At 53.5% G+C, this 56811-nt stretch carries 60 protein-coding genes and 1 pseudogene (1 of these 61 only partly in view); 23 read left to right on the top strand and 38 right to left on the bottom strand.

The features are described from left to right. The 6 genes from purB to JWG43_RS10915 form a co-directional block, all read right to left on the bottom strand. On the bottom strand, positions 1 to 1193 hold the 5' portion of the coding sequence (gene purB, locus JWG43_RS10940; RefSeq protein WP_205242961.1) for an adenylosuccinate lyase. It extends 250 nt beyond the left edge of the window; the window shows 1193 of its 1443 coding nt (coding positions 1-1193); its start codon is at positions 1191 to 1193; the stop codon falls past the left edge of the window. A gap of 329 nt (positions 1194 to 1522) precedes the next feature. Next, positions 1523 to 3307 (bottom strand): single-stranded-DNA-specific exonuclease RecJ, encoded by a 1785-nt coding sequence (recJ, locus tag JWG43_RS10935; RefSeq protein WP_205242960.1) that lies wholly within the window; start codon positions 3305 to 3307, stop codon positions 1523 to 1525. After that, positions 3304 to 4287, bottom strand: coding sequence for a tRNA (adenosine(37)-N6)-dimethylallyltransferase MiaA (gene miaA / locus JWG43_RS10930; protein WP_205242959.1), 984 nt, complete (start codon positions 4285 to 4287; stop codon positions 3304 to 3306). The genes recJ and miaA overlap by 4 nt, the downstream gene beginning before the upstream one ends. After that, positions 4284 to 4802 (bottom strand): ComEA family DNA-binding protein, encoded by a 519-nt coding sequence (locus JWG43_RS10925; protein ID WP_205242958.1) that lies wholly within the window; start codon positions 4800 to 4802, stop codon positions 4284 to 4286. Before JWG43_RS10925 ends, miaA begins: the two co-directional genes overlap by 4 nt. Further along, entirely contained in the window at positions 4786 to 6378 is a 1593-nt protein-coding gene (gene cimA, locus JWG43_RS10920; protein WP_205242957.1) for a citramalate synthase, read from the bottom strand. The genes JWG43_RS10925 and cimA overlap by 17 nt, the downstream gene beginning before the upstream one ends. A gap of 4 nt (positions 6379 to 6382) precedes the next feature. Continuing rightward, entirely contained in the window at positions 6383 to 7624 is a 1242-nt protein-coding gene (locus JWG43_RS10915) for an aspartate kinase (RefSeq protein WP_205242983.1), read from the bottom strand. 496 nt (positions 7625 to 8120) lie between these two features. On the opposite strand from JWG43_RS10915, the gene JWG43_RS10910 reads away from it, so the two are divergent. The 4 genes from JWG43_RS10910 to rlmN all read left to right on the top strand — a co-directional run bounded on the left by JWG43_RS10910 (position 8121) and on the right by rlmN (position 12025). Beyond that, positions 8121 to 8591, top strand: coding sequence for a tRNA (cytidine(34)-2'-O)-methyltransferase (locus JWG43_RS10910; protein WP_205242956.1), 471 nt, complete (start codon positions 8121 to 8123; stop codon positions 8589 to 8591). A gap of 191 nt (positions 8592 to 8782) precedes the next feature. Next, entirely contained in the window at positions 8783 to 9865 is a 1083-nt protein-coding gene (gene serC, locus JWG43_RS10905) for a 3-phosphoserine/phosphohydroxythreonine transaminase (protein ID WP_205242955.1), read from the top strand. A gap of 166 nt (positions 9866 to 10031) precedes the next feature. Then, positions 10032 to 10901: a radical SAM protein gene (locus JWG43_RS10900; RefSeq protein WP_205242954.1), complete on the top strand. Its 870-nt coding sequence runs from the start codon at positions 10032 to 10034 to the stop codon at positions 10899 to 10901. Positions 10902 to 10978: 77 nt separating this feature from the next. After that, the gene (gene rlmN / locus JWG43_RS10895) at positions 10979 to 12025 is read left to right on the top strand and encodes a dual-specificity RNA methyltransferase RlmN (protein ID WP_205242953.1); all 1047 of its coding nucleotides are present in this window, start codon (positions 10979 to 10981) and stop codon (positions 12023 to 12025) included. Positions 12026 to 12149: 124 nt separating this feature from the next. Here the strand turns inward: rlmN and JWG43_RS10890 are convergent, their stop codons facing one another. From JWG43_RS10890 to JWG43_RS10860, 7 genes are all read right to left on the bottom strand, one after another. After that, positions 12150 to 12743: a hypothetical protein gene (locus JWG43_RS10890; RefSeq protein ID WP_205242952.1), complete on the bottom strand. Its 594-nt coding sequence runs from the start codon at positions 12741 to 12743 to the stop codon at positions 12150 to 12152. A 90-nt stretch (positions 12744 to 12833) separates the two neighbouring features. Further along, complete coding sequence (locus JWG43_RS20245; protein WP_371925181.1) at positions 12834 to 13019, bottom strand: zinc-ribbon domain-containing protein; 186 nt, start codon at positions 13017 to 13019, stop codon at positions 12834 to 12836. Positions 13020 to 13341: 322 nt separating this feature from the next. Continuing rightward, a complete protein-coding gene (locus tag JWG43_RS10880) occupies positions 13342 to 13917 on the bottom strand; it encodes a flavodoxin family protein (RefSeq protein WP_205242982.1) in 576 nt (191 codons plus the stop codon). A 9-nt stretch (positions 13918 to 13926) separates the two neighbouring features. Next, a complete protein-coding gene (locus JWG43_RS10875; RefSeq protein ID WP_205242950.1) occupies positions 13927 to 14520 on the bottom strand; it encodes a 2-oxoacid:acceptor oxidoreductase family protein in 594 nt (197 codons plus the stop codon). Between the two features lie 8 nt (positions 14521 to 14528). Then, the gene (locus JWG43_RS10870) at positions 14529 to 15359 is read right to left on the bottom strand and encodes a 2-oxoacid:ferredoxin oxidoreductase subunit beta (protein WP_205242949.1); all 831 of its coding nucleotides are present in this window, start codon (positions 15357 to 15359) and stop codon (positions 14529 to 14531) included. Between the two features lie 12 nt (positions 15360 to 15371). Further along, positions 15372 to 16511, bottom strand: a complete 1140-nt coding sequence (locus JWG43_RS10865; protein ID WP_205242981.1) for a 2-oxoacid:acceptor oxidoreductase subunit alpha — start codon at positions 16509 to 16511, stop codon at positions 15372 to 15374. After that, positions 16504 to 16791 carry a 4Fe-4S dicluster domain-containing protein gene (locus JWG43_RS10860; RefSeq protein ID WP_205242948.1) on the bottom strand — a complete coding sequence of 96 codons (288 nt, stop codon included), beginning with the start codon at positions 16789 to 16791 and terminating at the stop codon, positions 16504 to 16506. The genes JWG43_RS10865 and JWG43_RS10860 overlap by 8 nt, the downstream gene beginning before the upstream one ends. A 302-nt stretch (positions 16792 to 17093) precedes the next feature. On the opposite strand from JWG43_RS10860, the gene JWG43_RS10855 reads away from it, so the two are divergent. The 3 genes from JWG43_RS10855 to JWG43_RS10845 all read left to right on the top strand — a co-directional run bounded on the left by JWG43_RS10855 (position 17094) and on the right by JWG43_RS10845 (position 18042). Further along, entirely contained in the window at positions 17094 to 17387 is a 294-nt protein-coding gene (locus JWG43_RS10855; protein WP_205242947.1) for a cellulose synthase subunit BcsC-related outer membrane protein, read from the top strand. Between the two features lie 113 nt (positions 17388 to 17500). Beyond that, positions 17501 to 17794: a hypothetical protein gene (locus JWG43_RS10850; RefSeq protein ID WP_205242946.1), complete on the top strand. Its 294-nt coding sequence runs from the start codon at positions 17501 to 17503 to the stop codon at positions 17792 to 17794. Positions 17795 to 17811: 17 nt separating this feature from the next. After that, a complete protein-coding gene (locus JWG43_RS10845) occupies positions 17812 to 18042 on the top strand; it encodes a hypothetical protein (RefSeq protein WP_205242945.1) in 231 nt (76 codons plus the stop codon). Positions 18043 to 18146: 104 nt separating this feature from the next. Here JWG43_RS10845 and JWG43_RS10840 read toward each other — a convergent pair. Beyond that, a pseudogene (locus tag JWG43_RS10840) lies at positions 18147 to 19231 on the bottom strand (SO_0444 family Cu/Zn efflux transporter). A 304-nt stretch (positions 19232 to 19535) separates the two neighbouring features. Between JWG43_RS10840 and JWG43_RS10835 the strand changes: the two are divergent. The 14 genes from JWG43_RS10835 to htpX all read left to right on the top strand — a co-directional run bounded on the left by JWG43_RS10835 (position 19536) and on the right by htpX (position 36685). Beyond that, entirely contained in the window at positions 19536 to 20684 is a 1149-nt protein-coding gene (locus JWG43_RS10835) for a baeRF3 domain-containing protein (protein ID WP_205242944.1), read from the top strand. A 46-nt stretch (positions 20685 to 20730) separates the two neighbouring features. Further along, positions 20731 to 21306, top strand: a complete 576-nt coding sequence (locus JWG43_RS10830; RefSeq protein ID WP_275888457.1) for a YeeE/YedE thiosulfate transporter family protein — start codon at positions 20731 to 20733, stop codon at positions 21304 to 21306. Beyond that, complete coding sequence (locus JWG43_RS10825; protein WP_205242942.1) at positions 21306 to 21836, top strand: DUF6691 family protein; 531 nt, start codon at positions 21306 to 21308, stop codon at positions 21834 to 21836. The genes JWG43_RS10830 and JWG43_RS10825 overlap by 1 nt, the downstream gene beginning before the upstream one ends. Before the next feature lie 653 nt (positions 21837 to 22489). Beyond that, positions 22490 to 24253 carry an acetate--CoA ligase gene (gene acsA / locus JWG43_RS10820; RefSeq protein WP_205242941.1) on the top strand — a complete coding sequence of 588 codons (1764 nt, stop codon included), beginning with the start codon at positions 22490 to 22492 and terminating at the stop codon, positions 24251 to 24253. Next, positions 24250 to 25227, top strand: a complete 978-nt coding sequence (gene pdhA, locus JWG43_RS10815) for a pyruvate dehydrogenase (acetyl-transferring) E1 component subunit alpha (protein WP_205242940.1) — start codon at positions 24250 to 24252, stop codon at positions 25225 to 25227. Before acsA ends, pdhA begins: the two co-directional genes overlap by 4 nt. Continuing rightward, on the top strand, positions 25224 to 26222 hold the full coding sequence (locus JWG43_RS10810) for an alpha-ketoacid dehydrogenase subunit beta (protein WP_205242939.1): 999 nt from the start codon (positions 25224 to 25226) through the stop codon (positions 26220 to 26222). Before pdhA ends, JWG43_RS10810 begins: the two co-directional genes overlap by 4 nt. Continuing rightward, positions 26215 to 27435, top strand: coding sequence for a dihydrolipoamide acetyltransferase family protein (locus JWG43_RS10805; protein ID WP_205242938.1), 1221 nt, complete (start codon positions 26215 to 26217; stop codon positions 27433 to 27435). Before JWG43_RS10810 ends, JWG43_RS10805 begins: the two co-directional genes overlap by 8 nt. After that, positions 27432 to 27677 (top strand): acyl carrier protein, encoded by a 246-nt coding sequence (locus JWG43_RS10800; RefSeq protein ID WP_205242937.1) that lies wholly within the window; start codon positions 27432 to 27434, stop codon positions 27675 to 27677. Before JWG43_RS10805 ends, JWG43_RS10800 begins: the two co-directional genes overlap by 4 nt. Positions 27678 to 27742: 65 nt before the next feature. Next, positions 27743 to 28387, top strand: coding sequence for a lipoyl(octanoyl) transferase LipB (gene lipB, locus JWG43_RS10795; RefSeq protein WP_205242936.1), 645 nt, complete (start codon positions 27743 to 27745; stop codon positions 28385 to 28387). Positions 28388 to 28511: 124 nt separating this feature from the next. Next, complete coding sequence (locus JWG43_RS10790) at positions 28512 to 31409, top strand: AMP-binding protein (RefSeq protein WP_205242935.1); 2898 nt, start codon at positions 28512 to 28514, stop codon at positions 31407 to 31409. Between the two features lie 280 nt (positions 31410 to 31689). Continuing rightward, positions 31690 to 33549 carry an AMP-dependent synthetase/ligase gene (locus tag JWG43_RS10785; protein ID WP_338033260.1) on the top strand — a complete coding sequence of 620 codons (1860 nt, stop codon included), beginning with the start codon at positions 31690 to 31692 and terminating at the stop codon, positions 33547 to 33549. A 276-nt stretch (positions 33550 to 33825) separates the two neighbouring features. Next, positions 33826 to 34371 (top strand): GNAT family N-acetyltransferase, encoded by a 546-nt coding sequence (locus tag JWG43_RS10780; protein ID WP_205242934.1) that lies wholly within the window; start codon positions 33826 to 33828, stop codon positions 34369 to 34371. 102 nt (positions 34372 to 34473) lie between these two features. Then, the gene (locus tag JWG43_RS10775; RefSeq protein WP_205242933.1) at positions 34474 to 35469 is read left to right on the top strand and encodes a hypothetical protein; all 996 of its coding nucleotides are present in this window, start codon (positions 34474 to 34476) and stop codon (positions 35467 to 35469) included. Between the two features lie 325 nt (positions 35470 to 35794). Beyond that, a complete protein-coding gene (gene htpX / locus JWG43_RS10770; protein ID WP_205242932.1) occupies positions 35795 to 36685 on the top strand; it encodes a protease HtpX in 891 nt (296 codons plus the stop codon). 239 nt (positions 36686 to 36924) lie between these two features. On the opposite strand, the gene JWG43_RS10765 is transcribed toward htpX, so the two are convergent. The 8 genes from JWG43_RS10765 to JWG43_RS10730 form a co-directional block, all read right to left on the bottom strand. Beyond that, positions 36925 to 37662, bottom strand: a complete 738-nt coding sequence (locus JWG43_RS10765; RefSeq protein ID WP_205242931.1) for an N-formylglutamate amidohydrolase — start codon at positions 37660 to 37662, stop codon at positions 36925 to 36927. Beyond that, positions 37655 to 38887 carry a carboxylate-amine ligase gene (locus JWG43_RS10760; protein WP_205242930.1) on the bottom strand — a complete coding sequence of 411 codons (1233 nt, stop codon included), beginning with the start codon at positions 38885 to 38887 and terminating at the stop codon, positions 37655 to 37657. The genes JWG43_RS10765 and JWG43_RS10760 overlap by 8 nt, the downstream gene beginning before the upstream one ends. Next, positions 38884 to 40368: a RimK family ATP-grasp domain-containing protein gene (locus tag JWG43_RS10755; protein WP_205242929.1), complete on the bottom strand. Its 1485-nt coding sequence runs from the start codon at positions 40366 to 40368 to the stop codon at positions 38884 to 38886. The genes JWG43_RS10760 and JWG43_RS10755 overlap by 4 nt, the downstream gene beginning before the upstream one ends. Continuing rightward, positions 40337 to 41083, bottom strand: a complete 747-nt coding sequence (locus JWG43_RS10750) for a C39 family peptidase (RefSeq protein WP_205242928.1) — start codon at positions 41081 to 41083, stop codon at positions 40337 to 40339. Before JWG43_RS10750 ends, JWG43_RS10755 begins: the two co-directional genes overlap by 32 nt. Positions 41084 to 41136: 53 nt before the next feature. Then, entirely contained in the window at positions 41137 to 42030 is an 894-nt protein-coding gene (locus JWG43_RS10745; RefSeq protein WP_205242927.1) for a SphA family protein, read from the bottom strand. A gap of 210 nt (positions 42031 to 42240) precedes the next feature. Then, positions 42241 to 43215: a transposase gene (locus JWG43_RS10740; protein ID WP_205242926.1), complete on the bottom strand. Its 975-nt coding sequence runs from the start codon at positions 43213 to 43215 to the stop codon at positions 42241 to 42243. A gap of 109 nt (positions 43216 to 43324) precedes the next feature. Next, positions 43325 to 44305 (bottom strand): ankyrin repeat domain-containing protein, encoded by a 981-nt coding sequence (locus JWG43_RS10735; protein ID WP_205242925.1) that lies wholly within the window; start codon positions 44303 to 44305, stop codon positions 43325 to 43327. Between the two features lie 8 nt (positions 44306 to 44313). Further along, complete coding sequence (locus JWG43_RS10730) at positions 44314 to 44661, bottom strand: hypothetical protein (RefSeq protein ID WP_205242924.1); 348 nt, start codon at positions 44659 to 44661, stop codon at positions 44314 to 44316. 1032 nt (positions 44662 to 45693) lie between these two features. Between JWG43_RS10730 and JWG43_RS10725 the strand changes: the two genes are divergently transcribed. Then, entirely contained in the window at positions 45694 to 45891 is a 198-nt protein-coding gene (locus JWG43_RS10725) for a hypothetical protein (RefSeq protein ID WP_205242923.1), read from the top strand. 212 nt (positions 45892 to 46103) lie between these two features. On the opposite strand, the gene JWG43_RS10720 is transcribed toward JWG43_RS10725, so the two are convergent. The 8 genes from JWG43_RS10720 to solA form a co-directional block, all read right to left on the bottom strand. Then, a complete protein-coding gene (locus JWG43_RS10720; RefSeq protein ID WP_205242922.1) occupies positions 46104 to 47282 on the bottom strand; it encodes a serine hydrolase domain-containing protein in 1179 nt (392 codons plus the stop codon). Then, the gene (locus JWG43_RS10715) at positions 47282 to 47797 is read right to left on the bottom strand and encodes a GNAT family N-acetyltransferase (RefSeq protein ID WP_205242921.1); all 516 of its coding nucleotides are present in this window, start codon (positions 47795 to 47797) and stop codon (positions 47282 to 47284) included. Before JWG43_RS10715 ends, JWG43_RS10720 begins: the two co-directional genes overlap by 1 nt. Before the next feature lie 300 nt (positions 47798 to 48097). Next, entirely contained in the window at positions 48098 to 49123 is a 1026-nt protein-coding gene (locus JWG43_RS10710; protein WP_205242920.1) for a hypothetical protein, read from the bottom strand. A gap of 145 nt (positions 49124 to 49268) precedes the next feature. Beyond that, the gene (locus JWG43_RS10705; RefSeq protein WP_205242919.1) at positions 49269 to 50006 is read right to left on the bottom strand and encodes a class I SAM-dependent methyltransferase; all 738 of its coding nucleotides are present in this window, start codon (positions 50004 to 50006) and stop codon (positions 49269 to 49271) included. 76 nt (positions 50007 to 50082) lie between these two features. After that, positions 50083 to 50190 carry a type II toxin-antitoxin system RelE family toxin gene (locus JWG43_RS20240; RefSeq protein WP_205242918.1) on the bottom strand — a complete coding sequence of 36 codons (108 nt, stop codon included), beginning with the start codon at positions 50188 to 50190 and terminating at the stop codon, positions 50083 to 50085. A gap of 161 nt (positions 50191 to 50351) precedes the next feature. Continuing rightward, on the bottom strand, positions 50352 to 50654 hold the full coding sequence (locus JWG43_RS10695) for an addiction module antidote protein (RefSeq protein WP_205242917.1): 303 nt from the start codon (positions 50652 to 50654) through the stop codon (positions 50352 to 50354). 3 nt (positions 50655 to 50657) lie between these two features. Further along, entirely contained in the window at positions 50658 to 50954 is a 297-nt protein-coding gene (locus tag JWG43_RS10690; protein WP_205242916.1) for a type II toxin-antitoxin system RelE/ParE family toxin, read from the bottom strand. A 101-nt stretch (positions 50955 to 51055) separates the two neighbouring features. Continuing rightward, complete coding sequence (gene solA, locus JWG43_RS10685) at positions 51056 to 52210, bottom strand: N-methyl-L-tryptophan oxidase (RefSeq protein ID WP_205242915.1); 1155 nt, start codon at positions 52208 to 52210, stop codon at positions 51056 to 51058. Between the two features lie 239 nt (positions 52211 to 52449). Between solA and JWG43_RS10680 the strand changes: the two genes are divergently transcribed. Then, positions 52450 to 52707: a hypothetical protein gene (locus tag JWG43_RS10680; protein WP_205242914.1), complete on the top strand. Its 258-nt coding sequence runs from the start codon at positions 52450 to 52452 to the stop codon at positions 52705 to 52707. A 70-nt stretch (positions 52708 to 52777) separates the two neighbouring features. On the opposite strand, the gene JWG43_RS10675 is transcribed toward JWG43_RS10680, so the two are convergent. The 8 genes from JWG43_RS10675 to JWG43_RS19660 form a co-directional block, all read right to left on the bottom strand. Next, positions 52778 to 53011, bottom strand: coding sequence for an RH3 domain-containing protein (locus JWG43_RS10675; RefSeq protein ID WP_205242913.1), 234 nt, complete (start codon positions 53009 to 53011; stop codon positions 52778 to 52780). A gap of 289 nt (positions 53012 to 53300) precedes the next feature. Continuing rightward, a complete protein-coding gene (locus tag JWG43_RS10670) occupies positions 53301 to 53999 on the bottom strand; it encodes a Fic family protein (protein WP_371925174.1) in 699 nt (232 codons plus the stop codon). A gap of 59 nt (positions 54000 to 54058) precedes the next feature. Then, the gene (locus tag JWG43_RS10665; RefSeq protein ID WP_205242911.1) at positions 54059 to 54475 is read right to left on the bottom strand and encodes a hypothetical protein; all 417 of its coding nucleotides are present in this window, start codon (positions 54473 to 54475) and stop codon (positions 54059 to 54061) included. Between the two features lie 6 nt (positions 54476 to 54481). Continuing rightward, positions 54482 to 54616, bottom strand: coding sequence for a hypothetical protein (locus tag JWG43_RS19915; protein ID WP_275888456.1), 135 nt, complete (start codon positions 54614 to 54616; stop codon positions 54482 to 54484). Beyond that, entirely contained in the window at positions 54609 to 54875 is a 267-nt protein-coding gene (locus JWG43_RS20235; protein WP_205242910.1) for a type II toxin-antitoxin system PemK/MazF family toxin, read from the bottom strand. Before JWG43_RS20235 ends, JWG43_RS19915 begins: the two co-directional genes overlap by 8 nt. Further along, positions 54872 to 55690 carry a hypothetical protein gene (locus tag JWG43_RS10655; protein WP_205242909.1) on the bottom strand — a complete coding sequence of 273 codons (819 nt, stop codon included), beginning with the start codon at positions 55688 to 55690 and terminating at the stop codon, positions 54872 to 54874. Before JWG43_RS10655 ends, JWG43_RS20235 begins: the two co-directional genes overlap by 4 nt. Before the next feature lie 98 nt (positions 55691 to 55788). Further along, positions 55789 to 56232 (bottom strand): hypothetical protein, encoded by a 444-nt coding sequence (locus JWG43_RS10650; RefSeq protein WP_205242908.1) that lies wholly within the window; start codon positions 56230 to 56232, stop codon positions 55789 to 55791. Positions 56233 to 56641: 409 nt separating this feature from the next. Next, positions 56642 to 56811, bottom strand: a 170-nt coding sequence (locus JWG43_RS19660) for a transposase (RefSeq protein WP_371925180.1), incomplete at its 5' end; no start/stop codon positions are given.

Below are 56811 nucleotides of genomic sequence, written 5' to 3'. Positions count from 1 at the left end.
CGGATCACCTCATGCATCTCCTGTCGACTATACCCACGCTCAACGCAGGCCATGAGAATTTTTTCAGTAGCCATGAACGGCAGTTCTTCTTTGAGATGTTTCTCAATTTGTTTTGGATAGACAACCATATCACTGGTAATGTTCACATACAATCTCAAGACGGCATCAGTGAGCAGAAAAGCCTGGGCCAGATCCATTCTGCGAATGGCGGAATCATCCAGGGTCCGTTCAAACCACTGGTTGGCGGCAGTGGCGGCAAAGTTGGCGGGAAGCCCCATCAGTTTCCGAGCCAGGCCGGTCATACGTTCCGAGCGCATGGGGTTGCGTTTATACGCCATGGCTGAACTGCCGACCTGTTTGCTTGCAAAGGGCTCTTCCTGCATTTTCAAGTTGGAGAGCAAGCGGAGATCCACGGCGAATTTATGGGCAGAGGCGCCAATTCCCGCCAGGGTCTCCGAGGTTTTCATGTCCAGCTTGCGGGGATAGGTCTGCCCGGTGACCGCAAAAACCTGATCAAAACCGAGTTTTTTCGCTACGAGCCGGTCCAGTTCCCGTACTTTGCGGTGATCGCCGTTAAATAACTCGATGAAGGTGGCCTGGGTGCCGACCGTTCCCTTGGCCCCTCGGGCCTTGATCTGCCCCTCAAGGTGTTCAATAGAGTCAAGGTCCATGAGTAAATCGTGAATATACAGGGTGTTACGTTTGCCAACCGTTGTGGGCTGGGCTGGCTGATAGTGGGTGAATCCCAGGGTGGCCAGGTCTTTGTGCTGGTCACAGAATGCGGCCAGATTGGCGATAACCTGAAGCAAGGCATTTTTTATGAGGGTCAGGGCACGTTTCTGGATAATCAAATCCGTGTTGCAGACTACGAACTGGGAGGTGGCCCCCAGATGGATGATGGGCTCGGCCAGAGGGCATTGCTGACCATAGGCATAGACGTGCGCCATGACATCATGGCGGATTTCCTGTTCCTTGGCAATGGCAACATCGTAATTGACCTTGTCGACATAGGCTTTCAATTGGGCAATCATTTCCGCTGAAACCGCGGCCAGACCCAGTTCATGTTGCGCCTCGGCCAAGGCGACCCAGCAGCGGCGCCAATGGGTGAATTTGAATCGCTCGGAAAACAGTTCCTGCATGGCACGACTGGTATAACGGGAGACCAGGGGCTCCCGGTAAATATCATAGGTCATAGGTCATCTCGTGGTTAAAAGGATCCTGAATCCGTGACGGCTGGACTCTTGTTTAAGTTGTATCAATACTGAATCCGTGACAGTTAGACGCCGCGCCACGTTCTGGTGGCTGATTGTAAAAAGGTGTAACGTGAACCATACGCTTGTGCATGGTACTCATCTTTGGGTACGTTTGCCACCATTGCATTGAATGGTTTCGCATGGGCCCAATGAGCAGTGACCCGGCACACGAACAAGGCGGTTCGGGTCGATGCGCCGGGTGCGGAATTTGACAATATTAACAATGTCGCATAATATATATTATGTAAAATTTTACTTATGTATGTATATCAACATGATGCGATATGAAGAGCGTGTAGCTGGTGCTGTTCAACGCCCCTGTACCAGGATCGTTTGACATGAAAAACCAGGTCAACGGGTTTTCGCAGGTCAAGAGAATCGCGCCAGAGGTGAAAGCCGATGCCCCGGATCGCTGCACCGTTGCCGCCGGAATGAACCTGGAAGCTGAGATGACCTTTCACGTTCCTTGGCTGGAGCAAACGTTCGCTGGTCATAAGAAAGACGGGCTCAGGATTTCCCTCTCCACAGGGCTGCAGCAGCTGCATGGCCCTGGCAAAATCCTCGGTCAGCATGCTGCTGTTCTCAAAATGATAGTCAACCTGAATTTTTACGGCTCCCTCCCCTACCGGCCCACCCATGCTCGTCACCTGTTGCTGAAAAGCCGCGGCAAAAGCGTCCAGGTTCTCCCTGGCAATCGTCAATCCGGCCGCCATGGCATGGCCGCCAAACTGATCCAGCAACGGTGAGCATGCCTGCAGGGCATCTACGAGGTTCGTGCCGGGGAGCGATCTTCCCGATCCCTTGAGGCGATTTCCCCCATCGCCTCCAGTTGCATCGTCGGTGAGAACAATCGCCGGTCTGCCGTATCGTTGGACAAGGCGGGCAGCGAGAATTCCCACAATTCCTGGATGGCAGGCCGCATGGTAGACGCTCAGGCCATTCCATCCCGCCTGGATCTGGGTGCCGCATTGCTCCATGACTTCTTCCAGGGTCTCAAACTCCAGCTGTTTACGCTCCCTGTTCAGTTCTTCAAGCACCAGGGTCAGGTCGCGAGCCTGATCACTGGTGGTTGCCAGCAGCAGGTTGACCCCATGGTGTGGTTGCCCTAGCCGTCCGGCGGCGTTGAGTCTCGGGGCAAGCCTGTAGGCAATATCTTCCGTTTGCACCGGTAGAGCACCGATGCCACATATATCACAAAGAGAAGAAACGCCATATCGGTTCTTTGTTGACAGGACTTCAAGTCCAGCACGAACCAGGATTCGGTTAATACCGACCAGGGGAACCACATCCGCTACTGTCCCCAAAGCCACCAGGTCCAAGTACTTTTTCAGATTGGGAACCGTGGGGCCAAATGAAAAACCGTTGGTCGTCATGGCCCTGCGCAGGGCCATGATCAGAAAAAAAGCAACCCCAACCCCGGCAAGCGAGGAAAAATGGGCAGCCTCCCCTGACTGCTTGGGATTTAAAATTGCGTCCGCCTCGGGCCTCTGTCCATGGGGCTCATGATGGTCAGTGACAATCACCCGAAAGCCGAGCGACCTGGCATAGGCCACCTCTTCTACTGCCGTAATGCCGCAGTCCACTGTGATAAGTACGCCACCATGACCATGGCTATGTTCATGCAGAGAAATAAGTTTGTCTATTGATTGTTTTGATAATCCGTATTTTTCCTCAAAACGATTGGGGATGTACCAGCACACTGATTGCATACCGATTTCCCTGAAAAAAGTAACGAGCAGGGCCGTGGCGGTCATGCCATCCACGTCATAGTCTCCATGAATAAAAACAGGTTTCCTGGCAGCGCAGCTGGTTAGAAGGCAATCAATGGCCTGCTCCATGCCTTGCATGGTCGCAGGATCGGGCAGCATTGCCAGTTGCGGATAGAGAAATTCCTGCAATTCGCCAAGGGTGGCAACACCCCGCTGGTAGAGAATTTCCGCCAGTTGTGGCGGTATATTGCATGCAGCGGCCGCGGCGCTGCCGAACGCTCTGGTCGCTGCGGCGTTGGTTCGAGGAGGAAGGATATAGGGTAAAGCCGGGGGGAGCGATTTCATGGTAAACCGGTCCTGGTGTGTGCAGGCCCCGCCCTTTTTTGCAAAAAGAGGTCCACATCTCGAAATATTTTTTCAGTGCAATGCGCCTCATGCCAGTGCAAATCAGCCTGGCCCCTGAACCAGGTTATCTGCCGCTTGGCGTAGCGACGGGTATCACGAACCAGCGCATCCGTGGCTGTATCGCGATCCCATGTTCCGTCAAGGCACCCGCACATGTGCCGATAGCCCAGGGCCTGCATTGACGGCAGGCCGCAGCGAAAACCCTGGTCGATCAAAAATTCAACCTCTTTCTGAAAAGAATCATTCATCATTTTGAATGTACGTTTTTTTATCTTTTCGTTCAGCAGAGTTCGATCACAGGTCAAACCAAGCTGCAGCATGTTGCTGAACACAGCGGGGGGTCCGGTCAGTTGTTGCCTGCGGATATGTTCCGACCAGGGAATCCCGGTGGCATGGTAGATTTCCAGCCCCCGCAACAGGCGCTGGGTATCATTGACATGAATTCTGGCGCCACTAGCCGGATCCACGCTACAAAGCTCTTCGTGCAGCGCTCCCCTGCCCTCCTGCTCCAACCGTTGCCGCATCTGCTCCCTGACCGTTTCCGCTACGATGACCTCGGCAAACAACCCGTTGATCAGGGCATGGAGGTACAGACCGGTCCCACCGGTAATCAGGGGGACCCTGCCCCGGGCTGTGATTGCGGCTATTGCGGCCTGGGCATCGCGGATAAAAGCGGCCGCATCATACTGTTCGTCCGGATCGACGATATCGATCAGGTGATGGACGATGCGACCTCGTTCTTCCCGGCTCGCCTTGGCGGTGCCGATGTCCATGTACCGATACACCTGCATCGAATCCATGGAAACAATCTCGCAATCAAACCTTTCGGCCAGACGTATCGACAGCTCAGTCTTGCCGATGGCGGTCGGGCCCACCAGCACAAGAACCGGTTCGAGAATCGTGGTCGAGGCGGTCATCATGGTGCAAAGCAGACCAGGGGAAGCAGCTGTTCCAGGGTCCTGGGACCGATCCCCGAGACGCGCAGCAGATCCTCCGGGCGGTTGAAGGGTCCATGCCGCTCCCGGTCATCGACGATGGCCGCGGCCCGGTGTGGCCCGATCCCCGGCAACCGCAGCAGGTGTTCGGCGGTGGCGTGATTAATCGGGACCGGGCGATTGAAAAAAAACAATAGATCAAGGGGCCATGCGTCCAGAACGTTCCGATCAAAACCAGGGATATCCACTCCACCTACGCCCAAAATAAGCGGGCTTGCAGCATTGAGTTGCGGGTCGGTGGACAGTACGACCAGAGACCACCCATTGTTTTCAGTACTACGGTGTATGCCGAGGGGCTGTGGTTCCGGCACTTCCGATACCGGGCGGAACTGCACAGCAATCAAGAGCAGGGCGAAAAGGAAAAGGACAAGCGCACGCTTGTCCCTGGCACTGAAGCTGTCGACCGGTGCCGGCAGTTTTTCGCTATCTCGTTTTTTCATCCTGCATCAATTTGTAGTTGATGCTGTCCACCAGCGCCTGCCAGCTCGCCTCGATGATATTGAACGAAACCCCCACTGTTCCCCAGCTGTTGTGGAGATCCCTGCTTTCCACCAATACACGAACCTTGGCTCCGGTACCGTGCTCACCGGACAGGACACGAACCTTATAGTCGGCAAGCTCCATATCTTCGAGGCTGGGATAAAATCTGGTCAGGGCCTTGCGCAGGGCCCGATCCAGGGCATTCACCGGACCTTCCCCCATGGCGGCGGTATGGACTTCCTTGCCATCGACATAAAGTCTGATGGTGGCCTCGGTAATCGGATCCTTGTTCATGTCATTCTTGTTGTTCAGGACCCGGAAAGCTTCCAGGCGGAAAAAATCGCGATGCAGGCCAAGGGCCCGCCGCATGAGTAACTCGAAGCTGGCCTCCGCCGCCTCATACTGATACCCCTGATTCTCAAGTTCTTTCAAGTCACTGATAATCGTGGCCATCATCGGATCATCCTGATCGATATCCAGGCCATACTTGCGGGCCTTGAGAAGTATATTGGCTTTGCCGGACTGATCGGAAACCAGAACCCTCCGGCTGTTTCCCACCTTTTCCGGGGCCAGATGCTCGTAGGTCATGGGGTTGCGCTGGACAGCACTGACATGAACACCCCCTTTATGGGCAAAGGCGGAATCACCGACGTAAGGCTGGTATCGATTGTGAGGCAGGTTGGCCAGTTCATTCACCAGCCGGGAGGTTGTATACAACTGGTCAATCCGTTTACCGACTTCACACTCCAGGCCCATCTTGAAGATCAGGGCCGGAATGATGGAGGTCAGGTTGGCATTGCCGCATCGCTCTCCAAAGCCATTGATGGTTCCCTGGACATGACTGGCTCCGAGGTGGACGCTCATCAGCGAGTTGGCCACCGCGGTTTCCGAATCATTATGGGAGTGAATACCGATACGGACTTCGCTGTTCAAATCAGCACAGTACTGTTGCACCCGTGCCATGATCTCGGGAATTTCATGGGGCAGTGTTCCACCGTTAGTGTCGCAGAGGACGATGGTCTCCGCACCGCCGGTAATCGCCCTGCCCAGAGTGGCCAGGCAGTATTCCCGATTGTTTTTGAAACCATCGAAAAAATGCTCGGCATCATATATCAGGTACCGAACCCTGGGACGAAGATAGGCCAGCGAATCTTCAATGATCTGGAGGTTATCGTCCAGTTCAATCCGCAGAGCGTCAATAACGTGAATATCCCAACTTTTCCCGAAGATGGTCACTGCCGGGGTTTGCGCTGTCAACAGGGCCTGAATATTGGCATCCGTTTCCGGTGTTTTCTGAAAATGGCGGGTCGAACCAAAAGCTGTCAGCCGGGCGTGCTTGAGATCGATGTCCTGCATCCGTCGAAAAAAATCAACAGCCAGGGGATTGGATCCAGGCCAGCCTCCCTCGATAAAATCGATACCAAGGTGGTCGAGCTGCCGGCATACTTTGATCTTGTCATCCACTGACAGGTTGAAATTTTCGGCCTGGGTGCCGTCCCGCAGGGTAGTGTCGTAGAGTTCGATGATCCGGGCCATGCTCTTAGTCTATTTCTTCAGCGGGTAAATTTTCCTTGTCCAGGGCAAAAGCGTCATGCAGGGCCCTGACGGCCAGTTCCGTATATTTTTCGGCAATGATGCAGGAAACTTTGATCTCCGAGGTGGAGACCATCATGATGTTGATGCCTTCCTTGGCGAAAATCTGGAACATGGTCGAGGCGATACCGGGATGATTGCGCATACCGAGACCAACAATCGAGACCTTGGCAATGTCCTTGTCGCCGGTCACCGCTTCCGCAGCGATTTCTTCAGCGACCTTTTTGAGAATATCCATGGCCCGGTCGTAGTCCCGGCGCAGTACAGTGAAGGTCATATCCGTGAGGCGGCCGTCATGGGTATTCTGGATAATCATGTCGACCAGAATGCCGGCATCGGAGATTGGCAAAAAGATTTTCGCCGCTATTCCGGGCTGATCTGGCACTTTTTTGATAGTGATTCGCGCCTCGTTTTTACTGTATGTGATGCCGGATACCAGCATGGATTCCATAATTTTATTCTCCTCAACCACCCAGGTGCCGATATTATCTGAAAAAGTTGAACGGACATGAACAGGGACACCGAAACGTTTTGCCAGGCCTACGGACCGTATATCGAGTACTTTTGCTCCCAGGCTGGCAAGTTCAAGCATTTCATCGTAACTGATGTGATCGATTTTCCGTGCCAGGGTACAGATGTTGGGGTCGGTGGTGAAAATTCCCTCGACATCGGTGAAGATTTCGCAGGCATCAGCCCGCATGGCCGCCGCCAGAGCCACGGCGGTGGTATCGGATCCGCCCCGCCCCAGGGTGGTGATGTCACCCTTTTTGGAGACCCCCTGGAAACCGGCAATGGTGACGATTTTTCCCTGATCAAGATACGCGTTGATCAACTCCGGATCAATAGTTTGTATCCGGGCCTTGGTATGCATGGCATCGGTATGAATCGAAACCTGACTGCCGAGCAGGGAAATGGCATCAAATCCTGCATTCTTGACGGCCATGGCAAAAAGAGCCACGGTGACCTGTTCTCCGGTGGCCAGCAACATATCCATTTCCCTGGGGAAGGGTATTTTCTGCATATCGAGGGCAAGGCCGGTGAGCCGATCGGTTTCACCGGCCATGGCCGAGAGGACGACAACGATCCGATTGCCCATTTTATGGCTTTGAATGACCCGTTGGGCCACTGCCTTGATTTTTTCTGTGGAACCAACCGAGGTTCCTCCATATTTTTGAACGATGAGCGCCATGTCCGTGTCCACTTTGAAGAGTGAGTCAGTGCCCATCCAGAAACGGCTCTCTTCCCCTGACTCTTTTTTTGCGCTGTCAAATGTAATCTTCGGAAGATTATATCTATATCTACCTTTAAATTCGCCAACGCGCCTTGATTCGGAACTAAATATTTCGTTGCAGGATAGGCACGAGTTATGAGCAGCCACGTTGCATGACAAATGCCGATTGGTCGCGGCCGCTTCAGAAGTACGGCCGTGGTTTACCGTATTCCGGGGGTTGAGGCAATGCAACAAAATTTCTGCAATCGTATTGTGATCCCATGGTTCAACAGAACAAAAAGGGAGCAAAGAGTTTAAGACGTATTTTTAAATTTGCAACCTCAATCCATATTCTGTACATACGAGTCTTTTGCAAAGAGGCATTTTAGCCGCCCTTCAGGGCATAACGCTCACGGATTCAAGGTTTGCAAGAGGCTCATACGAGCGCGGTCTTTCTTGGTCAACACTGTTTTTTATGTCTGCATCTCCTCTGCACATCGTTCTGGTTGAACCGGAAATCCCACCCAACACCGGTTCAATTGCCCGCCTGTGCGGCGCAACGGATACGGTTCTCGATCTGGTGCACCCCCTTGGTTTCGCCATCGATAACAGGCATTTGAAACGGGCCGGACTTGATTACTGGGAGCATGTTCGCATCAATCACTGGCGCAACCTTGAAGCATTCCTGCAGGAACAGGATGAAAAGAAACTCTATTTTTTTACCACAAAAACAAAGAGATCGTATACAGATGCCTTTTTCACTCCCGGAGACAAACTGGTGTTCGGCAAAGAGACAAAAGGCTTGCCGGAAGATATTCTCAGGCTGTATAGTGAGAGATGCTACACAGTTCCCATGAATAATACCAACATTCGTAGCCTTAATCTGGCCATGACCACAGGGATAGTTCTCTATGAAGCCCTGCGGCAGATTCGCCGGAATCGATAACGTACTCAGCACCCATCCAGAAACGCGATATTCTGCTTTGAATCGAGGCGCGCCGACGAACGGACCCGCGCAGGCTTATCCATAAAAGAGCCAAGGGGTACATCTGCCGGCGTAACAAGGAATCAGGATAAAAGAGCCGTTTTCGGATGGGCAATCATCAACACACGATACCTTGTCCCAAGGAGACAGTAATGCCTGAACGTATTTACAATTTCAGCCCCGGGCCCGCCACCCTGCCGTATTCCGTGCTGCAGCAGGCAGCGACCGATATCGTTAATTTCAACAATAAAGGTATCGGCTTGATCGAACTCAGTCATCGGTCCAAGGAGTTCATAGCCGTGGCCGATGAAACCGAGAGTCTGATCCGGGAACTGATGGGGATTCCCGCCCATTACAAGGTGCTTTTTCTTCAGGGTGGTGCCTCGTCCCAGTTTTTCATGGTGCCGATGAATCTGCTGGCACAGGGGCAAAAGGCAACCTATCTCAATACCGGTACCTGGTCAAAAAAAGCCATCAAGGAGGCTAAACTCTTCGCCACCGTGGATGTCGCCTATTCCAGTGAAGACATTAATTTCAAACGAGTGCCCCGGGACGATGAATACAGTGTGGATCCGGAGAGCCAGTATCTGTACTTCGTCACCAACAACACCATCTACGGCACCCAGTTCCAGACCATGCCCGCCAAGGATGCCCTGTTGATTGCCGATATGTCCTCGGATATCCTTTCCCGGCCGGTGGATGTCAGCCGTTTTGGTCTGATTTTCGCCGGAGCCCAGAAAAACATGGGACCCGCAGGGGTGACGGTGGTGATTATCCGTGAGGATCTCCTTGACCGGGTCAGCGACTCGGTCCCGTCCATGCTCAAATATAAAACCCATGCCGAGAAGGACTCCATGTTCAATACTCCGCCGTGTTTTTCCATCTATTGTGTCGGTCAGGTGATGCACTGGCTCAAAACCATGGGCGGAATCGGAGCTATGGAAAAAATCAACCAGGACAAGGCGGCCCTGCTGTACGAGGCTATTGACAGCACTGATTTTTATCGTGGCCATGCGGAAAAAGAGTCCCGTTCACTGATGAATATCACCTTCAACCTGCCCACCCCCGAGCTTGAAGCCCGCTTCATCGCCGAGGCCACGGCGGCAGGTCTCGACGGTCTGAAGGGACATCGCTCGGTGGGTGGCTGCCGGGCCTCGATTTATAACGCCTTTCCCCGGGCCGGAGTGGAGAAACTCGTTGAATTCATGGCCGATTTTGCCCGGAAAAACGGATGAGCCAGAGGCGTACACCGGTTCGCCATCCGTACGAGAGCTAATAGAGCACAGGTCAACCTTGTCCCGCACATGTTGATGCAGGGATTTTCTTGCACCTGGTCTTCAGTGACCAAAACCATTTTCTGCCCATGACGGCTGCCGTCATGGGCAGATACAGCAGGCATCCGTGGAGCATCAAGGAGATATCATCCGCCCTCCCAGCGAGGCTTTTTCCATCATCCTCCAGGTCACCATCGGTTGTTCTCATAACCGCTGTACCTTTTGCGGTGCTTACCGGGATCGTACCTTTGCGATCAAATCCTGGGAACGTATCGAGAAGGACCTCAGTTTTGCCGCGGCCTGGTGTCGCCGGCAGTCCACCCTGTTTCTTGCCGACGGAGACGCACTGGCGCTGCCCGATGACATGCTGGTCGCCTTGTTGCAGTGTATTCGGGAGAAACTCCCCTGGGTCCGACGGGTGAGTTGCTATGCCACCTGCCAGAATATTGCAGGCAAATCCGATGATCAACTGCAAACCTACCGGAGTTTGGGACTGGGTCGCCTGTATATGGGCCTGGAAAGCGGTCATGATCCAACCCTCAAAGCTATTGCCAAGGGGGTGGACAGCAAGGCGATGATAACGGCTGGACAACGGGCCAGAAATGCCGGCTTCTTTGTTTCCGTCACCTGCCTGCTGGGCATTGCCGGGGTTGGGTTGTCACTGGAACATGCCGCGGCCACGGCATCTGTACTCAACCGGATGCAACCGCATCAGGTTGCGGTTCTCACCCTGATGGTCCTCGACAACACCCCGTTATTTCGCCAGATGCGTGCTGGACACTTCACTGTACCTGAACAAGGACAGCTTTTTTCGGAACTGCGCTGCCTTGTCACCGGACTGCATTCGTTCCGTACCCAGTTCCATGCCAATCACGCCTCCAATTACTTCTCGCTCAACGGTCGTCTGCCCAGGGACAAGGAGCGCATCCTGGCCACCATCGATTGCGCCCTGACCGGTAGCCTCCCTCTGCAAACGGAAACCGGCCGCCGTCTGTGACCGCTTACTGCAGATCCCGCGGAGATGCAAGACCGTATTGCAAGTGAAACAAACTGATTATCATCCTGGGAAGACCTATGTACCCGGAAAAAACTGATCTGAAAAATCTGACCCAGGAGCAACTGGTACGCTTTGTCGAGTCCCAGGGGCAGCCGGCTTTTCGGGGCCGCCAGATTCTGGCCTGGGTGTATCGACCCGGAATCAATGAGTTCGCCCAGATGACCGATCTGGCCAAGGAATTTCGAGCCGTGCTCAGCGAAACTGCGTATATAAGCAGATTTGAGGACAGCAGGATCGAATGCTCGCGGGATGGAACAGTGAAGTTTGCCTTTCGCCTGCACGATGATCATGTCATTGAGTCGGTGCTGATCCCCGAGGAGGACCGCAACACGCTCTGCCTCTCAACCCAGGTGGGTTGTGCCATGGGCTGCGTTTTCTGTCGTACCGGCACCATGGGGTTCCATCGTAACCTGACCACCGCGGAAATCGTCAACCAGGTTTGCTCGGTTCGCGACTGGGCACTCGAGCATGACAAGGGCACGCTGACGAATATTGTTTTCATGGGCATGGGCGAACCGCTGGCTAATTTTACCAACCTGCTTGACGCTATCTCGATTCTTACTGAACAGCGTGGACTTGATTTTTCCAACCGCCGTATCACGGTCTCGACCTGTGGTCTGGTGCCGCAGATGACCATGCTTGGCGAACAAACCGACGTCAATCTGGCCTTGTCGCTCCATGCGGTGGACGACGCCATGCGCAGTGCCCTTATGCCGATCAATAAACGCTATCCCATTGCAACCCTGATCGAGGCCTGCCGTACTTATCGGCAGAAAAAACGCCAGCGGATCATGATTGAATACACCCTGCTGGAAGGAATGAACGATACCAAGGCTGATGCGGACAAACTTGCAGCGCTGCTTCGTTCCGTTCCCTGCAAAATCAACCTGCTGGCCGTGAACCCTGTCGATGACTCTAGGTTTCGCAGTCCCCCACCACTACAGGTGCTCCGTTTCCAGCAGATCCTTCGCGCTCACGGATATACAGTGTTTATTCGCCAGAGTCGGGGGGAAGATATTGCCGCAGCTTGTGGTCAGCTCGCGGGACAAGGGTGGGATTGTTGAGAAATGAAAGCCCGTAACCGTCGGATAAAGTCTCCTTTCGTCGAACAGTCACAGACAACAAAGCTGACCCACGGACGAACGCTCACGAATCCAGGAGTATTCCAGCCACAAGCGAAGGGACCGGTTATTCGTCCTTGATAAAACTGCCAAAGGTAAAAATGCCTTCACCGTTCTGTACCCGGCTGAGAAGAAGATTATAATCTTCGTCCTCGGTACTCATACCGTCTTTTCCCCAAGTAAAGGAGCCACCGATCCGTTCCCCCTCGTTAAAAAAGAGGATACCACTGTCAGGTTTGTTTGCGAGTTGTACATCGATAAAACCGGAAAAGTGTTTTTGCTTGAGGCGGAAAATGAGATCAGGCAGAGGAATCTCAGTTGAACGTAGGGCGGATTTTGCCCTCTGGAAAGGAGGCATCTGCGCCCAAAAAAAAATAGCATGCGGCCCCAGTTGATACAGTTGCACGGAAAAACTGGTGCTGTAGAAGGATCCTCTGGCTACCTCGTAGGAGGGAGTGAAGTTTGCTTTGCCTCCCTTTTCCTGAACGAGACTGCTGATGATTTCATTTTCGCTGAAGAAAACAAGCATCTCCAGGTTGTTGGACAGACAATGGATTCCCCCGGAGCCGATTTCCCCTTGCATGTGCTCAATGAATTTTTCCAGGTGCAGGTAATAGCTGTTCAAGCCTTGCAGATACGGCTTCTCGCGAGGAATCAGCATATCTTTGTAATGCAGCACCGCCCCAGCCGGGAATCGGCTTGGATATCATGAACCGCGGCAACCTCCCTGATGGGGCCGCACTGAACCGGCTTACGAAACATCGCTGTTCATGTCCGCGGTGGGTTTATAACCAGAATCTTGACCTTGATCCAGGGTATTTTTCACAACCACGATAATATGACCGCATTCCCGGCAGGAAAAGCGTGCCCTCATACTCTTCATCTTTGCTTCATCGATATTGTATTTTTTTGAGCATTCTTCACAAATAGCCAGCATAGCAATCCCCCCGAAAGAAAAACAGAAACCTGAATCCGTGACGGCTGGACTCTTGTTATAGATATATCTTGCTGTAATTATTTTTAATTGTAGCGAAATCCTTGGCAATAAATTTCACCAGCCGCCCTTTGGATGCTCACGGATCCAGGAGAAATCCATGGTGCGACCCGGTACCAGGCACGGGGCATTCTATCTTTTATGGTTATAGGTCTTTCGCGGGTGTCGGTCAAATTCTTTTATTGAAAATCAACATACTGTTGAATACCAGCACATTGTTCCGCCTTCCTGTATCGGCTGCTCAAGGAAGAGCCAGGAATCACTTTCAAGCGTGGATTTTTTTCAGCAGCCAGGCCATGTTTTTCCCCAGATCCTGCATGGTGGTGATCCCTTCCTTGTCCTCGGCCACCTCGCCTTTTTCTCGACCCACGCCGATATTCCAGTACGAGGATCCGACAATGATCATCTGACCGATGGTGAAAAAGTGGTTGATGGAATCGAAGGCATGGATGGCACCACCACGCCTGCGGGTGACAATTGCCGCCCCGAGCTTACGCTTGAACATGTCCCCGTTCGCCCGGGAGGTCATACCGGCACGATCAATAAGGGCCTTGGTTTCAGCAGTGATATCAGCAAAATAGGTGGGTGACGCCAGGACAATGGCATCGGCCGCCAACATCTTCTCAATGCAGCTGTTGATACAGTCGACATCAACGATACAGCGGTTGTTTTTGTTTTTAAAACACTGATAACAGGCGATGCAGCCGTGGGGATGTTCTCCGGCGAGTTGGACCATCTCCGTTGCGATCCCTTCTTTGGCGAGTTCTTCAAACAGGTAGCCGATCATCAAGGCCGTATTGCCGTTTTTACGAGCGCTTCCGTTAAAGGCGACAACTTTCATTTCTTTCATTTATACCTCATCATCATTGAAGATCGAACGTGGCAAGGTTTCCAAGCGTATCTTGGCAGCCTCCGTCATGCCGCGCTGCAGGGCTTTCTGGTTCAGTTCCTCTGTTCCCACCGGCACTCTGGCCAGCAGAGCTTTTTCCAGGCTGGCGGCGTGCACACGACCGGACAGCACCCCGACCGCCCCTAAAGCCACCATGTTGGCCACCATCTCCCTGCCCAATTCCTCTCTGGCTATGGTGGTAAAGGGAAGAGCGACAATACGGCTGGTGGGGTGCTGCTCCACCAGGGTGGCATCCACCACCAGCAACCCACCAGGGGACAGGTCACGATAATAGGCATCGCAGGCCGCCTGGTTCATGGCGAGAAGAAGGTCAAGGCGTCGGGCCTTGGGATAATCAATGGGTGCATCGCTAATCACCACTTCGGCCTTTGATTTGCCCCCCCTTGCCTCCGGACCGTAACTCTGGGTCTGACAGACAAATTGACCGTCATAGACGCCCACGGCTTCGGCAAAGATCACCGCCGCGGTGATCAACCCCTGACCTCCTGAACCGCTGAAACGGATCTCGTACCGGCTGGCTTCGTGTTTCTTCATGGCTCCCCTCAGGACTGTTCGGCCCGCAGACGAATCTTTTCGTATTCCTCTGTGGAGACAGGCAGTTGCCGGTCAGTCAGAACGCCGATGGTTGTTTTTCCTTCAAGTTGTTCGGCTGTGAGTTGGGCAGCCCGGGCGACGGTAATGGCGTTCTCCTTATACGACTTGAGCATATCCACCGCACCGCCCAACTGGTTGCGCCGCCCGTACTGGACGTGACAGTTGGAAATGACCTCAACCACGGCAAACCCCTGCTTGTGCATGGCCTGCTCGATGAGTGTATCGAGAAGTTCGGCGTGATACACAGTGGAACGAGCCACAAAGGAGGCTCCGGCGGTCACCGCCAGTTCGGCAATGGAAAAAGCCTGTTCAATGTGGCCGTAGACCGAAGTGGTCGATCGAGCCCCAAATGGTGTGGTCGGTGAATATTGCCCCCCCGTCATACCGTAGATCGAGTTATTGATGATTATCGCGGTAAGATTGAGGTTGCGCCGGGCCGCATGGATGAAGTGATTGCCGCCGATAGCCGTGGCATCGCCGTCCCCCATGACTACCACCACATTGAGTGCCGGATTGGCGAGCTTGACGCCGGTGGCGAAGGTCAAGGCCCGACCGTGGGTTGTGTGGAGGGTGTTGAAATCGAGATAGGTCGGCATGCGACCGGAACAGCCGATACCCGAAGCCAGGACAACCTCATCCTTGCTCAATTCCATCCGGTAGATGGCCCGTAACAGGGCGGCCATGACAATGCCATTGCCACAACCCGGACACCAGACATGGGGAAATTTTTTATTATGGCGTAGGTATTCGTGGCGAATGGTCTGGGTTGATACCGACATGGTATGACCTCTCTACATTTTGATCAGACGGGTGGAGAGTTCGTCCGGGGTGATAACCTGGCCATCGACCCGGTTATGCTTGACCACCGTGCAAAAACTCTGATTGACCCGCTGCACCTCCCGGCTGATCTGGCCCATATTCATCTCCGGTACCAGGACAGCGCGGCACTGCTTGAGCACCGGAGTCACATGGCTGCGTGGAAAGGGAAACAGGGTGATCAACTGCAGCAGTCCGGCGCGAATACCCTGTTGGCGGGCTTCCTCAACGGCCCGCATGGCCGAACGGGCCACTGAACCATAGGCAATGATGGCCACTTCGGCATCCTCGAGCCGATAGCTTCTGGTCATCATGATCTCCGGAAAACCCCGGGTGATTTTCTGGGTCAACCGTTGATGGAAATTGAGAATTTCTCCGGGATTTTCCGTGGGAAAACCATGGTCGTCATGTACCAGGCCGGTGATGTGGTGGCGATACCCATCACCAAAAGAAGCCATGGCCGGTATCCCTCGACTGTCCCCTTCGTAGGGCTTATACCATTCCGGTGGAACACTGGGCCGGATCCGGTTGATGATATAGACTTCCTCGGGTGCAGGTAATTCGACGCATTCTCTGGTGTGGGCAACAATCTCATCGGAGAGGATAATCACCGGTACCCGGAACTGTTCAGACAGGTTAAAAGCCTTGATGGTGGTGGTGAAACAATCGCTCACCGTGGACACGGCAAGAACAATGATTGGATGGTCACCGTGGGTCCCCCAGCGCGCCATCTGCACATCCCCCTGAGCCGGACTGGTGGCCAGGCCGGTGGACGGGCCGCCACGCATGACATTAACCACCACACAAGGGACTTCGGCGGCGCAGGCGTAGCCGAGGTTTTCCTGAATCAGGGAAAAACCCGGGCCGGAGGTGGCGGTCATCGCTTTCACACCAGCCAGGGAGGCACCTATGATCGCTCCCATGCTGGCTATTTCATCCTCCATCTGAATAAAGGTGCCGCCAGAGCGAGGCATCAGGGTGGCCAGTTCTTCGGAAATCTCCGAAGCAGGGGTAATGGGATAACCGGCAAAAAACCGGCAACCCGCTGCCAGGGCGCCATGGGCAATGGCCTCATTCCCCTGGAGGAGTTGACGTTTGCTGGGTGTTTCAGGCATCATCCTTCCTCCTTTTCGGCTGACGCTCGCTGACCGTAATGGCAAAATCAGGACAGTGCATCTCGCAAAAACGGCAACCGATACACTGGTCCGGTTCCTTTACCATTGGTTTGCCGCTTTTATCCGCCAGAATGATCTTCTTTGGGCAAAAGGCCATGCACAGACCACAGGCTTTGCACCAATCCCGATAGAAGGCAAGGTTATAAAAAGTTTTTTTTCTGGAGGCCGGCTTGGCTGGAGATGGTTGCTCAACCGGAGGGATGTCGGATTCTGCTGTCATACCGCCGCCATAAAAAGAGGGAAAATTGTGCAGGCCAGTGTTTGTCACTGACTCTCGATCTGCCGCGTATATAGTTTTGGCATACAGGTTCTGTAGGTAAAAAGCAAGAAAATCGTCATCGGTTTTGGACGTATATGGATCTGTCGAGGTTTCCGGACAGTCAACAGGCAACTCTGGCATGGGCTGAAAAAGTCAGCCTGTTGGGTTGCGGAAAAATGGGTCTCAGAAAAACGGGTTGCTGAAAAACGCCGGATTTGAAGAAATACATTTGTGTCTGCGAATTTTTTAACTAAAATAATAGGATGAATCATCCCTCCACCAGCACCTCCAACAACGAAACCTGGCCAAAGAGATTTTTTGCCGAGAAAGAATTTTCAGGAACATTCGCCGGTGAGACCGTGACCGGGCTTGCTTTTGCTGCCCGCCTGGCAACCATGCGCCTGATAACCTCGAACTGGGCCTGGGGCGGATTTGCCGGTGTCAACACCGCACCCGATCATCATGAATTCGAAGGGGGACTCTTTTTTCGCTTCTTTTTTGCCCCCCGCAACGCTGTGTGCGATACGGGTCTGCCATCACTGCAGAGATGGCGTTGAACCGTGAAGGCTGGTCGCTTGTTTCTGGTATATTCTGCTGTATTCAGGTTATAAGTGCGACGACATTTTTGCCAATTCTCCTTCACCAGCTTTTCATTATGGCCCTTGTCAGTATGACCACACTCATCAGCGACAGCCTGCGGGCTTTGAAAAAAATACAACCCCCCGGTGGCATCGAACTCCTGTCCTATAAAAGGAACCGTGGTATTGCTCTCATTAAAAAGCAGGACGACCTTGTAGAGATCCGAGAACATGGATATGAAGAACAGGTTCTGGAGGTCACCATCGATAAACTGGAAAAAGAGCTGAAAACCATGATCAAACGCGAATTCCCGCGAAGTAGAAAGGTGCGGCTGATCAAATTTGCCGATCCGCGGGAACTGGAACGGGAACGCCAGAAAATATAGCCGACAGCGAAGAAACCATGCTGACAATTCACTGTGCCGCCTGCAGGAAAAAATTATGGCGCTATGATAAGATCGGACCCGGCGAGGTGCTTCGCTGCCACAAAAACCGCATCAAAAAGATGTATAACGGTCAGATACACGAACATAAAATCCGGTGCCCATGCGGCAAGGATATTGGTATCGACAAGGGAACACTCTATAAAATGATTGCCAAGGCCTTTACCTATAAGGGAACAAAGCGGAACTGAACCAGGCGATCACAAGTAACCCCCATTTTGTACTCGGTCGCGGTTGCACGCACAGAACCCGTGCAGATAGGTGACGAATGAGGGCGGGCTGGGTTGATTTCAGCTCAGGCCGGCACCAGTCGTTTGCGGAAAAATCGATTGAAAAGGGGTTGGATCGACAGCAGGAGTAACAGCAGGGTTGCCGCCAACATGAGCCAATGCGGCAGAGTTTCCGTTACCTCGCCAATAGTGGCCACCACAGAGATCCCCAGAGAAAAATAGACCAGATCGAGGGCCAGGCCACAGAGAACACTGAGCACCGAGATGGAGGCCAGATACAGACCAACCCCTTTTTACCGAGAATTTTAACCAGTACGGCCAGAGAGGCGATATTGGTTGCCGGGCCGGCCAGAAGAAAAACCAGGGCTGCACCGGGACTGACACCTTTGAGAATAAGGGCCGCGGCAACCGGTGTTGAAGAGGTAGCACATATGTACACCGGAATACCGACCAGCAGCATGAGCAGCATCGAACCGATCCCTCCACCCAGGTGCCGCATGATCATATCATCGGGAACCAGGACGGTGATGCAGGCGGCGAGTATAAGACCAACAAAAAACCAACCAACCAGATCACCCCAGATATCAACGACTGCATAACGTATGCCCTCCCTGCATCTGCCCCTCAAGCCGCCTGCCTGCTTTTCCTGGACGCATTGACAATCGGTTTTTTCCCGGCAGCCTGATGTTGCAGCACGGATAAGCGGCACGGGTTGGGCGGTTTCCGCCCTGCCCTGCCGGTCCAAAAGCAGGTTTGCCATCACTCCGGCGGTACAGGCGGAGAAAAAAGCTGCTACAGGCCGGGCCACGGTCAACAAGGGGTCGAGCAGCGCCCAGGATACGGCAATGGAATCCGCTCCGGACTCGGGAGTTGCAATGAGAAAGGCGGTGGTGGCACCGTTATTGGCGCCCTGCTTTTTCAACTGGGCCGCTGCCGGAAGAACGCCGCAGGAGCATAACGGTAGAGGAATACCCAACACGGCTGCCTTGAAAACCGATGTAAACCGTCCCTGCCCCAGATGGGCAGCGACATAATCGGGCGAAAGAAATATTTTCAGCAGGCCGCCAATGAACAATCCGAAAAGGATATAAAGAAAAGATTGTTCCAGAAGGGACCAGGCGGCCAGGCCTGTTTCGACGGCGAGGTTCATGGTCAGCTGCATCATTCCCTGATATGCTCCAGGGCTTTTCAATTTTTTTCAGGACATTTCCTCTGGTTTGCATTATCAATATCAATGTACTGGTAAAACTTTGATGTATGCAACTTGAGCCGGAAAACCTGGCAACATTACTCGAGTTGCGCTTAATCAAGTATATACAAAACTGCTGCCATCGCATACCAACCATAAGGAGAACTGGATTTCGAAAACAGAGCAACGGGCGAACACCTTAATGCAGAACCAGTCGCGACAATGACGGGGGATGCACTGACTTGCACAATCAGAGGAGGTTTCCATGCGACAACTGACCACAGACCATTTATCCAAGATTCTCGCCGATCATGGCCCACCGTGCATTTCCATCTATCAGCCGACCCATCGGCTTCGCCCCGACAATCTGCAGGATCCTATTCGCTATCGCAATCTCCTCTCCGCAGTTGAAGAGTCTCTTCGCCGCCAGTATCCGGCCCGGGAAATTCAGGCGCTTCTCACACCATTCCAGCAACTGGCCAATGATGAAGAATTTTGGCGCCTGCGGACCGAAGGCCTTGCAATCCTTGGTGCCCCCGGAGTGTTTCAGATTTTCGAGCTGCAGCGACCGGTCAAAGAGACCGTGACAGTTGCGGACAGCTTTCATGTCAAACCGCTGCTCCGTATTCTCCAATCCGCTGACCGTTTCCAGATTCTCAGCCTCAATCGTCACAGGGTCAAACTGTACGAGGGGAATCGCGACGCTATTGATCCGGTTGAACTGACTTCGATACCGACAACCATTACCGAGGCCCTGGGGAATGAGCTGACCGAACCGCACCAGACCGTCGCCTCCTACGGCATGGAAGGCGGCAGCGGCAAAGCCATGTTTCATGGTCATGGTTCGGCTAACGAAGAGGTCGATATCGATATGGAACGATTTTTCCGGGTCGTTGACCGGAATATTCTCGAGCACCACTCACGCCCCTCCGGCCTGCCGTTAATGCTGGCCGCCCTCAAGGAATACCATGGTCCTTTCCGCCAGATCAGTCGCAATCCCCTCTTGATGAAAGAAAGCCTTCAGGTCAATCCTGAGGCATTAAACCTTGAACAACTGCGCCTGCAGGCCTGGAAAAAGATCGAGCCACTGTATCTGCAACGGTTGGCCGAACTGGTGGCAACCTATGAACTCGCCCTGTCCCGGCAGATGGGGACCGACGATATCGAGGAGGTGGCCGCCGCTGCTGCTGCGGGTCGGGTTGGCAGCCTGCTGGTCGATGCCGACCGGGAAGTTGCCGGCAGTGTGGATCCGGAAACGGGTCAGGTGACCTTCAGTGCTCCCGGGCAACCTGCTACGGGCGACATCCTGGATGACCTGGCGGAACTGGTGTTTAGAAAAAAAGGTGCGGTGGTGGTCGTTCCCAACAACCGGATGCCCACGGCCACTGGCGTTGCCGCTACTTATCGCTACTAGACCCACGGAACTGGACACAGATGGAACCGGAATCCATCCTTGATCAATGATTCCGTTTCATAACCAAAAAAAGGAGGAAACCATGCAGAATAGAACCAGGAACGGCGGCTGGAGCCCCTACCTGGCAGGAGCCCTTCTGGGCCTGCTTGCAGTGCTTTCGGTCTACGCAACCACTCAATTGTTGGGCAAAACCAACTATCTCGGTGCATCCACTACTTTTGTGCGCGCCGCCGGCTATCTCGGACAGATGTTTTCCGCCGAGCATGTTGCCGCCAATGAATATTTTCTCAAAACCAGAGTGGTAGTTGACTGGCAGTTCATGCTTATCACCGGCATCTTTATTGGTGCGTTGATTTCATCTGTTTCTGATCGAAGTTTTCGTTTTGAGGCTGTGCCACCCACGTGGCAGAAACGTTTCGGTCCCTCTACTGGCAAACGGGCCTTGGGAGCATTCTTTGGCGGTATAGTCGCCATGGTGGGAGCTCGCATGGCTGACGGTTGTCCGAGCGGGCACGGTCTCAGTGGCATGATGCAACTGTCGGTGAGTGCCTTTGTGTCTTTACTGATGTTTTTTTCCGTCGGCGTGGTGGTTGCGGCATTTGTCTATAAAAGGAGGTCGTGATGGGTATGGAACAATGGTTGGGATTGCTGACCGGAATAGCCTTTGGTTTTTTACTCCAGAAGGGACGGGTCCTGCGCTTTGACAAACAGGTCGGTGCCCTGCTCCTCAAAGACATGACCATTTTCAAATTCATGCTTTCGGCCATTTTGGTGGGGATGATCGGTATTCTTTTCCTGGCCGATCAGGGCATCATTTCTTTAAGTCATAAGCCGATGAATGTCGGTGCCATTTTGATTGGCGGGGCTCTTTTCGGTGCCGGTTGGGCTGTCATGGGGTTCTGTCCCGGCACCTCTGTGGGGGCATTGGGTGAAGGCCGCTGGCATGCTCTTTTTGCCATCCTCGGCATGATAGCAGGAGCCGCTCTCTTTGCTGAACTCTACCCTTTCTTCCAGTCCACGGTGTATGCCTGGCAAGATTTCGGAAGAATTGGCCTGCCGGAAACAATCGGGTATTCCCCTTGGATAATTGTTGCCGTCCTTTGGGGAATCGTCATCGCCATGTTTTTGTTTTTTGAAAAAAAAGGCCTGTAAAACCTTCATCGCCTTCCCATTTCTTTTGCCTGAATCCGAAGGGCGGCTGGTGAAGAATTTCTTCAAGGATTCTGCTGTAATTATAATATGATTACAGCAAGATGTACCCACAATAAGAGTCCAGCCGTCACGGACTCAGGCCTTGGTAAACGGTTTCACCGGAGGCAGGGACAAGACTGCATGACCTGGAACCTGTGGAACCGTTTACCATCATGTATATGGAGACAGGCAGGCTGTCGGGCTCAGGTATCCCTGTGCACGGCAATCTGATCGTCCGCAGATGTATCAATCAAGCACTGGTGAACGGTTGCCTTCTCTCCTGACCAATACCAAGAGAGGCTGTTCTCCTGGCGGACCAGCTTCTCTCTTGCCACTCTGCTGTTTTGTTCCACTGTCCTCCATGCATCGCTACGGTTTTTTAAATATTTTTTATATCCAATAATTATTTAAAATCCCTATATTGCCTCTGGCTGCTCATCAGCGTACAGTACTGCAAAAAGCGTTTTTTTCGGGGGACAGTATTCATACGCCTTTGTAGAACGAGGCGTTTGCGGGCATCCCGGTCTTCATCCCTTTTTAAGAAGGTGAAACTCCCTGTTGCCTCCTTTCCTTGAGTGCTCCTGATAAACCAGAAATTGATCGCGGAGAATTGTATGTTTTTCCAACCCATCAAAAAGAATATTAAAAGCATGGCGGTCCAGCCCAATCTGACCGACTACACCACGATCCGGGCCGAATTTTCCTGGGAAGCGGTGCGTCGGGAACTGAGCGGGCTACCCGGCGGCCAAGGCCTGAACATTGCTTACGAGGCCGTTGACCGCCATGCTGAAGGACCTGGTCAGAACCGGATTGCCATCCGCTTTCTTGGCAAGGACGGCGGTGTCAGCGATCTCTCGTATGGCGACCTCAGAGATCGCTCCAACCGCTTTGCAAATCTGCTCCGGTCCTTGAAGGTCGATAAGGGTGATCGTGTTTTCTGGTTAGCCGGCCGTATCCCTGATCTCTATCCGATCTTTTTTGGCACTCTCAAAAACCTCAATGTCTTCTGCCCACTTTTTGCCGCCTTTGGACCGGAGCCTGTGCAACAACGACTGGAACGAGGCAACGCCCGCATCCTGGTCACCAATCGCAAACAATATACCAAAAAAATAGCGCCCCTTCTCAACCGACTGCCGGAGCTTCGCTATATTCTCCTGGTCGACAGTACGGAAGATATCAATGAACAGGTTCTTTCTCTCCCCCGCCTGATGGCCGAAGCTGCGGATATGTTCACGATTCCACCCACCGATCCCGAGGACATGGCTATTCTTCATTTCACCAGCGGCACCACCGGGTTACCCAAAGGTGCGGTGCATGTCCATAACGCGGTGCAGACCCATTTCATTACCGGCCGCTATGTCCTTGACCTGCACCAGGATGACATCTACTGGTGTACCGCTGATCCCGGCTGGGTAACCGGCACCTCGTATGGGATCATTGCACCCCTGCTCCACGGGGTGATATCCATTGTTGATGAAGCCGATTTCGAACCGGAGCGCTGGTATCGTATCCTCCAGGAGCAAAAAGTTACGGTCTGGTACACGGCACCAACCGCGATCAGGATGCTGATGCGCGTTCCTGAGGAGCTGCCCGGAAAATTCGATCTTTCGTCTTTACGGCTGGTACACAGTGTCGGTGAACCTCTCAACCCTGAAGCCGTTCTCTGGGGACAGAAGGTACTGGGCCTGCTTATCCATGACAACTGGTGGCAAACGGAAACCGGTGGCATCATGATCGCCAACTACGCCGCCCTCGAGGTACGTCCCGGTTCTATGGGATTGCCCCTGCCGGGGATTGAAGCCGCTATTCTCACCCATCTCGATGCCGAATCCGTGCGGGTGGAAGAATCCGATGTGGAGGGGGAACTGGCTCTGAGGCGAGGCTGGCCATCCATGTTCCGTGCCTATCTCCACGATGAAGAACGCTACCAGAAATGCTTTGCCGGAGAATGGTACCTCACCGGTGACCTTGCCCGCCGCGATGCGGATGGGTATTACTGGTTCATCGGGCGAGCCGATGACATTATTAAAACGGCTGGACACATGGTCGGCCCTTTTGAGGTGGAAAGCTGCCTCATGGAACATCCGGCCGTCGCCGAGGCCGGGGTGATCGGCAAACCCGAATCCACAATTGGTGAACTCGTCAAGGCCTTTGTCGTTCTCAAGGCCGGGTATAAGGCCACTGATGAACTGAGTCACGAGTTGATCGGTTTCGGACGTGGTCGACTGGGTTCGGCAGTGGCCCCCAAGGAGATCGATTTTGTCGATAACCTGCCGAAAACACGCAGCGGAAAAATAATGCGCCGTCTGCTCAAGGCCCGGGAACTGAACCTGCCTGTTGGGGACACCTCCACTCTCGAAGGGAGCACAACATCATGACGACACTCGATAAAAAACACGCGATCCGATTATTACGGCAGATGCTGCTTATCCGCCGTTTTGAGGAAAAATCGGCGGAAATGTACAGTGCTACCAAGATTCGTGGCTTTCTCCATCTGTACATCGGTGAAGAGGCGGTGGCGGTTGGGGTCATGGCGACACTCACCCCGGAAGACGCGGTGGTTGCCACCTATCGGGAACATGGTCAGGCCCTGGCACGGGGTATGAGTGCTGACAGTATCATGGCTGAGATGTTCGGTAAGAAAGAGGGGTGTTGCCTTGGCCGGGGAGGATCGATGCATCTCTTTGATGCGGCTACCCGTTTTTACGGCGGTAATGCCATTGTCGCCGGCGGTCTGCCCCTGGCGGTGGGTCTGGCCCTGGCTGACTCAATGCAAGGCCGCAACAGGGTGACCTGCTGTTTTTTCGGGGACGGTGCCGTTGCTGAAGGTGATTTCCATGAATCCATGAATCTGGCCTCCTTATGGCGACTGCCGGTTCTGTTTTTATGCGAAAACAATCTCTATGCCATGGGCACCGCTCTCCGCTACACCCAGGCCAATCAGGATATCGCCGCCAAGGGGCCCTGTTACGGAATGGCGTCGGCGGTCGTGGATGGTATGGATGTGATGGCCGTTGAGGAGGCAGCACATGCCGCGGTCAGTCACATTCGTAGCGGACAAGGTCCGTATCTGCTTGAGTGCCGCACCTATCGTTTCCGTCCCCATTCCATGTTCGATACCGAACAGTACCGTACCAAAGCAGAGGTGGAGGAATGGAAAAAACGCGATCCCATTGAATTGCTGGCCGAACGCCTGACTGAAGCCGGCCTGTTCAATAATGAGGAGCGACAAAGTCTTGAACAGGACGTCAGTGCAGAGGTGGAGGCCTCGGTGGCCTTTGCCGAGGCCGGCACCTGGGAGGCAGTTGAAGACCTGACCCGTTTTGTCTATTCGGAAAGGAGGAAGGTATGAACCAACAGACAGCTCTGCGAACTATCACCTATCGCGGGGCGGTGCGGGAGGCGTTGTGCGACGCTCTGCGCCGCGACGAACGGGTCTTTCTCATGGGCGAGGATGTCGGCCATTACGGCGGGTGTTACGCGGTCAGCAAAGGTATGCTGACTGAGTTCGGTCCGGAACGAATCCGCGATACCCCTTTGTGTGAATCAGGATACGTCGGTGCCGGCATCGGTGCCGCCCTTGGCGGCATGCGGCCGATCGTCGAGGTGATGACCGTCAATTTCAGCCTGCTGGCTCTGGATCAGATCGTCAACAATGCCGCCACCCTGCTGCATATGTCCGGCGGCCAGTTCAACGTGCCCCTGGTGATCCGCATGGCCACTGGCGCCGGCAAACAGCTGGCAGCTCAGCATGCCCACTCCTTTGAAGGTTGGTACGCCCACATTCCTGGCATTCGTGTTTTGTCGCCGGCCACGCTGGAGGACGCCCGGGGCATGCTCTGGACCGCCCTGGAAGATCCAGATCCGGTGCTTATCTTTGAAAACAATACCCTCTACAACATGGAAGGTACCCTGGCCGAAGACGCTGGTCCAGTGAACATCGATCACGCAGCGGTTCGGCGGCCCGGGCGCGATATCACCCTGATCACCTACAGCGCCAGCCTATTCAAATCCCTTGATGCCGCTGAGATCCTGGCCAGGGACGGGATCGAGGTCGAAGTGATCGATCTGCGAACCCTGCGGCCTCTGGATGACGCCACCTATATTGCTTCGATCGCGAAAACCCACCGAGTGCTCATCGTCGACGAAGGCTGGCGCAGCGGCAGCCTCTCCGCCGAGATATCGGCCCGGATCACCGAACAGGCCTTTTATGAGCTGGATCTGCCGGTGGAACGGCTCTGTACCGCCGAGGTCCCCATTCCCTATGCCGGTCACATGGAAGAAGCCGCGCTTCCTCAGGTCGATACAATTGTCGCGATTATTCGGAGGATGATGGATAATGGGTGATTTTTGCATGCCCAGTCTGGGCGCGGACATGGAAACTGGCAAGCTGGTGGAGTGGGTGGTGGTCCCGGGACAGCGAGTCCGACGCGGCGATATCGTCGCCCTGGTCGAAACCCAGAAAGGTCTTTTTGAAATCGAAATTTTTGCTGACGGGATTATGGGGGAACCACTGGTCCAGGCCGGCCAGACCGTCCCTGTCGGCACTGTACTGGCCCATTTTCAGAGCGATCAAGAATCATCTAGGACCGACGAGGACCTGATCATTCCACCGCCGCCCGTTGAGCAGCAACCATCGGTCCCGGAAGCCTCATCGGAAGTGTTGCCGCCGACACCCCAGGTGAAGCCTGTGCTCGGTCGCATCGCCTGCTCACCCTCGGCCCGGAGACTGGCCATGGAGCTGGGGGTGGATCTGGCAAACGTCCAGGGCACTGGTCCAAACGGAGCCATCCGGCGCGAGGATATCGAACAGGCGGCCCAACACCAGAAAATCGAACAAGAGGACGATGCTCCGGGTCGGGGGCTGCCCCCTGAGACAACGGCCGATGAAACACCCGGATCAGCAATGCGGCGGGCGATCGCAGCTGCCGTCAGTCGCTCCAACCAGGACATTCCCCACTATTATCTGGAGACAGACATCGACATGAGCAGGCCGCTGCAATGGCTGGAGGAGGAAAACCGCAAACGCTCCATGCGGGAACGTATTCTGCCCGTGGTTCTGCTCCTCAAGGCTGTTGCCAAGGCCTTGCATGATGTCCCTGACCTGAACGGCTTCTGGCAGGAGGACCGATTGCAGCCTAAGACGGATATCCACATCGGTTTTGCTGTCGCCCTGCGCGATGGCGGCCTGATCGCCCCTGCCATCCATCATGTCGGCACACGGAACCTTGACGACCTGATGCAGGCCATGGCCGATCTCATTGAACGGACTCGGGCGGGCCGGCTGCGAAGCTCGGAAATGACCGACTCCACCATTACCGTCACCAACCTTGGCGACCGGGGTGTCAAAACCGTTTTCGGGGTTATCTACCCTCCCCAGGTCGCCCTGGTCGGTCTGGGGCGTATCAGCGAGCGTCCCTGGGCCGAAAACGGCATGCTGGGGGCGCGCCGATGCCTGACCGCCACTCTGGCCGCCGACCACCGCGCCACCGACGGTCACAAGGGGGCGCTGTTTCTTGATGCCTTTAACCGCCACCTGCAGCATCCGGAGGCTCTATGAACCAGGAGCAATTGCAAACGATCATTTTTGCTGAACTGAAAACCATCGCTCCGGAGAGTGATCCTGCCGAACTGAGTCCGGATGAAAATATCCGTGAAGCGCTGGATATCGATTCCTACAGTTTTCTCAAGGTCCTCGTCGGTCTCAACGAACAGACCGGGGTCGACATTCCGGAAGCGGACTATGGTAAACTCTCAACCCTGCAGGCGATGACAGAGTATCTTGCCGCCCGCATCCGCTGAGGACCATTTTTTTTCGGTCCGCTTGCTTCTTCACCGAATATATCGTGAGCCCATAGCGCTGTGCCATGCGTATAATTGACACGATCTCCCAGGGACCGCTTGCCTACAGCCAGGCCCTGGCGCTGCAGGAACAACTGGCCGCGGCCATCGTTTCGGGCCAGGCAGAGGAAACCCTCCTGCTGGTGGAGCATCCTGCCATCTATACCATCGGTCGTGGCGGCAAGGTGAGCAATTATCTCGACCCAAACCTGGCCGTCGAACGCGTCAACCGGGGTGGTGATGTCACCTGGCATGGACCGGGGCAAATGGTGGGGTACCCGCTTGTCAACCTGGGGCACCGCGGTCGCGACCTGCACAGCTGGCTCCGTTTTCTCGAAGAAGTTCTTATCGATCTCCTTGCTCTTTTCCGGATCGTGGCCTACCGACAAAGTGGAGCGACCGGTGTCTGGACAGACCAGGGCAAGATCGCTTTTATCGGTATCGGCGTTCGCCGCTGGGTGAGTATGCACGGTTTTTCCTTGAATGTCTGTCCGGATCTGCGGGCCTTTCAGCACATCAACCCGTGTGGTATCAAAGGCTGCCCGGTCACCTCGATGACCAGGGAAGCAGCAGCGCCGCCATCGATGGACGAGGTCCGATTAGAGTTGAAAAAAATGTTTGCACCGCTTATGAACAAACGGCTACCCAAATCGGCTCAGGGGTTGTGTTGACCTATTTGAAGACAATTCAACGAGTTACTTTTCATCCACATACGAGTTTTTATTCGAATCGCGAGGCGCGCCGGCGAAAACAACCGCAGGCATGGAGGTCCTTCACTCGGATACACGGAAAACAATGGAACCGCACACTGCTCCCAATACCTCGGAAAACAGAGACGAACAAGTTTCCACCGAAGCAGTACCACCGCAAGATCCACAACCAGCCGCGAAAAGCCCGACCAGCGAGGCAGAGACCGTGTGCCAACTGGCTGCGGGTCTGGCCGGTGAAATCGATCCTGATCGCCGCAACCTGCATGTTGAACTGGACAGCTCCCTGGAACGCGATCTCGGCTTCGACAGCCTGACCAAGGTTGAGCTGCTGGCCCGAATGGAAAAGACCTTAGGGGTGTCCCTGGGAGAAGAAGTCCTGGCCACCGCGGAGACCCTGCGGGACCTGGTTCGGGCCGCCGGCCGCGGGTCGGCACGGGCCGAGTTCATACAGGAACGCATTCCGATAACACCTCCTGAATCGATCCAGTCGCAGACAACCATCGCCGATGATGCCCGAACCCTGATGGACGTGCTCCACATACAGGCATCCAGGTCTCCGGATCAGGTCCACTTGCTGCTGACCGGCGGAGACAATGAACCAACTCCTCTGACCCATCGCCAACTCCTTGACCATGCTAATAGCGTGGCCTCTGGTCTGAGGGAACGGAATCTGCAGCCCGGAGCCAACATTGCCCTGATGCTCCCCACCGGACTGGAGTATTTTTTCAGTTTCTTTGGTATTCTTCTCGCTGGTGCTGTACCCGTCCCATTGTATCCCCCGGTGCGCCCCTCCCAGTTGGAGGACCACCTGCGCCGCCACCTTCACATTCTCAACAATTGCCAGGCCCAGGCCCTGGTCACCGTTGCCGAGGCGAAACCAGTGGCCAGGCTCCTTAAAGCCCAGGTGGCAACGCTTGAACAGGTCGTTACGGTCACCGAACTGCAGGAATCCGACAGCACCATTGTTCAGACACCGAGCCTGCCCGAAGATACCGCTTTTCTTCAGTACACTTCGGGCAGCACCGGCATCCCCAAGGGTGTCATTCTCAGCCATGCCAACCTGCTGACCAATATCAGGGCCATGGGCCGGGCCATCAGCGCCGGTCCGGATGATGTGTTCATCAGCTGGCTGCCACTTTACCACGACATGGGATTGATCGGAGCCTGGCTGGGCAGTTTGTATCATGGCTGCAGGCTGGTCATCATGCCCCCCCTCTCTTTTCTCGCCCGCCCGGACCGTTGGCTCTGGACCATCCACCATCACCGCGGCACCTTGGCTGCTTCACCCAATTTCGGCTACGAACTCTGCCTCAATAGAATCGATGCCCGCACACTTGCTGGTCTGGACCTCAGCTCCTGGCGGCTTGCTTTCAATGGTGCCGAACCGGTGAGCCCGGAAACCGTCACCCGCTTTAACGAGCGTTTTGCTGCCTATGGATTGCGACCTGAGGCCATGGCGCCGGTTTATGGCCTGGCTGAAAATACTGTTGGCCTGGCTTTTCCTCCTCTCGGTCGAAAGGTGTTAATCGATCGTATTCAGCGTCAACTTTTGATGAACAACGGTCAAGCCATCCCCGCCGGCAACGATGATCCCAATCCGCTGCGTTTTGTCGCCTGCGGTCGTCCACTCGCTGGGCATCAGGTCCGGATCGTTGATGACAGCAATCAGGAACTGCCTGAGCGCCACGTGGGCCGTTTGCAATTCCGAGGACCTTCGGCCACCAGCGGCTATTTCCGTAATCCCCGGCAAACCGCAGCTCTGTTCCATGGTGATTGGCTCGATACCGGTGACCTGGCTTATCTGGCTGACCAGGACATCTATCTCACCAGCAGGGTCAAGGATATTATTATCAAGGGTGGCCGCAATCTTACCCCCTATGAACTGGAGGAGGCTATTGGCGCCATCGAGGGTATCCGTCAGGGGTGTGTCGCTGTTTTCGGGACCACAGACAAAACCACAGCCACCGAAAAACTTGTTGTTCTGGCCGAGAGCCGCAGTCAGGATACCGAAAAACAGGCGGCCTTGAAAAACCAGATCATCAACCTCGCTGTGGATATCCTCGGCTTGCCTCCTGATGAAGTGATTCTGGCCAGACCGGGCACTGTCCTTAAGACGTCCAGCGGCAAGATTCGCCGGGCGGCCAGCCGGGAACTCTACGAGCAAGGGATGATTCATCGACCTCCCCGGGCTCTCTGGCTGCAATTCATCCGTCTGACCGCAAGCGGTGTGCTGCAGCAAGTCAACAGATGGCTGCAGCGGGGGATCAAGGCCTGCTATTCCGTCTATTGCTGGCTGCTGTTCGCGATCATGGCGGTGGCTTCGGCGCCGCTTGTTTTCCTGTTGCCGGGGAGCGGTCTCCGCCGACGGGCTGCTCGCGCTGTCGCCCGCCTTCTGGTTCGTCTCACCGGCACCAGAATATCGGTTCATGGTCTTGAAGAGGTCATGACCGAAGAACCGCTGGTTCTGGTTGCCAATCATCAGAGCTATGTGGACAGTGTTATTCTGATGGCGATATTGCCGGAGCGATTCAGGTTTGTCGCCAAGGCTGAACTGGCCGGCAATCCCGTATTGCGCCCAATATTGAACCGGCTTGGTGTTGTTTTCGTCGAACGCTTCGAAAACAGGAAGGCCATTGAGGATGCCCGCCGTCTCAAAGAGTTAGCCGGGGCAGGACACTCCTTTTTCTTTTTTGCGGAGGGCACGTTTCAACGCATGTCCGGTCTGATGCCTTTCCGCATGGGCGCCTTCTTCATTGCAGCAGAAAACAATATGCCTGTGGTCCCGATCACTATCCGAGGCACCAGGAATATACTGCGCGCCGAATCTCTATTTCTGCGGCCAGGACCAGTCCACCTGTTCATAGGATCACCGCTCAAAGCCCACGGTTCCGGTTGGAACGCAGCCCTGGCTCTGCGTGACGAGACCCGCAAGCAGATTCTGCTTCATTGCGGCGAACCTGACTTGGCAAGCGGCGGTTCGTGACTATTAAACGTGCCTGAATCCGTGAGCGTTCGTCCGTGCGTCAGCTTTATTGTCTGTAACCGTTCGATTAAAGTAAACTTTATCGGACGGTTACAGACAATAAAGCTGGCGTGCGGACGGACGCCCCGAAGGGCGGCTGGTGAAGGGAATTATCAAGGATTCTTCTATAATTATAAGGTGATTACAGGAATATATACTATTAATAAGCGTCCAGCTGTTACGGATTCAGGAAGTGGTCAGTTTACGGAACCATCACGATATTGACAGGGAGAGACAAAGCGTGAAGGCAGGATACGCACCCAAAAACAGCAGTGATACCGCCATCGCGGTTGCAGCGATGTCATTGCCCGATCTGTTTCGTCAGCGCTGCCAGAAGACGCCGGACGCTGTTGCCTACCGGCAATTTGATCGGCTTGCCGGGATCTGGCGCGGGTACACCTGGCAGGAGGTGGGGAATGAAGTCAGTCGCTGGCGCAATGCTCTACGTCGGACCGCCATGCAACCCGGTGACCGGGTCGCCCTCTGGATGGCCAATAGTGTCGCCTGGGTCTGCTGCGAACAGGCAGCTCTGGCAGAAGGCCTGGTCGTAGTCCCCTTGTACGCCAGAGATAACCCGGAAAACTTGACCTATATCCTCAACGATTGTTCCTGCAGTCTCCTGGTGGTGGACCATAGCGAACAATGGGGGCAATTACTCGACTGCGGGCAGAAAATGACTGCTCTGCAAAGGGTGATCTGTCTTCAGGAAACAGACGAGAGTGTCAACCTGGATATTCTCCAATCCGCGGTGCAGTGGCTCCCTGGTAAGCAGCCTGAGGAGCCGGTTCCCGGCACGGAACTGAATATACAGGCACACGATCCGGCCACCATAGTCTACACATCCGGTACCACTGGTCTGCCCAAAGGCGTGATGCTTTCCCATGCCAATATCCTGAGCAATTGTCGGGCTGTGCTTGATGTCCACCCGGCCCGACCCGACGACATATTCCTCTCGTTTCTGCCCCTGTCCCATTCTTTTGAACGAACTGTCGGCTACTATATTCCAATGATGGCGGGTTGCTGCATCGCTTACTGTCGCTCCATTCAGGAACTGGCGGAGGATTTACAGGTGATCCAACCGACTGTTCTTATCTCTGTTCCCAGAATCTTCGAAAAAATATCAGCGCGCATCCAGGAACAACTGAACGAAAAAGGCAAAATGGCGCAATTGTTGTTCGCCGCAGCCGTCAAGATCGGCTATCGTCGTTTTCTTACTGATCGTGCCCGGACACAAGCGAGGATAACAGACCGTCTCTTCTGGCCGGTACTCAAACGGCTGGTGGCCGACAAAATACTGCGGCGCTTTGGTGGTCGTCTCCGCCTGGCCGTTACCGGCGGTGCTCCTCTGCAGGTCGAACTCTCCCGTCAATTTATCGGTCTTGGCCTGCCTTTGGTCCAGGGGTACGGCCTCACCGAAGCGGCACCGGTGGTCAGTGCCAACCATGAACATGACAATCGTCCGGAATCCGTTGGACCGCCGCTGCCCGGGGTGGAGATCCGCCTCAACGAGGAAGGTGAATTACAGGTGAAAAGTCCCGGGGTCATGCTGGGGTACTGGAACAATGAAGAACAGACCCGGGAATCGCTGGACAGCGAAGGCTGGCTGAAAACCGGCGATATTGCCCGGGTTGAGGATGGATATATCTACATTATCGGCCGGAGCAAGGAAATTCTGGTCACTTCCACCGGAGAAAAAATAGCTCCAGTCCCTCTGGAAATGACCCTGGAGCAGCACCCCTTGATTGAGCAGGCAATGGTGGTGGGGGAAGGAAAACCTTATATCATTGCCCTGCTGTCTCTCGATGTCAAAGCCTGGCAGCAGCAGGCAACCGGACTCGGTCTGGACCCGAACAGCGCCGAAGCGCTGCATGATCCAACAGCCAGAAGCACGGTCCTGGCGACGGTGTCCGGACGTCTCCACAAATTTCCAGCCTCGGCGCAGATCCGCGGTGTTGTTCTCACCACGGAGAAATGGAGTATTGACAACGGCCTTCTCACTCCGACGTTGAAATTGATCCGTAACCGCATAGCAACACGATACGCAATGGACATTGAATCCGTCTACCAGCAACACCATGGGCGCGCCAGGACTACAACGTAAGAACACCGTCCACTGTTCCAGTTACCAGGTCATGCAGCCTTATCCGGCATCCGATGAACGATTACTCATCCCTGGATCCGTGAGCGCTCGTCCGTGTGTCAGCTGTATTGTCTGTGACCGTTCGATTCAAGGACACTGTATCGGGCGGTACGAGCAATGAAAATGGTCACTTTTCTTGATATCGAATCCAACAGCACCAGGCAACAGGTGCTGTTGGAACTATATCGTCCTATTATCGGGCAGATGTGAGCGAAAAGAACGAAGCGGAGCCTCGCGATGACCAGGGATTGTCCCAAAAGCAAACACAGCACGGCAAGCGTCCCGGTATCTGTTGTGGTGCGTAAAGGTCTGGCAACTGATTTTATTGATATAGAAAATTTTGTTGCGGACGCGATTTCCAAGACCTATTACCGTGACGATCTGCAAAGTGACGAACTCCAATCCCATGATGATCTGGTGAAATCCGCCCCCGAGTCTTTGACCAAAGCCCTCGCAGCCGATGACCAGAAGGTCTTCGTCGCTGAGGTGTCAGGTGATCTGGCCGGCTTTCTGGTGCTCATCAATCTGCGGGCCGAGGCACCGGAACTGGACTGGTTCATTGTGGCCAGGAAATTTCACGGCAAAGGAATCGCACAGGCCATGATGGACGTTGCCCTGGCTTCGCTTTCCAGGTATAAACAGGTGCGGCTTGGTGTCATTTATTACAACACAAGGGCTCAGAATTTTTACAAAAAATATGGATTCTCCGATACGGGCCAGATAATGGGCAGCTACCTGATTCCAAGAATCCTGATGGTCCGCGTCAACAGTACAGCAACCTGACAGAGGAAAGACAGCCAGATGCGGCCTGCCTGCGCTCCACATTGCGTTTTTTTTCGACCCTATCTCTATGAACGTTTCTGGCTGTGAGTTCTTGCGATGATCATGGACGTAAAAAAAAAGTGGTCTGCCTTATTCACCCCTCTGATATTCTTAGCCTGCACTGTCAATGCGGAAACCAACTCGGCTGAACAACCCATTCCGGTGGCCGGTAATGGTGAAGTCCTGGTTGTGAGTTCAGAACAGGAAGCAGAGACCGAAAAAATATGGGATGTTTGGCACTCCCTGGTTTCTTCGGCCGTGGCAGATTCCATCGACAGCATTGATCAATTTTTCGGTGATGACCGATTTGATGATGAAAACCGTCGCTCCCGCCTGTTCACAGGCATAGGTGTCAAATACGAACAGGAAGAGGGCTTTTCACTGGTCACAGACCTTTCTCTCCGGATCGCCCTGCCGCGGCTGGAGAACCGCCTGCTGTTTTTTGTTGATGGATTTGTCATCGACGATGACCCCGACAGCATCAGTTACGTTTTTGAAACGGCCAAGGAGTCGGATTCAGACGTGGGGCTGCGTCGCATTTTCTCAAGGGATGAGTTCCGATCTCTCAATACCGACATCGGCATTCGCCTGGGCAGCACCTCCCAGGTCTTTGGACGAGTGCGCGGGCGACTTTTAATCCCCATGGATCTGTGGCAGTTACAGCTCAGTCAGCGGGTCACCTGGTTCACATCGGATGGACTGGTGACAACCAGTGAGGTCCGCTTTGACCGCCCAATGGCAAACGACTACCTGTTCCGCAGCACCACCAGCCTGACCTGGGAGGAAAATGAAAGTGGTTGGACCCCGGAGCAATCACTGGCCCTGTTCAAGGAACTCAGTCCGCGCCGGAGTTGGCGGTTGGTCCTCGCGGGTACCTGGCCGGAAAGCCCCCATACCACGGCAGCGAATTATTCCACCATCTTAACCTATCGCCAGCGTCTCCACCGGGATTGGCTGTTTCTCGATATTGCCCCAGGAGTAGAATTTCCCCAGGAAAATAATTATCATGCCAACGCCTTGATCACCGCTAAATTCGAAGTTATCTTCCGGAAAAGATAATCAAAAAAGAGCTGAAACGTCCTGTTCTGCCGTCCATCCAGTACGGTCTTCCAAGCGCTTTATCCAACCTCCTGAATCCGTGCCGGCTGGTGCAAGGTATTGTCAAGGGTTTAGCTGCAATTATAACTGATTAAAGCAAGATATGTCCAAAACATGCGCCCAGCCGTCACGGATTCAGGAACCTGCCACATGGACCAGGCCAGCCTGCTCCGGTCGCTTTGCCGACCTGTCTGCCTTGCCTCGCTCTAAGAGATTGATTATATTATAACGCTGAAGGTCAACACAACCCATTGGTACATCACTGTTTTCAGGAGGAATATTCGGAATGAAACGAATCATGTTATTTCTGCTCACCAACATCGCTATTCTCATTGTCTTGAGCATTGTTCTGCGCCTGCTCGGGGTAGACAGAATCCTTGACGAAAGTGGAACAGGTCTGAATTACGCTAATCTGCTGGTCTTTGCCGCGGTTTTCGGTTTTGGCGGCGCGTTCATTTCCCTGGCCATGTCTAAATGGATGGCCAAGCGAATGACCGGCGCCCAAGTCATCACCACACCCCGGAATCAGACCGAGACCTGGCTGCTGGAAACCGTCAAGAGACAGGCCGCCCATGCCGGTATCGCCATGCCCGAAGTGGCTGTGTACAATTCCGATGCCCCCAATGCTTTTGCTACCGGCATGAATAAAAACAACGCCCTGGTAGCGGTAAGTACCGGATTAATGCGACTCATGAACGTGGACGAAGTCGAGGCTGTTCTGGCCCATGAGGTCAGCCACGTGGCCAACGGTGATATGGTCACCCTGACCCTGATCCAGGGTGTGGTCAACACCTTTGTCATCTTCATCTCCAGGGTCGTCGGCCATTTTGTCGACAGAGTTATTCTCAAAAACGAACAAGGACATGGAGTGGGGTATTTCGTCACCACTATTGTCGCCCAGATTGTCTTTGGTATTCTTGCCAGTGTCGTTGTTCTCTGGTTCAGTCGTCAGCGGGAGTTCCGGGCCGATGCCGGCGCGGCACAACTGGCCGGACGGGACAAAATGATTGCCGCTCTGGAAAAACTGAAACGAGGGGCCCAGGAACCCCTGCCGGAGCAGATGGCCGCCCTGGGTATTAACGGCAAACCTTCAGGCCATGGCTGGAAGCTGCTCTTCATGAGCCACCCCCCGCTGGAAGACCGGGTTGCAGCCCTGAAAACACAAAATATCCGCTAAGTTCCATTCAATATATCGAAATCAAACCAAGGCCGTCCGTGGCAGTATGCTGGACGGCCTTGAGTTTTCTGCTGCCCATCAAGCCACAGTCATTTCCTCCACCTATTTCCCCCACCTTTTTATGGCTCAGTCCAATCTACTCCGCGGAACAGCAGGCTGATTGGCACACCTTAACATTTGTCCGTCAACCTGATCGTCCACAGATGGAGTGCTGGTGAACTCGAATCGGCCCCCCTGCCTCACTGTTTGTTCGCCTGTTCCGGCCACATCGCCCAGAGTGACGAGAGGCTCTGCTGCAAGCGCTCCTGCAGCTCTGACCACACCTCTCCACCCTGTAGCGGCCATTTCTGGTTCACTTCCAGCTCCAGTCCGAGATAGACAGTCGCGGGAAAACATCGGCGTAATGCGGTGACGAAGGCATCGGCTGTGCCGCGATAGGGGTAGTTGCGCCGTATTCGAAACCGTTCCTGCTTCTCTGCCAGCAGGTTCTGCCACAGACTGCAGAAACGCCTTTCCAGAGCCCGGCGCGGATCGTACAGCAGGCCGATATCGGTCTGGCGCACCTCGCCCTTGAGTTCCGGGGTAAAACTGTGCAGCGAGATATGACAGACCGCTCCGCCGGCCGCGACTATCCCCTTGATCCGCTCCGTCACCTCCTGCCTGAAGGGAAAATAATAGCGCTCCAGCAACTGGCGCCGTTCTCTTGCCGGCAGGTCTCTGCTGAACTCAGAAAAAAGCCCTGGGTGACCTGGGGAGCGGTTGAGTTCAACCAGCAACCGGGTCACCTCGGCCATGGTCAACGATACGCCAAAGGCCCCTGCCAGTCGCCTGGCAAAGGAGGCAATACCGAGATCGTAGCCGCGATGGGTGGAAAGCACCTCCTCGGCGGCATCGAACAAGTCCGCATATTCCGGTGGCACCTGATTGCCCCCATGTTCGCAGGAAAAGATCAACTGCCAACCGGCACTCTTATGCAAACAACACTCCCTGCTCAAGACAATCAGCGAGCCGTCGGTAGAGGTGGTGCAAATCCTTTCGTCCGAAGCCTGGCGGCAGAGCCCTGAGCATGCGCTGCGCCAGTGAACCTTGTTCGAGGATCTGCCGTAGAGGGGCACGATACACATACGGTACCTCGTCTTCCACCGCTGAAAAGAGATACCGCCACAACGAAGACACCGGCAGACGGCCAACGGTGTGCCCGAAACAGGCCAGATAGTCGGGCGCGGCGATGATCTCGTCCCCGCCATGCTGCAGGACGCGGACGAGCAGTTCAGCCAGTGGCTCGGTACCTATCTGCTGCTGATCATGAAGCGAACGCCAGGTTTCGCGGCAGAGGGCGCGGATCACGGCACAGACCAATGCGGCGATGGCCAGATCAGCCAGCGGGCATTCCTGCAGATCGAGCAGCCGGATTTCGATGGCGCCACGTTGAAAACGCGCTATGGCACCGCGCGAATTCAGCCATTCATCCTGCAGAATCCCTTGCGGATCATAGGGCGCGATCGCCGCATAACTGCGCTGGAGAATCTGCTCCTCGTAGTCTTTTTGGGAAAAAACCGGCTCCGGAATGATCTGCCCGGCGATCTGTGGAATCATATGTTGGTTATGACCGTAGAACTCCAGGCGGTTATCCAGCAGTCCGTTCGCCCCACCACCGTAGACTGGTGAACTGGCGGCCAGCGCCGGTAACAGCGGCAGCACCAGACGGATTGCCGCATGCAGGCGACCGAACTCTTCGTCACCGCGGAACGGCAGGTTGATGTGCATGCTCTGCAGGTTCGACCAGCCATGCCCGCGGCAGTCGAAGATCCGGTTGTAGGCCGCGTAGATCGGACTGTTGTCGTGCGGCCAGAGGACTGTTTCGCGATGCGGGTCCATCCAGGGGTGCATTGCCGTGCCAAGCAGTCTGGCATGCATACCCTGTAACCGTTGATTGATCTGCGCGACACCATCCTGAAAAACCGAAGCCAGGCCGTCGAGTGACCGGGCCGGGCCATTGGTTTTCAATTCGACCACATGCAGTACCAGTTCGTTTGACCAGCACAGCGGTCCGACCTCGACCTCGTTGACGATTCCGCCGGCCGCCTGCTCCAGCAACAGATCTGTCACCGGTCGGATATCAAGCGAATCACGATCAACGATCATATATTCCAGTTCGATGCCGTAGCCTGCAAACAGTTGCAGACACTCCGCTTGCCTCATACCGGCCACCCCTCCTTACGCCGTTCGACCCGGCGCAGCATCACCCGCATAATCCGTAAATAGAGATCTTCTTTCAGCACCTGATCTTCGACACCACCGTCAAGACTCGGGTTGTCATTGACCTCGATGACGTAGACCTTTTTACCGACCTGCTTCAGGTCAACCCCGTAGAGTCCGTCTCCGATCAGGTTCGCCACCTTCAGAGCGGTTTTGACCACAGCGGTCGGCACATGTTCAATGGGCAGGGTTTCGAACTTCCCTTCGTCGTTTCTGACCCCGTTGCTGTCATGGCTGAGGATCTGCCAATGCCCCTTGACCATGTAGTAGCGGCAGGCGTACAGCGGTTGCCGGTCAATCATGCCGATTCGCCAGTCATAATCGGTCGGCAGGTATTCCTGCGCGATGATCAGCTCCGACTTGTCGAGCAGTTTATTGACCGCTTCCTTGAGCGCCGCTGCTTCCGTGACCTTGACCACCCCCTGTGAAAAAGAACTGTCCGGCTGCTTCAGCACCACCGGCAATCCGATCGCCCCGGTCACCTGATCGCGGTTGTCACGATGAACGATCAAGGTCCTGGGGGCCGTGATTTTATTGCGCTCCATCAACTCGGCCAGAAAGACCTTGTTGGTGCATTTGAGGATCGACTCGGGGTCGTCAATGGCGATCAGCCCCTCAGCCACAGCCTTGCGGGCAAAGCGGTAGGTATGATGATTGACGCTGGTCGTCTCGCGGATCAGCAGGGCATCGAACTCCCCGAGCCGGCTGAAATCGTCGCGGGTGATGAACTCAGTGGAAAAACCGACCCGCTCAGCGGCTCGAACAAAACGTTTCAAGGCTTTTTCATCCGACGGCGGTTCGGCCTCGGCTGGATTAGTCAGGATCGCCAGGTCATAGCGACGACTGATCTTGCGGGTAACCCGTCGGCGTTTGCCGGAGAAATAATCCTGGGCCACGGTGACCACGAATTCCCGATGCTCTTCGGCAATATCGCTGGCACCGATAACCCGCATGTTTGCCAGGGTCCACTTGCCGTTTTTACCACCGAGCACGAAATAAGCCCGCAGCAGTGGCGCCTGAAACAGGCTGAAGAGCTGGGCGGCCAGTCGGTCATAGCGCTTGGCAACATTCCGGCCAAAATAGATACTGAGGACGAATTCCTTTGACTGGATATGGGCCAGGCTTCTTTGAATCAGCTCCTGCAGATCGTCCGACGCAATCCGCATGATCGTCTGTGATTTGAGATCCTGGACCGCGGTGACGCTGGGGCGTGGTTTGTGGCCGCGGGCCGCGGCCAGCAAGGAAACATAATAACCGCTGCTCTGATACCGATAGGAACGGCAAAGGTTGTAGACCTCCGCCTTTTTCAAGGCCTGATACCCCGGGTCGGTCAGATAGGCGCGTGCCGTGATCCGTTCGACCCCGGCGATCTCAACGGGCCACTGCGCCGGATCATCGACGACGATCAGGATGGGTCTGGGCATTTTGTTTCCCCCTTGCAGGCTGAATAATCAACAGGTTGGCATCATAGGTCAATACTCCCAGCAAAATCGCGTTAATCACCCTGTCCATGCTTGCTTCATATTTCCGTGATCCGGTTAGGGGGTTGCTCTGTAAGGGATCAGCGACATGCACCAGGCGCTGCTGCTGATCGTATCCATGCAGCACGACGAAATGTCCGGACGGCTCCCCGCGGATGTCGTCATAATCGCACTTTGGTCCATATTCGCGGGGGCTTCGATACAGGTAAGTGGCTGACAGTCCAGTGATGATCGGCGTCCCCTGATTGAGAAAGGCGCGCAGCAGTCTGCCGTTTAAATCCTTGGCCCGCAGCTCTCCGCCCAGCTCAAGAAACTGCAGATAGGCGCTGGTGGCAATCCGCAACTTTTCATCCGGCTTGTACCGAGCCTGGGCTTTCAGCTTTTCAGCCAGGGCCGTTGGCGACAAGGAAGCCCAGGTCGGATCGAAGAGCTGCAGTTTATAGGTGTAAATAGTCGCCCGGTAGCCGCGCTCCAATGCATGGCAGGCAAGCAGCACAGCGAGCGTCCCCCCTTCTTCGAGCATTGATACTTCGGCAATCGTCTGCTCGAGACTGATCGGATCCTGGTAAAAGCGATAGATTGCATGCAGACAGGTCGGGCCGCAGGTAATCTCATCCGGTTGGGGGGCTATTTCAAAAGGAACCAGCGATTTCATCATTTCCGAAAACACTCACAACGGGCAAATGACGGGTCACCCTATACAGATTGCATTTAAAAATGATGCACATACCGCAAAGTCACCCGCTCACCTTCGGTGCGAAACTCGGCACTCGACTCCTTGAAGGCGTTGATGAACAGGTGCTGCTTCTGGTTGAAGTGCCAGACCAGCCCGGGACCAATGGCAAGGACCTTCTCCCGTCCATCGATGGCGTTTCCGTTGACTTCGTTGTCGGTCGTTTGTTTGAACCAGTAACCGTTGATCCCGAGGCGCAGGTGATTGGGAATAACTTCATAGGCCGTGGTAAAGTTGGCATGGACCGCCTGACCGGGTTGGAACCCGGTATCATCATTCTCATCGTTCCACAGGTAATGCAGGCGCCAGGACACAGTCCAACGAGGAGTCAGGAAAACGGTCGCCGCCCAGTAGGGGTTAAAAGAAAAATGATTGCTGCTGGGATTGATGGCTACGTTTTCATCATAACTACCAGTCGGAAAAATCATCTGTAGTTCAATGCGATGCATGAACACCGGGCCGTTGGCACCCATGATCGGATCCCACTGTAGATAGGGACCGATGAGCAGGTCTCCTATGCCGCTGTTGGCGGATAATCCCGAGGCATCGTTCAGGTCGAAGCTGGCGATCGGCAACATGACGTTCATCCCCCACTTGCCACCAAGCAGCAATTCCTGGTCGGACTGGTAGAGCAGTTGCGTCAGACTGACCCAGACATCTATTTCGGCGGTCGGCGGGCCATCGACGAATTCATCAGCGGTGTAATACTGCAGGTACTGCTGGAAATAGAACCCGGGGCCGGCCGGTGGACCACCATCGACGAAACTGGTGAACCCGAGGTTCACTGACGGCTGGCCATAGCACCAGCCGCTGGTCGGCAGGGCAACGACGACAAAGGACAGCAAACTGACCGCGACAATAAATTTTTTCATTGGCAACTCCTGTTGAAATGGAATAACAAGTGGATAAAATCAGGACTTAATGCATCCTGAAAACAACAGACCGGTCGGCACAGCTTCACGTAAAGCGGCATGTTACAAGATGAGCTGCCCCCTGAACAGGCCCCCAAACATTACCGGGGAATGTGCCAGGGAAATACAGTTGATTAAGGGGTCAAGTCTACTTTTGTTAAGGGGTCAAGTCTATTTTTGGCCTTTTTTCAGCTTTTCCCGGACCTCATCAAGATGTTTCCGGACCATCCGATCTTTTTTCATGCGTGACTTCAACCGCTCCACCGCACTGCTGACCGTGCTGTAGTTCTTCATGCCGAAATATTTCCCTACTTCGTTCAAGGTTGAATGACCCAGAAGGCGGACAAGATAAACAGCCATGTCCCGGGGAAGGTTTTCCCGGCCTCGCCGGGTAACGGTCAACTGTTCTCTCTCGACCTGGAAGTGATCACACACCTCGCGGATAATCTCTTCCGCTGTTGGGGCCAGTATCCGGGATTCAGGTATCTCTTCATGAAAGCACAGGTGTTGAAACTTCTCTTTCAACCAATCCTTGAATGCATCTCCACCTAACACGGAGGGAAGGTTTTTCAATGAGTAGAAACGTTCAATTTCCTCCGAGGTATCCTTGGAGACAAAGTCTTCATAGGCCGCCCTGCGACCGCTCTTTTTTGCACAGAGCATGGTCAGCAGGACATCCTTGTCCAACCACGCCCATTTCTTTGCCGCGGAGAGATATCCATGGTGACTGCTCCAGGTCACCTCATCCATTTCCTCTACCAGTCCGGCACGCAGAGGATTTCTGTGGATATACCGTAAAACTTCAAGAAGGTGACTGTCCGCTTCCACTAGCACGGCCTTATATCTGCCCCGGAATAATTGACCGTCTGTCTTATGCTGGCGATTGAATCGCTGGGTATAGATACCGTTGATATGTCGCATGCACCGTGAGATATTGCCTTTCGGCGTATTGACCAGCAAATGATAATGGTTGGGCATCAGGCAATAAGCGGAGATCTTGATATGCCAGTTTTCCGATGCCTCCTGAAGAATTTTGATGAAATTATCATAATCTCCCCGGGTCAGAAATATCTCCTCCTTTCTCCTTCCACGGTTCATGACATGATACCATGCGCCTGGGTATTCTATTCGTAATGGTCTAGACATAATCTATATTTGTACCATGCTTCATCAAAATAGCCAAAAGAAGACTTGACCCCTTTACATGACCCCTTTACATCTGACCCCTTTACATCCTTGTCATCCCGGCGTTATTTCATCCATTCCTGGGGGTATGTTCACCAACTGTAAAGAGCGCATCGAGTACATTGATGGACCCTGCCTCGCGTGCAATCGCCGCCGCAGTCCTTCCCTCACCATCAAGCAAGCCTGGTTCCGCCCCGTTACTCAACACGCTCTCAGCCAGCGGCAGGTTGTCGTTATGCGCGGCAACATGCAGCAGCGTGTCGCCATGCAGGTCGCGCTCGTCGATGTCCCAGCCGGCGGCGACCAGCATTTGGAGCAGGATCTTGCCCTGCTCATAGTGTTTCCACTCAATGAAGCGGACAACCAGCTCTCTCAGTAACGGAGGACCGTCTGTTTGCGGGGTCACACCGTGCTCCAAAAGGACAGGCACAAGGGCAAGGGCGGCCTCGGACCGAAGGTGATAGTGCAGGACTGTGAATCCGTCTTGGTCCGCAGCTTTCGGGTCGGCGCCGTGCTGCAGCAGGAAACCAGCAACGTCACTGTCAAGGGCACACATAAGCGGGGTTCGACCCAGTTCATCCGCGATGTCAATATTCATCCCATGGCGGACCATTGCGCCAAGGAATCCAAGATCCCCCTGCGCCACGGCATCGCAAACGTCTTCGGCACGGTTGGGGTCGTGCTGGCCGTAGAATCGCCACTCCGATGTGGCAGCGCCGGCCAGCCTTTGGCCCGCACAAGGCCCGAATGCGCGATCTGCGCTCTTCTGCTGGTCACGACTTGTTGTCGTGGCATGGTCTTGAATTGTTTCGCCCGCCAGAGCCATCTCCGCTGCCATCGGGGTCATGCGGATGTTGCCGCTCCCGCTATCCGTTTCTGCAAAGGAACTTGTGGGGTAGAAACCCAAAAGCGCTACTGCAACAATTCTGATCCATCGTGCAGCCATTGGGAAGTCAATGAAACGCATGCCATTACCTCGAGCGGCTAATTGCATCGGGCCTGGCGCATCGACACCTGCATCAAGCGCCAAAAGGCCTTGGCCGATCTGCATTTTCCTGCTCATTGCCGGCAACCCAAGTCCACCATCTGATGTCGAATATTGGTGATTTCCCTTCGTCGCTCCAGGAGTTCTGCCTGGTATAATGTTTGGTGGGCGGCAATTGCCCGTTTTAACATCTCGATCCTTTCTCGCATTTCAGCGATCATTTTGGCGTGGTTTCTTTTCCAATGCTCAAGCCTCTCGCGCTCGCGTTGCAAGCGTGCCCGTTGGGAAGGAGCGGGGTTATCTATGCCTTCAAGACGGGCTATTCCCCCCCGTATATTGGTGGCAGTTGTCCATCCGCCCGCTATGGCGAAGGCGTCTTCGCCCTTGGCAAGATACTCCTGCAGCTTCTTTTCTTCCCGCATGAGACTTTCTTCGAGGACACCATTTGTTTGCCTTCGTTTTGTAATCGGGTTACGTTTCCAATAATTTCCTTCGCTCCATTGGCGTTTCACTTCATCATAGGTTTCTTGGGCTCTTGCATGGTTTCGGCGTAATCCCTCACAGGCCGCCGGTTCCTCCCTAGTTGGCTCCAAGTTGCGATCGACGCAGCGGCCGTCTCTGCAGACAGATCGGTCGTCACATAATGGATAATTATCTTCCCCGCAGCAGGGATTTCCGGCCCAGCCGCACGCAATACAGATTGGTGAGAAAGGATTATAAACACTGCGGCCCCCGCATTGGTTTCCGTAACACGGGGGAAAACCAGCTGATCCGCAGTCCCCGGCACGGATCAGTGTCCGATCCCTGGCGCAGTATAAGCGCCCCTCGGGGCCGGGTACTGGCACCCAACCCCAGCGGGCATCGAAGCATGGGATGTCATCCTCGCAGGCGGGTTGACCTGGGCCCCCACACACTTCGCATAAACCGCCTCGGCAGACCCCCTGCGCGCAACGGCCATTCTCAAAGCAGGGAAACCCAAATGTGCCGGTCATGTCCCTTTGGAACCTGGTGGGGGGATCCGGAAAAAGCGCAGGTGATGCACCGAACGTTGCCGTCCCTCTTCCCGAAGGATCTGACCGGGGCGGTGCGGGAGGGGGTGAAGGTGCCGGTGCAGTCCAGTATGCCGGATCTCGACCGGTCGCATTACCAAGAATCGGCGGTGCCCAGGTCCCAGGGTCGTAGTTGAAAATTTGGCCGGCGAGTTCGTTCGCTTCTCCACGCTGCGCATCGCGCATCACCTCCATGAGTGCCTCGGAGGTGAGCGGTTTCCCGTCGCTATCGCGAAAACTGCGCGCCCGAGCCATAAAGTCAAAGTAGGCCGCCACATCATCCTCTAGCGCCATAAACCACGGCCAGTGCTCCCGGTTTTCATTGATGTGTGAGCGGAACTGGGCTTGCATGGCGAAGCCTAGTGACAAGGCCACAACCGCCGGAGGCGCATCGTTCTGGAAACGTTGAAAGGTGAGACCGCGTTCAACCAGCATGGTTCGCTCAATCTGCTGGAAGAGTGCCGCCAGCGCAGGCGATGGCTGAAAACTGTGAGTTTGCTGGGCCATGCTGGTGGTCGATGTCATAACAAAAAGAAAAATAACGAAAAACATCAAGCAGGTGCGGACGGGATCGGTCATTTGGTTCACCTCTTTCAGGAATGAGGAGATGACGGAAGTTACCTGAAAATCACTTTTCGCATATAATTTTTCTAGCAGGTGTTGTCAGCACCGTCAAGGCTCTATTCATTCCAACACCGAAGAATATGAACCGAGAGCCTCCATGATGTAACGGGGTGGTGGTATGAATATTGAAGGTAAGTCTCTCCTTTTTCCTTCCACGGCTCATGACATGATATACCATGCGCTTGGGTATTCTATACCCTGAATCCCTTGGAACCAGACGCCTTCCATCCTGATTTAATGAGTATTTTCAGTATATCGGGTGCCATTCTGAATGGCACCGCTCCTGCCGCTGCATCTTCCATTGAACCTGCAATCGCTACATCCAGTTCAGGACAGTAGAACAGCCAGCACCCTGTGGAACCCGTATGACCGAGCACTGCGGGTATGGGCGCGATGGGGGAAAATAAACGCGGCACGCGGAAACGCATCATGCCAATCGCGTATTCGATCGGCCAGCTGGGAGAACGCAGTGCGGCGCGGTCCATTGGAAAACCGAACCGGCGCCAAGGGCTCATCATGGCGGTGAGTGTCTCAGGGGATGCAAACACTTCGTTCTTCATGAGCCGCCTCATGAATTTCATCATATCCGCAACCGTGCTGTAGATTCCCTTAACCGATTGGATCAGCAATGGGATATGCAGGGGCTCACCGTTGACGCGCAGAATCATCGGCGCCGAAGTGAGCAGCAACGGCTGGCTCTGCTTGAAAAAACAGGTCTGGGCCAGCCCAAAGGGTTCATAGAGCATCCGTTGATGAACTTCATGCAGCGGCAGGCCTGTCACCGCTTCGATAATTTCGGCCATGAGTATGAAGTTCGTGTCGGAATAACGAATTTTTGGACGTTTCCCGGGCAAATCCTGCGGAGGGAAATGCGCTTTGAGGCGCTCGCGCACATGACCAGCAAGCTCGTCGATGGACAACATCCGGTCTCCTTGCGCAAACACGATTTCGGCGAGACTGGAACCTCCTTTGGGGTAATCTTCAAACCAATCAGCAAGTCCGGAGGTGTGCGTCAACAAATGCCTGGGGGTTATTTCTGCCGTACGGTCACGCCCGCCATACTGATGCAGTCCGTGAGTTATGGTATTTGGCAGGTAACCGCGGATTGATTGATCCAGGTCCAGTTTGCCGCTCTCGGCAAGCATCATCGCGATGGTGGCATTGTACAGTTTATCAATGCTTGCGATGAAAAAAGGCGTGTTCTCGACGACAGGATCACCCGCCTCCGTCTCTCCGACCGAGCCAATCCACCTGAATGACTGATTCGGTGCATCAACCGCTACGATTGCCTGGTTCCCCTTTCTGCTCTTCGCAAGTCCGCGCAGCAAGTCTTCAAGTAAATTTCTGGCCAGGTCTGGATTTTCTGACATCAGCAAGCTCTCTTTGCCAGGTCTTTCCACAGCAGGCAAATCGCCAGAGTGCTCCTTGAAAACGGATATGCCCCGTTGACCGAAAATTTGTTGACAGCAACGCAATGAAGACTCTGGAATCCGATTTTTTCATGACACTTGCGCGATGCGATGCTTGTGCATTCCGAAAACGCGTGAGTGAAACCACGAGCGGTCGCATCAGCAAGAGCCTTTTGCAGAAGGCTCGTTGCGATACCCGCCCCTTCGTATCCAGGAGCAACCCCTACCGCGGCTATGTGCAAGCATTTGTCTGCTTCCGACCCGATCCGTTTTTTCCCGGGTCTGCGAATTTCTTCCATTAAAGCCAGCAGAGCCGAGATCCTCTCTCTTTCGTGGTCTGTAAGATTTTCTGGAACCGGCTGGTTGCTTTCCGCAGCCGGGTCATCACAAGCGATAAACCCGATTTCCCTCATCGCAGCGTTGCCATCCCGCGCCATCCAGCAAAATCCACGCGATATCGGATTGGCATTCGCCATATACATACTCCGCGCAACCGCAATCATGCGCTCCCTGCTCAAACCAAGGCATTTCGTCAAGGGTTCTCGATCATGAAAGAGATCAACATACAGATTCAGCAATGTTTCGGTCTCATCGGGGTGAACTCGATCTATACAAATTGTATGGTGGTCTCTGTGCATATGCTCTGATAGGTCCTGTCTGGGGTTGAATTCAGTGGCCCGATGTTATTCGGCTCAGTTGGAGTGTCGTTTGCGAAATTGCCGCTGCCCGACAGATAAATCGTCAATGAATCTATTAGCACATAATGAGTGAGTCGGCTAACCACCAACCGGGCGGAAAAAGGTAAGCACGGGGGACCAACTCCAGCCCCCCCTGGTGACGGCCTCGACCAAGGGTTGCCGCATCTCCTCCACACTGAAACGATAGCGGTACGCATCCTGCACCCGCCAATTGCCCTCATCGTCGAGCAGTAACCCCACTTCGCGACCGTGCCGGCGATCAAGGAAGGGGATACTTCGATGCCAGTAGAAACGAAACCATGCACGTCCGAGCAGCGATGCCGAGGTATGGGTTCCCTGGGCGGTGTGGATGGCTCGTACTCGCCTGGAACGGGAATCGAGCTGCAATTCGATCGTATATACCCGGCGCACAGCTCCTTGCTCGAGGAGTCCTTGCCATTTCGCATCGGCATAACGCCAGTGCACGCGCAGTCGACCCTTCTGTGCTTCACTCACGGAAAAGGGTGCATCGACGCCGTTGAGCGCGAGCAGGCGACCTCGCATTGTATCGGCATCGATGGGCGCCACGGCGCGGTCCGAGTCGATCCGCGCCGCCCAGGCAGCACCCCGGCTCATCCACAACGCATAAAGAAGCAGGTACAGGATTGCCAGTGAGACGGTCAGTCGCAGATGCTCACCCACCGCGACCGCGACCGGGTTACGGCGGGGATTGGCGGTCACGAACCCCAGTTCATTCATCCGCATCTCAACCGTTTCGCGATCCGCCGCGTCGACCTGAACGGCGTATCGATCAATTGCGCCGACCAGACCGTAACCACCGGTAACACGCTGGTACCGGTGAACCCCTGCAATGCTTTCCAGTCGCCGCGTCTCGATCCTTTCTGCCGTGCGACGAGCGAGGCTTCGTGCCTCCGATGGCGAGACGGTCTCAGCGACGATGACCCGGGAGCCATCGTCGAATCGCTGGCTACCGACGTAGGGGGCCGGGTCCACCCCTGGAACCGGGATATAGGCCGAAGGGCCGAATATCGCAACCGCGATAAAGCCGCCCACGGGAATGATGAGCCCCCCGAAAACCCCCAGAAAATAAACCAGCACCTTCACCCCTGCCCTCCGCGTTGCTCCTGAGTCTCTGAAAAACCAGCCCCTGTATCACCCTACCCCTTCTATTTTGATGCTTCAACACCTTGTGTGATCTGCCGGCCGCAGCGAAGCGGAGGCCTGTGAGGTTCACGCCTTTATTCGGCATTCATTGCGGCTTGACACAGACAAACACTGTGTACTCATCCTCGCCAAGGCGGTATTGTTTCTCGTGCGTCTGAAAGCCGGTTTCATGCAAAACCTGTCGCCAGGTGTCCAGAGTAAAGATACCCATCACCCAGTGGTCGGTCTCAATCCGCAAGCTGCCCTGCTCCCGGATCAAGTACAGTATCGTCGTTTCATATTGCTCATCACTCGTATCAGAATCATAGACGTTTTCGATGAAGACAACGTCCAGGCCGTCTTTCGTGGCCGAAAAGGTCGTGGTCTTGTTCTGCTGGAAATTCTCGACGGTCACATCCGGTGTGACAACCATGACACCGCCCGGGTTCAGGTGGGCATAGGCTGCGCGGAACGCCTCCTCGAAATCCACGCGATTGTTCATGTGTGCGATAGCATCGTCCATGAGTACAGCATCAAAGCTTCTGTTGAGGCTGAACGACCGCATATCCCCATGGACAAAAGTGCATTCCGGGTTCAGTTCCTTCGCCTGTGCGAGCATTGTCGGACTCAGATCCAATCCGGTGACGTTGAAAGAACGCTTCAAGTTGTAGACATTTTTCCCGCCCCCGCAGCCGATGTCCAGCAAGGTGCGGACTTCGCGCTCAGAGTACTGGCGTATCAGTGCGATGACATGTTCACTGTAATCCGCGTATTCCGCTGCGGCACCTCCCCACAACGGCCACAACCATGCCAGATCCGTATAAAGGCGATTTGTCTCTTGCAAGTGCTTCCCCCTGTCCAACGATATGCCTTACCAGCACGCAGCGATCTTCCGCGCGTCCGCGCCAAGGCCTGGTTCGCTACCGATAAACATCTTTTCGGTTGCCGATTTTGATCACCCATACCGTCAGTTCGTTATCCTGGATCGAGTATACGATACGATAATTTCCCTGATGGATGCGGTACAATTCAAGGCCGGTGAGGTGGACAGTTCATAACACAATGCCACCGGCTTCCAGCCCCAACGGGTACTCATGCACTGACTTCACCGTAAAAGCCAAAAACAGACCTGACCCCATTATCCCTTTTCATAAAAGTATCTGCCAGCATTGTCGGAAATGGATAATATTCAATGAGGATGAACAGGTTGAGCCACTAGACGGACGCCAAGGGCTGCACATACCTTATTGATCGTGTCAAATCGAGGTTTAGCGTTTGGTTTAAGCGCTTTATATAAGGCTTCGCGGGTAAGCCCTGTGGCTTTGGCAACTTCGCTCATTCCACGAGCCTTGGCGGCTACCCCCAGAGCGTGGGCCAGCTCGGCGGCATCACCGTCTTCAATCACCATTGTGATATAAGCAGCAATGTCTTCTTCGTTTTTCAGTTGTTGGGACATATCAAAATCCGGCAGATCTGCAATATTTTTTTTCATGGTTCAATCCTCCAAAGTGGCTTCACGTTCTCTGGCCTTGGCAATATCGCTCTCCTGACTGTTTTTGGCTCCGCCGCCAAGCATAACGATCAGAATTTCACCCCGCTTGGCGTAGTACATTCGCCAGCCTGGACCGAAATGTTCCCTCATTTCAAAGACGCCTTCGCCCACCGGTTTCACATCACCGAGGGTACCGCGCTGCGCTTTATCGAGACGGCGGCCCAGGCGAAGACGCGTAATGGGGTCTTTCAAACCATTAAGCCATTTGTCAAATTCGGGTAATGTTTTAACCGTATACATATCAAAATATGTAATCGATCGAATACAAAAGGTCAAGCAAGCTGTTTGTTAAGAAAACTAATCTCCATGCAGATACCCCTTCGGTTTGATTTGTTCTATCATCAGCTGAATCGATCAGGTGAAAACATTTTTATATCGACTTCCGAAGAGACGTCAGTCATCAGGTCCGCAAGTATTTCCCCGAGAACGGGAGCAAATTTGAAACCGTGCCCGGCAAGTGCAGTACCATAAACGTTTTCAGATCCGGGCCGTTTTCCGAGATAAAAATGGCCGTCGTATGTCATGGTGTACATGCAAACTTCCGAAGTAATCGGGCAATGGCGAAGGCGGGGTAAAAAGCGTCCAATCATTTCTTTTATGCCGTCGACCTCATGCGGAAAAACCGATCGATCAAGCGTCATTGGATCGCAATCGGCAAGTTTGTTGTGCAATGCGATCTTCATTTGCGATGAAGGATGAATCACCGGCAGAATATAAAACTCTGTATGGTTTTTCGGGGCTTGCAAACGCTCATGATCGGGTACCTGCCAGAAGGAAACCGGAAAATTGCCCAAGCGAAGGCTTGGATCTTCCGGAACTTCTATCCAATGCACAGGAACCCGTTTTGGCTGCAGAGGACTTTCAGGCAACTCGAGCAGCCCGTTGGTCCAAGCGCCTGCCGATATGAGCACCCGACCGGCTTCAAAAGCTCTGCGCGCAGTATGAACCTGCACATGACCATGGTCCTCCGACCACCGATTTACCGGTTCATCGAAAACCAGATCGGCCCCCGCCTTTTCAGCCTCTGCTAAAAAAGTCTTGATGCTCAATTCTGGAAACACGATGCCGGCCTCTTTTTCCAACCCTGCGACAAATATGTCCGGCAGGGCCAGTTGCGGCCATTTTTTGAGGACTTCGGATGCGTTGAAGACTGCGTGGGGAATATCGTATGTCTGTGCGCTGGCCATAAACCCCGCAACAGCTGGGCTGTCTGGTGGGCCAATGGTCAGGTTGCCAGTTGCGACCAGCAGGTCCCGCCCGGAATCTCTTTCCAGTTTCCGCCATAGCTCCCAGGATTTCATCGCCATCGGCACATAAGCGGTGCCCTCCAGATAGGCTCGGCGTACACTCCGTGAGGCGCCGTGATGACTTCCCATGGCGTGTGGGGGGCGGTGTTTATCGATGCCCAAGACGCGAAAGCCCCTGCGGGCTAATGTCATGCAGGTTGCCGAACCGGCTGTCCCTAAACCGATAATGATAAAATCATATATGGGCATGCAGCCTCCTGATTGTCTCTTTCCTTGCGGAATGCCGCTCAGACCGAGAACAACAACTATTGGTCAAACAAACTCCTGAATCCGTGAGCGTTCGTCCGTGCGTCAGCTTCGTTGTTCGTGACCGTTCGATTAAAGTACACTTTATCGGACGGTTACGGGCAATGAAGATGTCGTGCGGACGAATGCCCCGAAGGGCGGCTGTTGAAAGTTTTTTTCAAGGGTTTAGTTGCAAATATAACATGCTTGCAGCAAGATATATCAAAAAAAGGGTTCAGCCGTCACGGATTCAGGAAACTGTGACGTCCGCGCCCAGGCCTGGTTCGCTACCGATAGACATCTTTTCGATTGCCGACTTTGATCATCCATACCGTCAGTTCGTTATCCTGGATCGAGTATACGATACGATAATTTCACTGACGGATGCGGTACAATTCAAGGCCGGTGAGTTTTTCGCAGCCCATGGGCCGGAGATCGTTTCCGAGTTGCTCAACCCGTGAAAGTATTTTTTTCAGGTCACTTTTCGGAAGCCTTCCGAGTTCCTTCCAAACCGATTCCTTGAAAAATATTTCATATCCGGCCATCATTTTTCAGCCTTTTCAACATTTCTGAAAAACTGATCAGCGGCTCACCGGCTCTTTCCTCAAAGGCCGCTAAATCTTCAGCATCCTCCGCCAGCGCTGCCTTAACGGCGTCGTTGACGAGATCGGAAATTGATTTCGATGTTTCAATAGATTTTAATTTCAGCGCCTTATGTATATCGGGGTCGAAATATACAGTGGCGCGTTTGGCTGGTGTTGCCATAATGTCACCTCCAAAACAATTGTCCTGACATTATAACGTTTGAACGTTATGACATCAACGCAACAATCAAAACGAAAGGGTTGGTTCGGCCGCGCAACGAAACACAGCAGAACAACAGCGGCTGCAGCCTGCTGTCTGCCTGGCCGGAGCACATCAGCACCCCCCCTACTCTTCCTTGGTGGACGGTCCATAACACAATGCCACCGGCTTCCAACCCCAACTGGTACTCATGAGCTTATTTCACCCAAAAGCCAAAAGTAGACCTGACCCCCTTCTGCACCTTAAAAAATTATTCTTTCATAATTTTTATGACCTTTTCATCTAAGCAGGAGCGCAGAAATATATTCATCGGTTTCTGCTGACCAGTTTCATAAAAATCGAGCATCAATTGGTTGAACTCTAATTGTCTCTTCGCGGGAAGATTAATCGCGGGATATCCGCAGCTCAACAGAAGCCCATTCATAATGAAGCGCCCCATACGCTTATTCACATCATAAAAAAATTGGTATCTCGCCATTGTAAGGAAGAAATGAATAGCACGATCGTACACATCGGGAATACTATATGAGTCATGAACCATTTGTTCAAACAGCCCTGGTAACGAATCAGCCTGTGGCGGCATATAGCTTGTCCCTACTATAGTAACCCCACCAGATCTAAACTTCCCCCACTCCAATGCCTCGTCCTTACCCGCTATGAGATGTAAAGCACAGACTTGTTCCTGGGTGATTTCAAACTGATTTTTATCAATTAACCCAAATAAGGCGCGCCATGTATCGGCTTGGTTCAATGCTATTTGCTGGTCGGATACTTTATGGCCTCCAACCGTAATTCCATCCAGAAGTGTTTGGATTTCCGGTAAGGTAAAATTAATCCCTTCCAATTGAACTGCGTCGTATACAAACTCAGCTAATTGACGCTTGGCAAGCATCATTGCTTTTGCTTTATTTGGCTTGATGTGCCAATGCGTTTCATTCATTTCGCTCACCGATCTCGGCGTGTCCCGTGATTGTGATTCGCTGCGCTCGCGCAATCTAACCTTATTCGTTAGCCGACATCTTTACTATATGCCTTCAGAAGCTCAGCAATAATCGCGTTTACAGAACATTCTTTTTTGACAGCCAACTCATTGAGTTTCTTATAGTTGGCAGGTGAAATATACTTATCGATAACTTGTACCGTCCCGTCGTTCCATTTCAGGTTATTTCTCCCATCAAGAATGAACTTATCAGGATAGAGCTTTGCGGCCTTCTTTTTCGTTTGCGTCCATGCTTCATTGAGGTCGCGAGTCGTAGCCATTTGCCCGATTAACCCGAGGCGAGCAACGATGGTTTGCTTCAGATTGCTCGATCCCATTGGAAGCTGAAGAAGTACATCGAGCATGGCTTCGGATAGCTTGGCTTTAGAAACGCCAACATCCATGCCGGCCCTTCGCATGTCAGAAAATACTTTTCGGTTGAACATGATACCTCATGAAATATCAAAAAAACATCTTGCTGGCGGCGCATCCTTGCCTTCAGCTCTTTCACCCAATTTCAGCATCAGCAGCCGCTGTTGTTGGCGGTCTGCTGAATACTTTGGCTGGCCTATCCATAAATCAAGCATCTACTATTGACAGTACTTCAGACAACAGTTCCTCATTCCGTCGCTCGATACGTCTGGCACGGCGAGCTTGGTAATCAACTGATTGTACTTGCTCAACCATGACGAAACCGGTCAACTTGCTTCCCTCCGGAATTGGTGCGCGAAAGGGGAAGCCACGGTCTGTAGTTGTCATTGGGCACTCAATAGCCCAACTTGTGCTGCTCTTGAAAAGATCCTTGCTGACAACCAACGCTGGCCAGTGACCTTTTTCTTCTGTCAATACTCTTCACGATAAAGTGTCGAATGAGTTTTATTGAATGCACGGCTTACTTTCTTCAGGGTTTTATGAAGGTTTTCTGAATCATTTGATCCCGAGACAGCAAGTTGAGCGAATTCAATGCTTGCTTTTACTAGACTGAATGCCGGACTGTAAATCGCCGGGTGCTCCGCAGATCCCTTCAAGTTTTTAGCCTTGTTGGCTAACTCATTCAATTCAGGTGTCCAATCTTTTAATGAATTGAGTTTTACAGGTTTTTGATTTTTATCGTGAAGTGTCCCCAAATCATCGATAATTCGATTGTTTTGCTTGGCTCGCATATAGGTTTCTTTTAGGCTTCGTTTAATCCCACCCCCAAAGTAGATATTTCGAAATCCCAAAAGACCGTCATAAATAATTTTACCTTGAAATGGCAATAAGACCGTATCGACATATAAAGGTAAGGTCGAATGATGAATTAACTCATCAAAGCTCTGCGAAAGTCCAACTACTGCGTATACTTTTTCTTCTTGTATGAAAATTGCGTATTTCTTTAAAAGTCGTTCTATGAAAAAATTTCCGCGTATGAAATTTTTCCATTCTGAGATGATTCTCAAAGTTGTTTCCGGAAAATTTTGAGGATTTTCTTGAACAAAAGAATCGATTAAATTTGGGTTTTCGAAAAGTGCGTCACGAATTTTTTCCTTCACATCAGCACCGGTATCAGCATACTCATCAAAAGTATTTATGTCATAAATCCGGAGCTTTTGATTTACAAAAAACTGTAGCGTCCACATTGATTCAAAATAAAGTTTGGCCTCTTGCTCTGAAAGTTTCATTATTTCACCTGCGTGCTATTTTTGACCGCTGAATGCCGGCTGTTCAGATTATGGCTCGCTGCGCTCGCAGAATCTAACCTTATTCGTTAGACTGTTTTTTATGGGCATGGTTCTTTCGAAAATTCTTTTGGCGAGTTCATTCTTCCACATAAATATGCCTGACGAATCTCTTTAATTTTCCAGGAGGATTCTGAATTTTTGCGCTCCAAATAAAACTGGAACCACTGCCCTCTAACAGAATCATCAAGATATCCTTCTTCAATTACTGTAATAATTGAATTTAAAGGATTTTCTCCCCTGTCATGTCTCATCATAATATTTACGAATCTTGTATCTGTAATATTGCGATATCCCTGAATAACCAGAAGAGGATTATAAACCCATTTTTCTCCATTCTTCAATGCAGTATATATTTTTACATTGAAATTTTCTGTTTTTAAATTGTTATATGACACTACAGGAAACTCATCTGGCCTTTTATCTTCAGCAAACATAGGGTAAGATAGAAATAACAAAATCAATATAGCAGTCAATAATTTCATTTTTCCTCCGTTTCACTTCACAACAAGGCTCAGGTCTTGAAATATTTTTTTTTATCTTTCCTCTCACCACCTTGCTGACCGTTGTATAATGAACACCGAGACAATCCCCAATTTCTTTCAGGGTATACCCTTGAGTATTATGGGGGGCATATGGGGGGCAAGTCTATATTTGACTCTTTTTGATTTTCAACCTTATAACAGTTAGATGTTGTTATGATTTCCAGTCCTCATTCGTGTAACTCAATCACTCAATTGCATTACTGACCGTGCTGAAACCTTTACAACCGAAATATTTTCCGATTTCAATCAAGTTTGCATGCTTAAAAGTCGGACAAGATCAAATATCATGTGATGTGGATAATTCTCCTAGCCTCAACGGGAAATCATGACCAGGGCAATCGCATCAAAATTACTGCGCGAACAAAACTCTAGCGAGGTAGTCGTTGTCCCACCCCGCCTTGAGTCGTTTGTTCTTCACGCCGAGTTTGGCCGTTTTCTCTTGGCGGATGAGGTTGAGGGTTATATGTCTCAATACGGCCAGATTTTCAGGGGCATGTCCCTTGCGAACCCTTGAGTCAT

The sequence above is a fragment of the Desulfobulbus alkaliphilus genome (assembly GCF_016918545.1).
GTDB classification, from domain to species: Bacteria; Desulfobacterota; Desulfobulbia; order Desulfobulbales; family Desulfobulbaceae; genus Desulfobulbus; species Desulfobulbus alkaliphilus.
This window is presented reverse-complemented; position numbering and strand designations above follow the sequence as displayed.

What these genes read in the sequence shown, in the direction of transcription:
- JWG43_RS10715 (WP_205242921.1), bottom strand. Translation starts at nt 47,797, where the DNA reads ATGGCGAATGCCAATCCGATATCGCGTGGATTTTGCTGGATGGCGCGG.
- JWG43_RS10740 (WP_205242926.1), bottom strand. Translation starts at nt 43,215, where the DNA reads ATGTCTAGACCATTACGAATAGAATACCCAGGCGCATGGTATCATGTC.
- JWG43_RS10855 (WP_205242947.1), top strand. Translation starts at nt 17,094, where the DNA reads ATGAATCATCCCTCCACCAGCACCTCCAACAACGAAACCTGGCCAAAG.
- htpX (WP_205242932.1), top strand. Translation starts at nt 35,795, where the DNA reads ATGAAACGAATCATGTTATTTCTGCTCACCAACATCGCTATTCTCATT.
- JWG43_RS10750 (WP_205242928.1), bottom strand. Translation starts at nt 41,083, where the DNA reads ATGATGAAATCGCTGGTTCCTTTTGAAATAGCCCCCCAACCGGATGAG.
- JWG43_RS10830 (WP_275888457.1), top strand. Translation starts at nt 20,731, where the DNA reads ATGATTCCGTTTCATAACCAAAAAAAGGAGGAAACCATGCAGAATAGA.
- JWG43_RS10810 (WP_205242939.1), top strand. Translation starts at nt 25,224, where the DNA reads ATGAACCAACAGACAGCTCTGCGAACTATCACCTATCGCGGGGCGGTG.
- JWG43_RS10845 (WP_205242945.1), top strand. Translation starts at nt 17,812, where the DNA reads ATGCTGACAATTCACTGTGCCGCCTGCAGGAAAAAATTATGGCGCTAT.
- JWG43_RS10860 (WP_205242948.1), bottom strand. Translation starts at nt 16,791, where the DNA reads ATGACAGCAGAATCCGACATCCCTCCGGTTGAGCAACCATCTCCAGCC.
- JWG43_RS10760 (WP_205242930.1), bottom strand. Translation starts at nt 38,887, where the DNA reads ATGAGGCAAGCGGAGTGTCTGCAACTGTTTGCAGGCTACGGCATCGAA.
- cimA (WP_205242957.1), bottom strand. Translation starts at nt 6,378, where the DNA reads ATGGCCCGGATCATCGAACTCTACGACACTACCCTGCGGGACGGCACC.
- JWG43_RS10775 (WP_205242933.1), top strand. Translation starts at nt 34,474, where the DNA reads ATGGACGTAAAAAAAAAGTGGTCTGCCTTATTCACCCCTCTGATATTC.
- JWG43_RS10780 (WP_205242934.1), top strand. Translation starts at nt 33,826, where the DNA reads ATGACCAGGGATTGTCCCAAAAGCAAACACAGCACGGCAAGCGTCCCG.
- JWG43_RS10925 (WP_205242958.1), bottom strand. Translation starts at nt 4,802, where the DNA reads ATGAAAAAACGAGATAGCGAAAAACTGCCGGCACCGGTCGACAGCTTC.
- JWG43_RS10745 (WP_205242927.1), bottom strand. Translation starts at nt 42,030, where the DNA reads ATGAAAAAATTTATTGTCGCGGTCAGTTTGCTGTCCTTTGTCGTCGTT.
- JWG43_RS10850 (WP_205242946.1), top strand. Translation starts at nt 17,501, where the DNA reads ATGACCACACTCATCAGCGACAGCCTGCGGGCTTTGAAAAAAATACAA.
- JWG43_RS10835 (WP_205242944.1), top strand. Translation starts at nt 19,536, where the DNA reads ATGCGACAACTGACCACAGACCATTTATCCAAGATTCTCGCCGATCAT.
- JWG43_RS10800 (WP_205242937.1), top strand. Translation starts at nt 27,432, where the DNA reads ATGAACCAGGAGCAATTGCAAACGATCATTTTTGCTGAACTGAAAACC.
- JWG43_RS10650 (WP_205242908.1), bottom strand. Translation starts at nt 56,232, where the DNA reads ATGAAATTATTGACTGCTATATTGATTTTGTTATTTCTATCTTACCCT.
- JWG43_RS10690 (WP_205242916.1), bottom strand. Translation starts at nt 50,954, where the DNA reads ATGTATACGGTTAAAACATTACCCGAATTTGACAAATGGCTTAATGGT.
- JWG43_RS10880 (WP_205242982.1), bottom strand. Translation starts at nt 13,917, where the DNA reads ATGAAAGTTGTCGCCTTTAACGGAAGCGCTCGTAAAAACGGCAATACG.
- JWG43_RS10875 (WP_205242950.1), bottom strand. Translation starts at nt 14,520, where the DNA reads ATGAAGAAACACGAAGCCAGCCGGTACGAGATCCGTTTCAGCGGTTCA.
- JWG43_RS10655 (WP_205242909.1), bottom strand. Translation starts at nt 55,690, where the DNA reads ATGAAACTTTCAGAGCAAGAGGCCAAACTTTATTTTGAATCAATGTGG.
- rlmN (WP_205242953.1), top strand. Translation starts at nt 10,979, where the DNA reads ATGTACCCGGAAAAAACTGATCTGAAAAATCTGACCCAGGAGCAACTG.
- JWG43_RS19915 (WP_275888456.1), bottom strand. Translation starts at nt 54,616, where the DNA reads ATGCTTGATTTATGGATAGGCCAGCCAAAGTATTCAGCAGACCGCCAA.
- JWG43_RS10910 (WP_205242956.1), top strand. Translation starts at nt 8,121, where the DNA reads ATGTCTGCATCTCCTCTGCACATCGTTCTGGTTGAACCGGAAATCCCA.
- JWG43_RS20245 (WP_371925181.1), bottom strand. Translation starts at nt 13,019, where the DNA reads ATGCTGGCTATTTGTGAAGAATGCTCAAAAAAATACAATATCGATGAA.
- JWG43_RS10890 (WP_205242952.1), bottom strand. Translation starts at nt 12,743, where the DNA reads ATGCTGATTCCTCGCGAGAAGCCGTATCTGCAAGGCTTGAACAGCTAT.
- pdhA (WP_205242940.1), top strand. Translation starts at nt 24,250, where the DNA reads ATGACGACACTCGATAAAAAACACGCGATCCGATTATTACGGCAGATG.
- solA (WP_205242915.1), bottom strand. Translation starts at nt 52,210, where the DNA reads ATGCCCATATATGATTTTATCATTATCGGTTTAGGGACAGCCGGTTCG.
- JWG43_RS10730 (WP_205242924.1), bottom strand. Translation starts at nt 44,661, where the DNA reads ATGCGGGAAGAAAAGAAGCTGCAGGAGTATCTTGCCAAGGGCGAAGAC.
- lipB (WP_205242936.1), top strand. Translation starts at nt 27,743, where the DNA reads ATGCGTATAATTGACACGATCTCCCAGGGACCGCTTGCCTACAGCCAG.
- serC (WP_205242955.1), top strand. Translation starts at nt 8,783, where the DNA reads ATGCCTGAACGTATTTACAATTTCAGCCCCGGGCCCGCCACCCTGCCG.
- JWG43_RS10720 (WP_205242922.1), bottom strand. Translation starts at nt 47,282, where the DNA reads ATGTCAGAAAATCCAGACCTGGCCAGAAATTTACTTGAAGACTTGCTG.
- JWG43_RS10735 (WP_205242925.1), bottom strand. Translation starts at nt 44,305, where the DNA reads ATGCAGATCGGCCAAGGCCTTTTGGCGCTTGATGCAGGTGTCGATGCG.
- JWG43_RS10695 (WP_205242917.1), bottom strand. Translation starts at nt 50,654, where the DNA reads ATGAAAAAAAATATTGCAGATCTGCCGGATTTTGATATGTCCCAACAA.
- JWG43_RS10865 (WP_205242981.1), bottom strand. Translation starts at nt 16,511, where the DNA reads ATGCCTGAAACACCCAGCAAACGTCAACTCCTCCAGGGGAATGAGGCC.
- miaA (WP_205242959.1), bottom strand. Translation starts at nt 4,287, where the DNA reads ATGATGACCGCCTCGACCACGATTCTCGAACCGGTTCTTGTGCTGGTG.
- JWG43_RS10680 (WP_205242914.1), top strand. Translation starts at nt 52,450, where the DNA reads ATGCTTGCAGCAAGATATATCAAAAAAAGGGTTCAGCCGTCACGGATT.
- acsA (WP_205242941.1), top strand. Translation starts at nt 22,490, where the DNA reads ATGTTTTTCCAACCCATCAAAAAGAATATTAAAAGCATGGCGGTCCAG.
- JWG43_RS10675 (WP_205242913.1), bottom strand. Translation starts at nt 53,011, where the DNA reads ATGGCAACACCAGCCAAACGCGCCACTGTATATTTCGACCCCGATATA.
- JWG43_RS10915 (WP_205242983.1), bottom strand. Translation starts at nt 7,624, where the DNA reads ATGGCGCTCATCGTTCAAAAATATGGAGGAACCTCGGTTGGTTCCACA.
- JWG43_RS10790 (WP_205242935.1), top strand. Translation starts at nt 28,512, where the DNA reads ATGGAACCGCACACTGCTCCCAATACCTCGGAAAACAGAGACGAACAA.
- JWG43_RS10870 (WP_205242949.1), bottom strand. Translation starts at nt 15,359, where the DNA reads ATGTCGGTATCAACCCAGACCATTCGCCACGAATACCTACGCCATAAT.
- JWG43_RS10805 (WP_205242938.1), top strand. Translation starts at nt 26,215, where the DNA reads ATGGGTGATTTTTGCATGCCCAGTCTGGGCGCGGACATGGAAACTGGC.
- JWG43_RS10755 (WP_205242929.1), bottom strand. Translation starts at nt 40,368, where the DNA reads ATGCCCAGACCCATCCTGATCGTCGTCGATGATCCGGCGCAGTGGCCC.
- JWG43_RS10825 (WP_205242942.1), top strand. Translation starts at nt 21,306, where the DNA reads ATGGGTATGGAACAATGGTTGGGATTGCTGACCGGAATAGCCTTTGGT.
- JWG43_RS10665 (WP_205242911.1), bottom strand. Translation starts at nt 54,475, where the DNA reads ATGTTCAACCGAAAAGTATTTTCTGACATGCGAAGGGCCGGCATGGAT.
- recJ (WP_205242960.1), bottom strand. Translation starts at nt 3,307, where the DNA reads ATGAAATCGCTCCCCCCGGCTTTACCCTATATCCTTCCTCCTCGAACC.